Consider the following 57,671-nt stretch of genomic DNA (forward strand, 5'->3'; position numbering starts at 1 on the left):
TTTCCGTGAACGCGACCAATCGCACCGTGGTCGTCACCGGTATCGGCGCAACCACACCGCTGGGTGGCGACAGTGCCTCGACCTGGGAGGGGCTGCTCGCCGGACGTTCCGGTGTGGCCGGCCTCGACCAGGACTGGGCAGCCGACCTCCCGGTCCGCATCGCCGCCGCGGCAGCCGTCGACCCGGGTGAGATCCTCCCCCGGGCGCAGGCCCGCAAGCTGGACCGCTCGGCGCAGTTCGCGCTGATCGCGGCCCGCGAGGCGTGGGCGGACGCCGGTTTCACCGCCCGGGCGGGCGAGGACCCGGCCGTGGACCCGGACCGGCTCGGCACCGTCATCGCCTCCGGCATCGGCGGCGTGACCACCCTCCTCGGCCAGTACGACGTGCTCAAGGAGAAGGGCGTACGCCGCGTCTCCCCGCACACCGTGCCGATGCTGATGCCCAACGGCCCGTCGGCCAACGTCGGCCTGGAGGTCAACGCGCGGGCCGGTGTGCACACCCCGGTCAGCGCCTGCGCTTCCGGCGCCGAGGCCATCGGCTACGGCATCGAGATGATCCGTACGGGCCGTGCCGACGTCGTCGTCGCGGGCGGTACGGAGGCGGCCATCCACCCGCTGCCGATCGCCGCTTTCGGCAACATGATGGCGATGTCGAAGAACAACGACGACCCGCAGGGCGCCTCCCGCCCCTACGACGCGGATCGCAACGGCTTCGTCCTCGGCGAGGGCTCCGGCGTGATCGTCCTGGAGTCGGCCGACCACGCCGCCAAGCGCGGCGCGAAGGTCTACGCCGAGGCCGTCGGCCAGGGCATCTCCGCCGACAGCCACGACATCGTGCAGCCCGAGCCCTCCGGCAACGGCATCGCGCACGCCTTGCAGAACTTGCTCGCCAACACCGACCTCAAGGCAGCCGAGATCGCGCACGTCAACGCGCACGCGACCTCGACGCCGCTGGGCGACCTGGCCGAGATCAAGGCCCTGCGCAAGGTCTTCGGCACCGACGTCGACCACATGGCGATCTCCGCCACGAAGTCGATGACCGGCCACCTCCTGGGCGGCGCGGGCGGCGTGGAGACCGTCGCCTCGGTGCTGGCGATCCACCACCGGACGGCCCCGCCGACCATCAACATCCAGAACCTCGACCCCGAGGCCGACGCGGACATCGTCCGCGACGAGAAGCGCGCGCTGCCCGCCGAGGGCACGATCGCGGTGCTGAACGACTCGTTCGGCTTCGGCGGCCACAACGTGGTGCTGGCCTTCCGTACCGTCTGACCGGAAACGGACCGGCCGGTGCGCCGTACGTGAGAAGGGGCCGTGCCGCGAGGCGCGGCCCCTTCCGCATGCCCGCGGGCCTCAGAAGCTGGCGAAGTACGCCGCCGCGCCGTCCTCGTCGCCGTGCCCCTGGGCCTCCGCGCGCCGGAAGCGCTCCGCGGCGGCCGCCACCAGGTCCACGTGCACCCCGCCCGCCGCTGCCGCCTCCTCGATCAGCCGGGCGTCCTTGCGCGCGGCGGAGACGGTGAAGGCGGCCGGATACGCGCCCGACAGGATCAGCTCCGACTTCATCCGCAGGTAGGGCAGGTCGAGCGGCCCGCCCGCGACCGCTTCGAGGAAGGCGCGGGGGTCCACGCCGAGCCCCTGGGCGAGGGCGAGCGCCTCCCCCGTGCCGTTGATGACGGTGAGCACCCAGCTGTTGACGACCAGTTTCAGGCGGCTGGCGGCGCCCGACGCCGCGTCCTCGCCGACCCACACGGTGCGCTGTCCGAGGATGTCGAGGACCCGGGCGGCCCTGTCCCGCACCTCCTGCGATCCGGCTGCCAGAACGGTCAGCAGGCCCTTCTCGGCGGGTTCCTTGGTGCCCACCACCGGCGCGTCCACGAAGTCCAGGCCGTGTTCGCCGGCGAAGGCGGCGAGGGGCGCGAGTCCGTCGGCGCCGACGGTGCTCGCCTGGAGCCAGAGGGTTCCCGCGCGAAGGGCGGGGGCGCCGCGGCGCATCGCGTCCAGGACGGCGGGGCCGTCCAGCAGGACGGTCAGGACGGCGTCCGCGCCGTCCACCGCCTCGGCCGGGGTGCCGGTGACCCGTACGCCGTCGGCGGCCAGCGGTTCGGCCTTGGCGCGGGTGCGGTTCCACGCGCGGACGTCGAGGCCGGCGCCGGCGAGGTTGCGGGCCATCGCCGAGCCCATGATTCCGGTGCCCAGCACCGCCACTGAGGTCTTGTCAGCCATGCCCGCACGCTACGGCTTGGAGCGGGCTCCAGGGCAAGCGTGACGCGGCCGGCCTCAGACGACCTGGTGCAGCCAGCGGACCGGGGCGCCCTCACCCGCGTACCGGAACGGCTCCAGTTCGTCGTCCCAGGGCTTGCCGAGCAGCTTGGCGACCTCGGCGGCCAGCTCGGTCTCGCCGCCCGCCGAGCGGGCGAGCGCGGCGCGCAGCCGGTCCTCGGGGATGAGGATGTCGCCGTGGATGCCGGTGACGGCGTGGAAGATGCCCAGTTCGGGCGTGGCGCTGTAGCGCTCGCCCTCGGCGGTGGCGCACGGCTCGGCGGTCACCTCGAAACGCAGCAGGTGCCAGCCGCGCAGCGCGGAGGCGAGTTTGGAGGCCGTGCCGGACTCGCCCTGCCAGGAGAACTCGGCTCTCCAGGTGCCTGGGGACGCCGGCTGGCGGATCCAGTCGAGGTTGACGCGCACACCGAGGACGCCCGCGACGGCCCATTCGACGTGCGGGCACAGCGCGCGCGGTGCGGAGTGGACGTACAGAACTCCACGTGTCGTCACCGGGACCTCCGATACGGTTCGAGGTTCGCCTTCCCCAGCGGCCTCGTGCCCGTTCCGGTCGCGGCCGGGACAGCTTCGAGCATTCTGCCCCAGTGATCACGTCGGCACCAGCGTCCGAGGTTACCTACAGTAAACACCATTAGCCCCAATTTGCCGCAAAAGGGACAGTAAATGACGTGATGTAATTTACTCGTGCCGACTGTGCCGGTGCCGTCGGGCGAGGACCCGACGGGTCACGGCAAAAGCTACCGCGCGGCAGCGGTCGGGGGGTGACGTACCGTCGGTACCGGAACAGATATCACTCGCACGCCGGACGGGGACAGGGGATGACGATGGTCAATCGGCCCTTTCGGCCAATCCGGGCCCGCGGCGCCGCGGCCGCCGCCCTGACGGCGGGTGCGCTCCTGGTCTCCCTGACCGGCTGCGGCGGCGGCCCGGAAGGCGACGCCGCCGCCGGCGGGCACGCGGCGCCCCGGCCCTCCCCCAAGCCCTCGCCCGCGTGGCGCACCGACCCCGCCTCGGTCGCCGCGCTCGGCGACTCCATCACCGCCGGCTTCGACGCCTGTTCGGTGCTGGCCGACTGCCCCGCGGTCTCCTGGGCCACCGGCACGGACCCGCAGGTCGACAGCGTGGCCCGGCGGCTGGTGAAGGACCCCGCCACCCACAGCTGGAACTTCGCGAAGACCGGCGCGCTGATACGCGACCTGCCCGCCCAGGTCGACCAGGCCGTACGGCAGCGGCCCGAGCTGGTCACCGTCCTGGTCGGCGCGAACGACGCCTGCCGTCCCGACGTCGGGTCGATGACCACCGAGGCCGCCTTCCGCGCCGACTTCGAGGCGTCGCTGCGCACGCTGCGCCGCGCCCTGCCCAAGACCCAGGTGTACGTGGCCGCCGTCCCCGACCTGATGCGGCTGTGGTCGCAGGGGCGGCAGAACCCGATGGCCAAGGACGTGTGGAAGCTGGGCATCTGCGGGTCGATGCTGCGCGACCCTGACGACCTGTCCAAGGCGGCGGACGCCCGGCGGCAGAGCGTGCGGGACCGGGTCGTGGCGTACAACAAGGCCCTGGAGACGGTCTGCGGGCGGGACGCGCTGTGCCGCTACGACCGGTCCGTCTTCGACTTCCGGTTCACCGGCGCCGAGTTGAGCGGCTGGGACTGGTTCCACCCGGGCCGGGAGGGCCAGCGGGAGCTGGCCAGGATGGCGTTCCGGGAGATCACCCGTAAGGGTGCGTAGCCGCGGGCCCGGCGCGGCGGTGCGGGTGCCCCTTAGGGGGCAGGGCCGGGAGATCGTTCCCTGTGGTGACGGCAGCGGCGGGAGTGGCGCGGCAGGATGAGTGGCGACCGCTACTCACCCCTGGGGGGACGCCGCGCCATGACCGGACACCGCACCACGACCAGGTCGGGACACCGCACCACCCGCACCGCGCTGGCCTGCGCCGCGCTCGTCACGATGGCCGTCGCGGTCACCGGCTGCGAGCTGACCGAAAAGGTCACCAAGAGCGAGCGCACGTACATGGTGGACGGCAACCCCACCAAGCTGGACGTGACCACCCCCGGCGGCAACATCAAGGTCGTCGCCGTCGAGGGGACCGGCGGCCGGGTCAAGGTGACGGAACGTTTCGAGTACGGGAAGAGGAAGCCCACCTCGCAGCACTCCCTCGTGGGCGGCAGCCTCAAGCTCACCGCGAGCGACTGCGGGAACACCATGGGCCGGTGCGACGTCGCCTACGAGGTGCGGGTGCCGAAGACGGTCGCCGTCAGCCTGGAGACGGACGGCGGCACCATCGACGTCAAGGGGCTCGCCGGGAACCTCGGCGCCAAGTCCAGCGGCGGCGACATCGACGTCGAGGGCTGCACGGCCAAGCAGGCGTCCTTGAAGACCGACGGCGGCAACATCGACGCCACGTTCGGCGCCGCGCCCGACCGGTTGGAGGGCTACACCGCCGGCGGCAACGTACGGGTCCGCCTGCCGGAGGGCCGTTACGCGGTGGACGCCACCACGGACGGCGGCGACCGCAGGGTCGCCGGCGGCTCGGACAGCGGCTCGCCGCACAAGGTCAAGGTGCACAGCGACGGCGGGAACGTGGACGTGTCGGCCGGTTCCTGAGGGGAGCGGGCGCGAGGCCAGGGCCGGGCCCGTACGCGAACTGGATCAACCCCTTCCGCCGCGGGCGCCGCGCCGGTTTACTCGCCCCATGAGACGCATACGTACCTCGGTGGGCGTGCTCGGTGCCGCGCTGCTCACCGTGGCCCCGCTCGCCATTGCCGCCCCTTCCGCCACCGCGGCCCCCTCCGCCACCGCCCTTTCGCGGCAGGCGGCCGCCGCCGCGCCGACCGCCGAGGAGCAGCGGCTGTCGCAGCCCGTCCCCCAGGAGATCCTGCGCCGCAGCGGCTTCGCCCCGGTGGCCGGCGCGTTCGCGGACGGGCTGGGGAGGGCGGGCTCGTACGGGGAGGCGAAACGGTTCGTCACGGAGGCCGGACGCGGCCTGTGGCGGCGCGCGGTGGACCGCGTACAGGGGCGCGGGCCGCAGGGCGGGGACCTGAGCCGCGACGACGACCGGCCGCTGTACTGGGCGCGGCTGGGAATGACCAAGGCACTGCGGGAGTGGCAGCCGGCGTTCCGGCTGAGCGCCGGACAGCGCGACGCGCTGCTGGGCGAGCTGGAGCGGGGCTCGCGCGGCCAGGACTCGATCGACCTGCCCGCCGGCCGGCCCGGCAAGGACCGGGTGCTGCGCGTCGTGGTGACCGGCTTCGACCCCTTCCAGCTGGACGCCGACGCCCGGCGCAGCAATCCGTCGGGCGCCGCCGCGCTCGCGCTGGACGGCACGACGGTCCGTACCGCCTCGGGCCGGCTCGCCCGCGTCGAGACCGCCGTCTTCCCCGTCCGCTGGGCGGACTTCGCGGCGGGCACGGTCGAGCGGACGCTGCTGCCGCACTTCCGGCGGGGACCGCGCCAGGTGGACCTGTTCACCACCATCAGCCAGGGCCGGCCAGGCCGGTTCGACCTGGAGCGGACCAACGGGGCCTGGCGGGGCGGCTACCCGGACAACGCGCGGGAGTCGCGGACCGGGACGGTGCCCGTGCCGAAGGGCGTGCCGACCGTACGGCCGCAGCCGCAGTGGACCACCACGACCCTGCCGTACGCGCGGCTCACCTCGGTCGCCACCGGGCCGTTCCCGGTGCGGGACAACACGGCGGTCACCGAGATCCCGGCGGGCGGCAGCACGCCCGTCGAGCGCCCCGACGGGCCGACGCCGGGCTCCACGGCCCGCGCGGGCGGCGGCGGTGACTACCTGTCGAACGAGATCGGCTACCGGGCGACGCTGCTGCGGGACGCGCTGAGGCTGGACGCGCCGGGCGGCCACCTGCACACGCCGGTGCTCCAGTTCGGCGCCGGCAACACCGACCCGGCGACCGGCAAGGTCACCGATCCCGATTTCGTACGGAACCGGACCGCCATCACCGGGCAGGTGCGCAGCATCCTGACCGCCGCGCTGGACGCCCGGCGGCCGGGTCAGGAGGGCAGTTCCTCCAGCGTCGGGTAGGACGGCTGGGCGCCCGGCTTGGTGACGGCCGCGGCGCCCACCCGTACGGCGAAGCGGGCCGCTTCCGTGAGGGAGTCGCCGCGGGCCAGCCGCGTGGCGAGGGCGCCGGTGAAGGCGTCGCCGGCGCCCGTGGTGTCGACGGCCTCGACCTTGACGCCGGGGACCCGGTCGCTGCCGCCCCCGCCGTCCACGACCAGCGCGCCGTCGCCGCCGAGGGTCACGACGACCGAGCGGGCGCCCTGGCCGAGGAGGGCGCGGGCCCAGTCCTCCGGGGTGCCTTCGCTGCTGCCGCCCGCGAGCTGCTGCGCCTCGTGCTCGTTGACCACGAGGGGGTCGGCGGCGGCGAGCAGCTCCGGGTCGAGGCTGTCGGGGGTCGGGGACGGGTTGAGGACGACCCGGGTGCCGGTCTCCCCGGCGGTGGCCGCGGTGGCCCGTACCGTCTCCATCGGGACCTCCAGCTGGAGGGAGACGGTGGCGGACGCGGCGATGACGTCGCGGGCGGCCGCCACGTCCGCCGGGGTGAGCGCCGCGTTGGCGCCCGGGGAGACGACGATGCTGTTGTCGCCGTCCGGGCCCACGATGATCATGGCGGTGCCGGTGCGGGCGCCCGACTCGACGATCACGTGCGCGACGTCCGTGCCCGCGGCGCGCTGCGCGTCCAGCAGCAGCTCGCCGTACGCGTCGTCGCCGATCCTGGCCAGCAGGCCGACCCGGCCGCCCAGCCGGGCAGCGGCGGCGGCCTGGTTGGCCCCCTTGCCGCCCGCCGACTCGACCAGGTCCGAGCCGTGCACGGTCTCCCCCGCGCCCGGCCGCCGCGCCACCCGGACCGTCAGGTCCGCGTTGGCCGAGCCCACTACCAGTACGTCGTACATCTTCTTCTCACCCATCGAATTCACCCGCGTTCTTGCCGGTCACCAGGACCACCGGCACCTTCACCCGCTCCGGCAGCCGCTCGCCGCGCGCCGCCTTGAGCGCCTGCTGCACGGCCTGCCTGCCCAGCAGCTTCGGCTGCTGGGCGACCGTGGCGGTCAGCGTCCCGCCGCGCACCGCCGCGACGCCGTCCGGTGTCCCGTCGAACGCCACGATCTTCACGTCCTTGCCCGCCCTGGCACCCAGCGACGTGGCGGCGCCGAGCGCCATCTCGTCGTTGGCCGCGAAGACGCCGCCGATGTCCCGGTGTGCCTGGAGCATATTGGACATCACGTCCATGCCCTTGGTCCGGTCGAAGTCGGCGGGCTGCCGGGCCACCACCTCGATGCCCGGGTACGCCTTGATGCCCTCCTCGAACCCCTGCCCGCGCTCGCGGGCGGCCGAGGTGCCTGGCTGCCCCTCCAGGAAGGCCACCTTGCCCTTGCCGCCCAGGGACTCGGCGAGCGTCTTCGCGGCGAGCCGGCCGCCCGCGACGTTGTCGGAGGCGATGGTCGAGCCGACCCGGCCGCCGTTGACGCCGCGGTCGATGGAGATCACCGGCACGTCCGCCCGGTTGGCGACGCCGACGGCCGGCACGGCCGCGTCGGAGTCCACCGGATTGATGATCGCCGCCTTGACGTTCTGGCTGGTGAACGTCTCCATCTGGTTGATCTGCTGCATGGGGTCGTTCTGCGCGTCGGTGATGTTGACGCGCAGGCCGCGCCGGTCCGCCTCGGCCTGCGCGCCCTCCTTGACGCCGACGAAGAACGGGTTGTTGAGGGTGGACAGGGCCAGCCCGAGGTCGGTGTTCCCGCCGCGGTCGCAGCCGGACAGGGCCAGGGCCGCGGCCAGCACGCCCGCGCCGAGCAGGCCGGTACGCCTGCGGACCGGCCCCGTACGCCTGGAGAGCAGCCCCGTACGCCTGGGGAGCAGCCCTGTACGCCTGGGGAGTGGCCCCGTACGCCGCCTCATCGCGCGCTCCGGCGGCGCAGCGTGTCCAGGAGCACCGCCAGCGCGATAACCAGTCCGGTGGCCACCTGCTGCCAGAAGGCCGAGACGCTCAGCAGGTTCAGGCCGTTGCGCAGCACGGCGAGGATCAGCGCGCCGATGAGCGTGCCGGACGCCTTGCCCGAGCCGCCGGAGAGGCTGGCGCCGCCGATGACGACGGCGGCGATGGCGTCGAGCTCGTAGCCGACGGCGGCCTGCGGCTGGGCGGAGGTCAGCCGGGCGGCGAGCACGATGCCGGCGACCGCGGCGAAGACCCCGGACAGCGCGTAGACGACCAGCTTGCGGCGCTTGACGTCGATGCCGGAGAGCCGGGCCGCCTCCTCGTTGCCGCCGATCGCGAACATCGCGCGGCCCGCGTACGTACGGTTGAGGACCAGCGCGGCGATCAGCCCCGTGGCGACCATGACCAGGACCGGGACGGGCAGCCAGCCGCCCAGCGTGTCCCCCAGCCTGCTCACGGAGGCCGGGAACGGGATCGGCGTGCCGCCGGTGATGACCAGGGCGAGGCCGCGGCCGACGGAGAGCATCGCGAGCGTGGCGATGAAGGCGGGCAGCTTCCCGTACGCGACGAGCGCGCCGGAGACCAGGCCCGCCGCCGCGCCGGTCGCCAGGCCCAGCAGGATGGCGGCCCACACCGGCAGGCCCGCGTCGGTCGCGGCCCAGGCCACGACGGTGGAGCCGAGCGCCGCCACCGAGCCGACCGACAGGTCGATGCCGGCCGAGACGATCACGAAGGTGACGCCGGAGGCGAGGATCGCGGTGACGGACGCCTGGACGCCGACGTTGAGGAGGTTCTGCCCGTTCAGGAAGTCCCCGGACAGGATCGCCATGACCACGACGAGGGCGGCCAGGCCGCCCAGCGGGCCGTTCTTCAGGACGGCCCGGCCGAACCAGGGGCCGAACCCGCCGCCCGGCGGTGCGCTGCCGACCGCCTCGGCGCCGGCTCCCGTCTTCACATCAGCGGACATCGGAGCCCTCCATCGCGCTCTCGTTCGTGTCGTGCGGGCCGGGCGCGGCGGGCGCCTGCCGCACCGCCAGCTCCATCACCGCGTCCTGTGTCGCCTCTTCGGCGCTCAGCTCGCCGGCCAGCCGGCCCTGCGCCATGACCAGCACCCGGTCGCTCATGCCGAGCACCTCGGGCAGGTCGCTGGAGATCATCAGCACCGCGTGGCCGGCCGCGGTCAGCTCGTTGACCAGCTGGTAGATCTCGACCTTCGCGCCGACGTCGATGCCGCGCGTCGGCTCGTCGAGGATCAGCAGCCGGGTACCGGCCAGCAGCCACTTGCCGATGACGACCTTCTGCTGGTTGCCGCCGGAGAGGGTCCTGGCGTGCTGCCCCAGGCCGCTCATCCGCACTTTCAGCCGCTCGGCCACCTCGGCCGCCGCGCGCCGCTGGCCGCGCCGGTCCACCAGGCCGCCGCGGGTGTCCCGGTCCAGCCGGGCCAGCGTCAGGTTGTCCTGGATAGAGGCGTCGAGGACCAGCCCCTGGCCCTTGCGGTCCTCGGGCACCAGGCCCAGCCCGGCGCGCAGGGCGGCCCGTACGTCGCCGGGCGCCAGTGCCCGGCCGTCGACCTCGACGGTCCCGGCGTCGTAGCGGTCCACCCCGAAGAGCGCCCGCGCGACCTCGGTGCGGCCCGCGCCGACCAGGCCCGCGAGACCGACGACCTCACCGGCCCGCACCTCGAAGCCGACGTCCTCGAAGACCGGAGTGCCGTTGGGGCCGTGGCGGGTCAGGCCGCGTACGCGCAGCAGGGGCGCGCCCGGTGCCGCGGGGCGCTGCCGCGGGTACTGCTCGGCGATGTCCCGGCCCACCATCAGGCGGATCAGCTCGTCCTCGTCGGTGCCGGCGGGCACCTCGGCCACCGAACGGCCGTCGCGCAGGACGGTGACGCGGTCGCCGAGGGCGCCGATCTCCTCCAGGTGGTGGGTGATGAAGATGATGCCGACGCCCTCGTCGCGCAGTTCGCGCACGAGCCCGAAGAGCGTCCCGACCTCCTCCGAGGTGAGGACGGCGGTCGGCTCGTCCATGATCAGGACGCGGGCGCGCAGGCTCAGCGCCTTGGCGATCTCGACCATCTGGAGGCGGGCGATGCCCAGTTCGGCGACCGGGGTGTCCGGGGAGACGTCCAGGCGTACCCGGCGCAGCAGTTCGGCGGCGCGGGACCGCATGGCCTTCTTGTCGATCAGGCGCAGCGCGGTGCGCGGCTGCCGGCCGAGGAAGACGTTCTCGGCGACGGTCAGGCCGGGTACGAGGTTGAACTCCTGGTGGATGGTGGCGATGCCCAGCCGTTCGGCGTCCTGCGCGGAGCGGACGTGCACCTCGTGCAGGCCGTCGCGGGAGCCGTCGGGGCCGCCGTCCGCCAGGATGCGCCCGGCGTCGGGCCGGTGGGCGCCGGAGAGCATCTTGATCAGGGTGCTCTTGCCCGCGCCGTTCTCGCCGAGCAGGACGTGCACCTCGCCGGCGCGCAGGCTCAGGTCGACGCCGTCCAGGGCGCGGACGCCGGGGAACGACTTCGTCACCCCCTCCACGCGCAGCAGTTCGCGGCCGGCCGGTGCGTCGTCCCGGACGTCGTCGTCGACGCCGGTCATGCGCTGCCCCTCTCCTCTTCGGTGTGCTCCTCGTGTCCGGCGCCCTGTTCACCGCAGGAGCGGCGGGTGACGAGCCGGGCGGGCAGCAGTACGGAGTCGGCCGCGCGCCCCTCGATCCGTTCCAGCAGGGCCTGCACGGCGGCCCGGCCCAACTCGCGGGTGGGCTGGGAGATGGCGGTCAGCGGCGGGTCGATGTGCGTGAACCACGGCACGTCGTCGTAGACGACCAGGGCCATGTCGTCGGGCACCCGCATCCCGCGCGCGCGGAGTTCGTCCATCGCGCCGAGCGCCATCAGGTTGTCGGTGGCCAGGACGGCGTCGGGCGGCTCGGGCAGGTCCAGGAAGCCGCGCATCACCTGGCGTCCGCCGGTGGGCTGGAGGTCGGGCGTGGAGCCGACCCGCTCGTCCGGCAGCGGTATGCCGTGGGCGGCCAGCGCCGTACGGAACTGTTCCAGCCGCTCGTCGCCGGTCGGCGTGCCCGCCGGGGCGACGATGATGGCCGGGCGGCGCCGGCCGAGGGCGGCCAGGTGGGCCGCGAGGGCGGTGAGCGCGGCGGCGCCGTCGGCGCGGACGCACGGCGCGTCGATGCCGGGCACCAGCCGGTCGAGCAGCACCAGCGGGGTGCCGGAGGCGACGACCTCGCTCAGCATCGCGGAGCCGGTGCCGGCCGAGCTGACCAGCAGCCCGTCGATCCGGCGGTCCAGCAGCGTACGGATGTAGTCGTCCTGCTGGTCGGGGCGTTCGGCGGCGTTGCCGATGACCAGGCTGTAGCCGCGGCCGCGCGCCGCGTCCTCCACGGCGTCGGCGAGTTCGGTGAAGAAGGGGTTGGTGAGGTCGCTGATGACCAGGCCGAGCGCGCCGGTGCGGGCGGTGCGCAGGGCGCGGGCGACGTTGTTGGGCCGGTAGCCGAGCGCCGCGACGGCGGCGAGCACCCGCTCCCTGGTCTCGGCGACCGGGCTGCGCCCGTTGAGCACGCGGGAGACGGTTGCCACGGACACTCCGGCCCGCTCGGCCACATCCTTGATCTTCGCCATGGCGCCTTTGCCATTCCGTGAAGGCGGGTCGAGGACACCGATGGGCGTGGCGTCTCGATCGCACGTCGGTGTGTAATCGATTCCGTGGGGGCTACGTAATCGATTACACGGCAAGGGCGTCAAGATGTCGTACGAGTGGCCCGGGTCACACGGGCACCACCCGTGCCGTCCGCCGCCGGTGCCGACAGTACGGCCGAGGGCCGCACCCCGGGAAGGGGTACGGCCCTGGCACGTCAGCACCGCCTCAGGCGCGGCACGTCACCACGCGGCACGTCACCACACGGCACGTCACCACGCGGCGTGACGCCACGCGCTGTGTCGTTACGCGGTGTGCCGCCTCGCGGCGCACCACCCCGGTCTCAGGCGACGTTCAGCTTGACGTCGATGTTGCCGCGGGTGGCGTTCGAGTACGGGCACACCTGGTGCGCCTTCTCCACCAGGTCCTTGGCGGTGGCGGCGTCCACGTTCGGGATGGACGCGGAGATCTCGACCGTGAGGCCGAAGCCGCCGGACGGGGTCTTGCCGATGCCGACCTTGGCGGTCACCCGGGAGCCGGAGACGTCCGCCTTCTCCTGGCGGGCGACCACGCTCAGCGCGCCCTGGAAGCAGGCGCTGTAGCCGGCCGCGAAGAGCTGCTCGGGGTTGGTGCCGGCGCCGCTGCCACCCTGCTCCTTGGGCGGGTTGACGACGACGTCCAGCTTGCCGTCGTCGCTGGCGACGCGGCCGTCCCGGCCGTTCTCTGCGGTGGCGACGGCGGTGTAGACGACGTCTACGGGCTGGATGGCCATAACGGTTCCTCCTGTGGTTCGCCGCGACTCGCGCCCACGATCGCGACGGCTTGGCACCGAGCCTAGTGACCCGGCGAACTGCCGTGTTGCCGGGTTCAGTCCGTGAGATCCACGATCATCTTGCCGGTGTTGTCGCCGCGCAGCAGGCCGATGAACGCCTCGAAGCCGTTCTCGATGCCGGCGACCTTGGTCTCGCGGTACTTCAGCTCGCCCGAGCGCACCCAGGCCGAGACCTCCGAGACGAACTGCTCCTGGAGGTCGCTGTGGTCCGCGACGAGCATGCCCTGGATGCGCAGCCGCTTGCCGATGACCAGCGCGAGGTTGCGCGGCGCCGGGGTGGGCTCGGTGGCGTTGTACTGCGAGATCATGCCGCAGACGGCGACCCGGCCGTGCACGTTCAGCGAGTCGATGGCGGCTTCCAGGTGGTCGCCGCCGACGTTGTCGAAGTAGACGTCGATGCCGTCGGGGGCGGCCTTCCTGAGCTGCTCCTTGACGGACTCGTCCGACTTGTAGTTGAAGGCGGCGTCGAAGCCGTACTCCTCCGTCAGCAGCTTGACCTTCTCGTCCGAGCCGGCGCTGCCGATGACCCGCGAGGCGCCCTTGAGCTTGGCGATCTGGCCGACCTCGCCGCCCACCGCGCCGGCCGCGCCGGACACGAAGACGGCGTCGCCCTCCTTGAAGGAGGCGACCTCCAGCAGGCCCGCGTACGCCGTCAGGCCCGGCATGCCCAGCACGCCCAGGTAGGCGGAGAGCGGGGCCAGGGACGCGTCCACCTTGGCGACCTTGGCGGCGTCGACGACCGCGTACTCACGCCAGCCCTTGAAGTGCAGGACGTGGTCGCCGGGCGCGAAGCCCTCGGCGTTGGAGGCGAGGACCTCGCCGACCGCGCCGCCCTCCATCGGCTCGTCCAGCTTGAACGGCGGGGTGTAGGACTTCACGTCGTTCATGCGGCCGCGCATGTACGGGTCGACGGAGAAGTACAGGTTGCGGACGAGGAGCTGCCCCTCGCCGGGCTCGGGGACCGCGGCCTCGCGCAGCGCGAAGTCCTCCGGCTTCGGCCAGCCGTGCGGGCGGGCGACGAGGTGCCATTCGCGGCCGGACGTGGGCAGTGCGGACATGAGCTGCTCCTCCTAAATGCTTCAGGTGATGAAACAACCATGCTCCTCGATATTTCATGTTGTCAAGCAATTCGCTATCCTGGTGTCATGACTCCTCGCCCAGACCACCTGACCTGTGAGGTCGTCGAGCTGATCGGCACCGTCGTGGCCCGCTACTACGAGGAGTACGAGAACGCCGCGGCCGAGCACTCCCTCACCGGCGCCCAGGCGCGCGTCCTCGGCCTGCTCTCCCACGAGCCGATGCCGATGCGCCGGATAGCCCAGCGCTTGAAGTGCGAGCCGTCGAACGTGACCGGGATCGTGGACCGGCTGGAGACCCGCGGCCTCGTCGAGCGCCGCCCGGACCCCGCCGACCGCCGCGTCAAGCTGGCCGCCCCCACGGACGCGGGCGCCGCGACGGCCGAACGGCTGCGCGACTCCCTCGACTTCGCCCGCGAGCCGCTCGGCGAGCTGTCCGTCACGGAGCGCACCCTGCTCAAGGAACTGCTCCAGCGGATGCTGGGCATCGCGCCGGAGTAGGCCGCACGGCGCCGGCCCGGCCGTCCGCCGCTGCCAGCCCGTACGCCGAGGGCGAATGACGACGAATGACGACGAATAAAGTCCGTCCAGTAGTCACGAATCGAACTATCGTGGCGCCATGACTGCCCAAAATGCGTCTTCCCCGAGCAACACCCGTCACACGGTTGACTTCTACTTCGACCCCACCTGCCCGTTCGCGTGGATCACTTCCCGCTGGATCCTGGAGGTGGAGCGCCACCGCGACCTCGACCTGCGCTTCCGCGTGATGAGCCTGTCCGTGCTCAACGAGGGGCGCGAGGGCCTGCCCGAGCGCTACCAGGAGCTGCTGGCAAAGGGCTGGGGCCCGGTACGGGTGTGCATCGCCGCGGCCCAGGAGCACGGCGAGGAGGTCCTGCGCGACCTCTACACGGCGCTCGGCACGCGTCTGCACAACGATGACCGGGAGGACTACGACGCCGTCGTCGAGGAGGCCCTCGCCGAGGTCGGCCTGCCCGCCGAGCTGGCCGCTGCCGCGAAGAGCACGGATTACGACGACGCGCTGCGCAAGAGCCACCACGAGGGCATGGACCCGGTCGGCGAGGAGGTCGGCACGCCCACGCTCCACGTCGACGGCGTCGCCTTCTTCGGCCCGGTGCTGACCGCGATCCCGCGCGGCGAGGAGGCGGTGCGGGTCTTCGACGGCGTCCGCCTGCTCGCCGGTTACGACAAGTTCTTCGAACTGAAGCGGACGCGGACGGGCGACCTGGACTTCAGCTGACCTGAGGACGGTCCGGCCACCGGACTCCGGACGACCGGGGTCCGGTGGCCGGGGACTGTTGCGGTGTACTAGGTAAGCGTCAAGATGGTGCCACGGTCACCCTGTTACTCCCCCTGGGTGCACTAGTACGGAGGATGCCACCGTGGACCGTTCGGACCCGCCCCCTTACCGCCGGATCGTCGCCGAGATCCGGCGGCGCATCGAGACCGGCGAGCTGGCCGAGGGCGAGCGGGTGCCCTCGACCCGGCGGATCACCCAGGAGTGGGGCGTGGCGATGGCGACCGCGACCAAGGTCCTCACGACGCTGCGCCAGGACGGGCTGGTGCGGGCCGTACCGGGAGTGGGCACCGTGGTCGCGCCGGCCGGTACGCGCCCCGCGGACGGCGGCCCAGCGCCCAGGCCACGCGACAACGGCAGCCCCGGCGGCCCGCGCCGCCATTCGGACGGCCACGGCCCCGCCCACGGGCTGAGCCGCGACCGCATCGTCCGGGCCGGCATCCGGATCGCCGACGCGGAGGGCCTGCACTCCCTGTCGATGCGCCGGGTCGCCGCCGAGTTCGGGGCGTCCTCGATGGCGCTCTACCGCCATGTGGCGAACAAGGACGAGCTGGTGCTGCTGATGGCGGACGCCACCTTCGCCGAGGTCGCGCTGCCCGACCCGGGGCCTGAGCACTGGCGCGACCGGATGGAGGCCGGGGCCCGCCTCCAGTGGGACCTGTACCAGCGGCATCCGTGGGTGGCCCAGTACCTGTCCCTCACCCGCCCGCAGCCCATGCCGCACGCGATGGTGGTCATGGAGTGGACCATGGCCAGGCTGACGGGCTTCGACCCGATGGCCACGCTGCGCCTGGCCCTGACCCTGATCAATCACGTGCGGGGTACGGCGGTCGCCCTGGAACAGGACACCGAGGCCGAGCAGCTGACCGGCATGGACCAGCAGCAGTGGATGACGGCGCAGGAGCCGGAGTACGAGCGGATCATCGGTTCCGGCGCGTTCCCCATGTACGAGGGGGCCAACGGCATGGACGACGCGGGCATGCTGGACCTGGAGGCGGTGTTCGAGTTCGGTCTCGCCCGGCTGATGGACGGCATCCAGCTGTTCATCGAGGGTAGGGAGGGCGGCCGGGCACGCTGAGCTCGCCGCGCAGCCGCCGGGCCCGCAGCACCAGTTCGAGTTCGAAGCGGCGGTCCGGGTCGTCCACCTCGTCGCCCCACAGCTCCCGTATGCGGCGCAGCCGGTAGCGGACGGTCTGCGGGTGGACGCCGAGCCTGGCGGCCACCTCGGGGGCGCCGCCGCGCGTCTCCAGCCAGGCGAGCAGGGTTTCGGCCAGCCGGCGCCCGTGGGTGGGGCCGCAGTGCGCGAGGGGCTCCAGCCGCCGCCGGGTCAGGTCCTCGATCAGTTCCTCGGGCGGCAGCAGGACCAGTGCCTCGGTGTGCTCGGTGCAGTGCAGGAGCTGCCCGGAGGGCAGCAGGCCGCGTTCCATCAGGTCGACGGCGGCGCCCGCCCAGCGCAGCGACTTCGCCGCGTGCGCCAGCGGCACGGCCGGGCCGAGCGCGCCCGACCACCCGGCGGTGGCCCGCTGGAGCAGTTCCCCGCGCCCGGCGGCGTCGGGGTCCGGCACCACCATCCGGGGCCGCTCGCACTCCATGTCCAGCAGGACGTCCGGGCCGACGGCAGGGGCCACGGATTCGCGGGCCGGGCGCAGCAGTACGGCCACGGCGACCCGTTCGGGCAGGGTCCAGCCGATCCGGGCCGCGCGGTCCGCCAGCGCGGGGGCGGCGTGCACCCGGGTCCCGGCCGCGAACAGCTGCTCCATCAGGCGCCGTTGGTGCCGCAGCCGTTCGCCCGCCTGGCGGGCCGCGGCCTCGGCGAAGCCGCGTACCGATTCGGCCACCAGCCCGTCCAGGTATTCGAAGCCGGATTCGGCCAGTTCGTACATGGCGGGGGCCGGGATCGCCACCTGCTGGCCGATCTCGGCCAGCCGGCGCCAGGCCAGCCGTACGCCCAGCCGGTAGATCGCCTGGAGGGCGTCCAGGCTGCGGCCCTGGATGCCCGCGCCGCGGCCGAACTCCTGAAAGATCCGCGGGTGGACGTGCGGGCGGTCCAGGCCGGCCGACATGTGCTCGACGAAGTGCTCCAGGGACTGCCGGATGCCGACCAGGGCGCGCGGTTCGCCGTACTCGTCGAGCGCGAGGGGCAGTTGCGGGTACTCGCGGCGGATCTCCGCCAGGATGCGCCGGGCCAGCGCCGGGACCTCGTCGAGGGCGAGGGCGGCGAACTGCCTTACCTGGGACCGGGGTACGTCGTGCCAGGCCGAGCGGGCGGTCTCCACCACGCCTGCCGCCCCTAGCGCGTCCGGTCGAAGGTCACCAGGGGGACGTTCGGCTGCTCGGGTGTGGCGCCGAGTGCGGCGACGATGCCGAACGCGGCGCCGGCGGCGAGGGCGGCGGCGACCAGCGAGGTCAGTACGGCGGCGAGCAGTCTGTGCATGGCGCGGCGAGCCCCTTCGTGGAGAGGTGCGTCGAGGGTTGCGCTGTGCGTGGGCCCCGGTCCGGCGCGGTGCTTGCCGAGTCTGGGGAGGCATTGACGGCGTGTCAAGTATTCGCCTACGGTTCCCGCCCGTTCACCCGGACCACCGCCACGCCGCACGCGCACTGCCCCCGCCGCCCTCAGGAGTGCCCGTATGCGTAAGACCGCCTCGCCGTTTTCCCTGGTCCTGCTGGGCCTCGGGGTCTTCCTCCTGGTGCTCGCCCCGCTGCTCGTCTGGTACGTCGCGCCGCGCGCCCAGCGCACCCCGGTCGACGTGGACGTGACGACCGTCTTCACCGGTACCGGCAGCTACTTCGACACCGGGGCGCTGCGCACCAGGAACGGCCAGGAGATCACCATCACCCGGCACGTGCTGGGCGACGTGGCGGAGAGCGAGCGCAGCGGGCGGGCCGTGTGGGACGTGTCCACGACCGTCGACACCCCGGTGACGCTGGCGTTGAAGGATCCGCGCAAAGCGTTCCAGTGGACGCTGGAGCGGTGGGTCACCGACCGGCGCACCAACGCCCCGGTGCACTGCTGCAAGGAGGCGCCGACCCGCTTCGAGGGGGACGCGTACCTGAAGTTCCCCTTCGACGTGCAGCGCAAGACCTACCGCTGGTGGGACAACACCCTGGGCGCGGCGGTGCCGCTCCGCTTCGCGGGCACCAAGCGGATACAGGGGTACGAGGGCTACCGCTTCACCGGGACCGTCGAGCCCACCAGGACGGGCAGCCGGCAGGTGCCGGGGCGGCTGGTCGGGCGGCCTGGACAGGGGCAGGTCCAGGCCGAGGAGTGGTACGCCAACAGCGGGATCGAGCTGGTCGTGGACCGGCGTACCGGGCGGATCGTCAACGCGTCGATCTCGCCGCACAAGACGCTTCGGGCGCCGGGGTCGCAGGTCGACGCGGTCACCCTGCTGCGCGGGAGCGGCATCGAGTTCACGCCCGCGACCCAGCGCGCGCAGGTGGCGCTGGCGGACGCGGACAGCACCAGGCTCCAGCTGGTCGGGGAGACCGCGCCGCTGGCCGCGGCCGTGGCGGGCGGCGGATTGACGCTCTTCGGCGTGGTGCTGGTGGTGCGCGGGAGGCGGCGGTTCAGCTGATCCTGCGCGAAGTGACGAGACGTCAGGCGGAACCGGGGCAGAAATTGTCACGCCGGTGAGTAGCCGCATCGAACAGGGCGGCGAAAACTATCCAACCCACACCTCCGTCGTCCCCACGCCCGCAGTCCCCCGGCCGGCAGGTCCGCACGACTCAGCACGCAGTACGTCCCCCCACACCACTGGTACCGCACCCTGAGACGAGTTGGAGCGCACATGCCCCAGCACGTACGACCGTCCTTGTCCGCCGCACCACTCGCACGTCCCGCACCGGCTGTACGACCCGAACCGTCCGCCAGGACCGCACCGCCCGCAGTACGCCCGCTCCCCCGCCATATCGTCTTCCTCGCCCGCCGCGACCTGGGCAACCCCGCCGCCGGCGGCTCGGAGCTGCTCGTCGACCGCATCGCCGAGGGCCTGACCGCCCACGGCCACCAGGTCACCCTGCTGTGCGGCGGCCCGGCGGCCGACCGCGGCTACCGCGTGGTCTCCGCGGGCGGCGACGCCGGGCACTACCTGCGCGCGCCCCGGCAGTTCGCCCGCCGGATCGGCGGGTGCGACCTGCTGGTGGAGGTCTGCAACGGCATGCCGTACCTGGCGCCGCTGTGGCACAGCGGGCCGACCCTGTGCCTGGTCAACCACGTCCACACGGACCTGTGGGGCATGCGTTACCCGGCACCCGCCGCCCGGCTCGGCCGCCGCCTCGAACACTGGGCGCTGGCGGGCACCCACCGCGGCAACCTGATGGTCGCCGTCTCCGGCTCGACCGCCGCCGCGCTGCGCGGCCTCGGCGTGGAACGGGACCGCATCCGGCTGGTCCACAACGGCGTGGAGGAGCCGGGGCCGCTGCTGCCCGAGTCGCCCGAGCCGCTGTTCCTGGCCATGGGCAGGCTGGTCGAGTACAAGCGCGTCGACCTGCTGCTGCGTCTGTGGGAGCGGGTGCGGCCGGTCACCGGCGGCCGGCTGGTCATCGTCGGCGACGGCCCCGAGCGCGCCCGCTTGGAGGCCATGGCCGGGCCCGGCGTGCACTTCACCGGGCGGATCAACGAACGCGACAAGCACGAACTGCTCTGCCGGGCCTGGCTGTTGCTGCACCCCTCGCTCGTCGAGGGCTGGGGCCTGGTCGTCATGGAGGCGGCCGCCCGGCACACTCCGGCCGTCGGCTTCGACATACCGGGCCTGCGCGATTCGGTCGACGACGGGACGACCGGGCTGCTGGCCCGCGGGGAGAGCTCCTTCGCCGCGCACTGGTGCACGCTCGCGCTCAGCCGGCCGCGCCGCGCGGCCCTGGGCGCCGCCGCCGCGCAGCGCGCCGCCCGCTTCCGGTGGAGCGCCACGGTGCGCAGTTTCCGGGCCGTGGCGGCGGAATCGTACGCCGAGGCACGTCTCGACTTCCCGTCCGGGCGGTGATGCTGAGGTGCGGGATCCCTCCCTGCGCAGATCTCTCACCCTCTTCCGCGCCTTCCTGCGCGAGCAGCACGACCCCGAGCACTGCTACGGGCTGCTCGCGCGGGACGCCGCCAACCAGCTCGAACGGTATCTGCCGCTCCAGGGACTGGTCGTCGCCGACGTCGGCGGCGGCAGCGGCCACTTCACCGAGGAGTTCCGGCGCCGCGGCGCGCACGGCTACCTCTTCGAGCCGGACCCGCGCGAGCTGACCGCCCGCGGCCGCAACCCGGACGGCGCGGTGCTCGCCGACGGCTACCTCCTGCCGCTGGCCGACGGCACCGCCGACGTCTGCTTCTCCTCCAACGTCCTGGAGCACGTCGCGGACCCGCTGACCTTCCTCAGCGAGCAGGTGCGGGTGACCAGGCCAGGCGGCCTGATCTACCTGTCGTTCACCAACTGGCTGTCCCCCTGGGGCGGGCACGAGACGGCGCCCTGGCACTACCTGGGTGCCGCGCGGGCCCGCGCGCTCTACCGGCGGCGCACCGGCCGGGACGCCAAGCACACCCTGGGCGAGAACCTGTTCGCGCTGCACGTCGGCCGGACGCTGCGCCAGGTCAGGGCCCGGGACGACGTACGGATCGTGACGGCCCGCTCCCGTTACGCGCCGTTCCTGGCCGAAACGATCCCGCGCCTGCCGGTCGTCCGCGAAGTAGCCACCTGGAACCTCCTCCTCATCCTGCGGCGGTTGCCATGACCCAGACCCTCCAGTCCAGCTCCCCGGGATCGCCGGACGCCGGTGGCACCCCGGCGTCCGCGCCCGGCGCGCCGCCGCCCGGGCCGCCCCGGTCCCGGCGCTGGCTGCTGGGCTTCTGGGCCGCCGCCTTCGTGCTCTTCCTCGTGCCCTCGTCCGGGAAGATGACGTTCGAGACCAAGCTCGGGGTGGCCACCGACCCGTGGCGGTTCCTGGGCGACCTGGGGCAGCTGTGGCACGACCGGGCGGGCTTCGGCGGCATCACGGACCAGTACGTCGGCTACGCCTTCCCGTCGCTGCCGTACTACGCCCTGGCGGACCTCGTCCACCTCCCGGTGTGGATCGCCGAGCGGCTGTGGATGTCGCTGATCGTCACCGCCGCCTTCTGGGGCGCGCTGCGGCTGGCCGAACGGCTGCGCGCCGGCACCCCGCCGGCCCGGTTGCTCGCCGCCGCCGCGTACGCGCTGTGGCCGGTGTTCACCATGGTCGTCGGGTCCACCTCCGCGGCGGCCCTGCCCGGCGCACTGCTCCCCTGGGTGCTGCTGCCGCTCACCAACCCGCACGCCACGGCGCGCCTGGCCGCCACCCGCTCGGCGCTGCTCATTCCTTTCATGGGCGGCGTCAACGCGGCCTCGACGCTGGCCGCGCTGCTGCCCGCCCTGCTGTACGTGCTGACGCGCACGGGCGCCCGGCGCAGAGCCCTGCTGGCGTGGTGGATTCCCGGCGTCATCCTGGCGACCGCGTGGTGGGCGGTTCCGCTGCTGCTGCTCGGGGTGCACGGCGAGAACTTCATGCCGTACATCGAGCAGGCGAACACCACGACCGGCACCATGTCGGCGACCGAGCTGCTGCGCGGCGCCGGGAACTGGACCGGCTACCTGAACTTCGGCGAACCGTGGCTGCCGGCCGGCTGGACCATGGCGGCGGGCGCCGCCGCCATCCTCGGCTCGGCGCTGGCCGCCGCGCTGGGCCTGGCCGGGCTGGCCCGCCGGGACGCGCCGGAGCGGCGCTGGCTGCTGCTGACGGTGCTGGTCGTGGCCGGTATCTGCCTGACGGGATACGCCGGTTCGCTGGGCGGCCCTTTCCACGGGCTGTGGCAGGACTGGCTGAACGGCTGGCTGCGGCCGTTCCGCAACATCTACAAGTTCCAGCCGGGCCTGGCACTGGCGCTCGCGCTCGGCCTGGCGCACCTCCTCGGGGTGGCCGGCGAGCGGCGCGGCACCCGGCGCGTGCCGGGACGCCGGCACGTGGCGCTGTTCGCCGCGCTGCTCACCCTCCCCGCGCTGGCCCTGCCGTTCCTGAACGGCACCGTCCTGCAACCCGGCGCCTTCAAGAAGCTCCCGTCCGCATGGGAGCGGACCGCCGGCTGGCTCAAGAAGAACACGCCCGACAACCGCGCCCTCGTCGTCCCCGCCACCGCGCACGGCGTCTACACCTGGGGCTCGCCCATCGACGAGCCGCTGGACGTGCTCGCCCGCTCCCGGTGGGCGCAGCGCGACTTCGTGCCGTTCGGGACGCCGGGCGTGCGGCGCGCCCTGGACGCCGTCGAGCAGGCACTGCTGTCCGGTACCGAAGTGCCGGGGCTGCGCGACTTCCTGGGCCGGGCCGGCCTCTACGACGTCGTCGTACGCAACGACCTCGACCCGGACCAGATCGGCTACGTGCCGACGCAGACCGTCAAGCGGACCCTGGAGGCGTCCGGTTACCGCAAGGTCGCCTCCTTCGGCCCGCTGACGACCGACGGGCGCATCGCCCCCGGCACCCCGGTCCAGATCCAGGGCCTGTACCCGCGCCAGCGCGCGGTGGAGGTCTACGAACCCGTGGGCACCCCGCGCCCAGGGCCCGTCACCGCCAAGCCGGTGGCCGACACGGCGCAGGTCAGCGGGGGTCCCGAGGCGCTGCTTCCGCTGTCGGCCGACCCCTCGCTGCGCTCCCGCCCGGCCGTGCTGACCGGTGACAACCACCCGGGTGTCGGCACCCCGACACTCCAGCTGACCGGCGACGGGCTGCGCCGTGCCGACACCCGGTTCGGCCTGGTCAACTCCAATACGTCCTATACGTACACGCCCGGCGAGCGAAATCACCCGGACAGCGTCCAGGACCCGGGGCTGGAGCCGCGGCAGATCCTGCCCACCCGGGGCATCGGGCACCAGACCACCGCCGTGCTGCGCGGCGCCTCCTCCGTCACCGCGTCCAGCAGCGGCAACTGGCTCTTCCACCTGCCGCAGTACGACCCGGTGAACGCCTTCGACGGCAACCCGGACACCGGCTGGGCCGAAGGCAGCGCGGGGAATCCGGTGGGCCAGTGGCTGCGGATCGGCTTCACCCGGCCCACGTCCGTGCCGTACGCGATCTCCCTCACGCCGCTGCCCGGCGACGGGATGCGGGCGGCGCCGACGTCCGTACGCGTGCAGACCGACCGGGGCAGCGTGGACAGCCAGCTGCTGACGAACGGCGCCAGGCAGCAGGTCAGGGCGCCCGCCGGGACCGCGAAGTGGCTCAAGATCACGATTCTCGGGTCGCAGACGCCGCGCGCGGGGCTGTCCGGCGCGGGCTTCTCCGAAGTGTCCGTACCGGGTGTCCAGGTCACCCGGCTGCTCCAACTGCCCACCGACAGCGAGGACTCGACGTCGCCCTCCAAGACGTACTCCCTGCACCGCGGCAGCGACCCCGGCGGCCTCTCGCCGGCCTCCGCCGAGGTGGGACTGCACCGGCAGTTCAGCACCGGCACCAGCGCTTCATACGCGGTCGCGGCCCGTGCGCTGGCCGTCCCCGGGCCGGAACTGGACCGGCTGCTGGACCGGGTGGCCCCCGGGCAGAAGGACCGGATCACCGCCTCCGCCGACTCCACGGCCTTCGGGTTCGGTGACTCGCTCAGCCCCCGCAACCTCGTCGACGGCGACCTGACCACCGCCTGGATCGCGGGCGACAAGGCGACACTGCACCTGCGCTGGCCGGGCAAGCGGGCCGTGGACCAGATCGTGCTGGCCGCGGCGGGCGGCCTCTCCACCCGGCCCGAGGAAATCCTCGTCAACTCGCCGGACGGGGCGGCGACCGCCGGCGTCGACGAGAACGGCCAGGCCCGCTTCGACCCCATCACCACCGACCGCCTCGACATCACCATCAGCAAGGTCAAGGAACTCACCGTCCACAACCCGGTCGCCGACCAGGAACTGCAACTGCCCGTCGGACTGAGCGAGGTCTACATCCCGGCGCTGGACGCGCTGCGGACCCCGCCGCCCGCGCCCGGCGACCGGTTCTCGCTCGCCTGCGGCGAAGGACCGCCGCTCGCCGTGGACGGCACCCTGCACGCCACGAAGGCGTCCGGGTACGTCCGTGACCTGACCGAACGCAAGCCCGTCACGGTCGAGTTGTGCGCGGGCGAGGCGAGCGGCGGACGGCTGGAATTGCCCTCCGGGCAGCACCGGGTGGAGGCCGGCGACCAGGGGCCGCTGGCGCTGACGGACGTCACCCTCACCCGCGGCAGCGCCCCCGCGCCCGCGCCCGCCGGCGAACACCGGCCGGTGACCGCCGCCGACTGGGCGGGCGACCAGCGGTACGTGCGGGTCGGCGCGGGCGCGGCCGCGTACCTCCAGCTGTACGAGAACGCCAACGACGGCTGGCACGCGACGCTCGACGGGCGCGAACTGTCGCCGGTGCGGCTCGACGGGTGGCAGCAAGGATTCCTGGTCCCGGCGGGCAGGGGCGGCCTGGTGAAGCTCTCGTACGCGCCGGCCACCACCTACGACCTCGGCCTGCTCGGCGGCGCGCTCGGCATCGCGGTGCTCGTCGGCTCCGCGCTGGTGCGCCGCGCGCCGCACACCCCGCCGCAGCCGCAGGTGCCGCCGGCGCCGTCCTGGGTCCTGGGGGCCGCCGCCCTCACGGTGGTCGTGGCGCTCGCCGCCGGGCCTTACGCCGTGATCGTGCCGCTGCTGGCTCTGGTGGCCCGGTTCAGGCCCGGGCTGCTCGTGCCGCTCGCGCTCCTGGCCATGGTGGGGGCCGGCATCACGGCCGCCCTCGGCGCCGGCGAGCCCGCCGCCGCCGACGCCGGGGCCTTCAGCGCCACCGCCCAGGCCCTGGCGCTGCTGGCGCTGGCGGCCGCGGTGGTGACGGTGCCCGCCGCGACGGCGCGGCGCGGGGCGCACGCGGGAGCGGCGCCGGGGCCGGACGAGGAACCGGCACTGGCCACGGCGCCGGCAGCGGGGCCGGGCGGCCCTGAGGCGGAAACGGAGACCTTGGCGCCGCCCGCCCCGCCGCTGCCACGGCGCCGGCGGCGTCGCGTACCGCCGGAAGCCACACCCCGAAACGGCATACCCGCGGACCCGTCAGACCCACCAAGCCCATCGGACCGCAGCGGGGAGGAACCCACCCGATGACCGCACTGCAACCGGCACGGCAGGAACCGGCCGGGGACGGGCCGCCCGGGGCGGCGGGCCGGACCGTACGGCGGATTCCGTTCCCGGTCGTGGACGAGATCACCCGGCACTGCCTCATGCCGGAGGAACCGGAGACCGTGCACATCGAGGTGCACCTGCCCGGCAGGCCCGACCCCGGAAGGCTGCGGGCGGCGTTCCGCGAGGCGCTGTGCCGCCACCCCCGCATCCTGATGCGCCAGGCCCCGCACCGCTGGTGGCGGCGCCGGTACGAGTGGGAGCTGACCGGTGTCCCGGACGTGGACCCGGTCGTCTTCCCGCCACCGGGCCCGGGCGCCCTGGAACGCGCGCGCCAACGCGCGCTGACCGACTGCCCGCCGCTGGACGCCTCGCCGCCCGTACGGATGGAGGTCGTCGAGAGGCAGGGAACGGGCGGGGGCGAGGGGGCCGGGGCCGGAACGGTCCTGCTCATCACCATCAACCACACCGCCCTGGACGGCCCGGCCTGCCTGCGGGTGCTGGCCACCGCCGCCCAGCTCTACGGAGGCGCCGACAACGCCCCGGCGCCACCACCGGTACGCGCCGCCGGCACCGCGGCGGGCGGAGCGCCGCAGGCCACGCCGCCGGCCGGCGGACACGGCCTGGTCCGGCCGGTGCGGATCGCCGGTGAGCACGGGCACCGCGCCGACGGCAACGGCATGCTCGTCGTCGAGCTGCCCGTGCCGGCCCGGCCGCCCCGCACCGGCGGGCGTGCCGCGTTCACCGTCAACGACCAACTCCTGGTCGCCACCTGCCTGATGGTCGCCCGCTGGAACCACCTCCACGGGCGGCCGAGCGGGCCCGTCGTCGTCACCATGCCGGTGGACGACCGCCCGCGCGGCACGGACATGCCCATCGGCAACGGCACCCGGCTGGTATCCGTCGGCTTCGGCCCGGAGGAGAAGCAGGACGCCGCACTGCTCACCGCGGGGCCGCCCGACCCGGCTGCCGTCGCCCGGCTGCTGCGGGGCACCGCCGCCCGCACCCGGGCCCTCAAGGCGGCACCCGGGTCCCAACTCGGCCTGGGCGCCGCCCTGCTGACGGCTCCGGTGCTTCCCGTCGGGGTACGCGGCGTCCTCACGCGCGCGCTGCGCACCGCCGCCGCCCCGCTGGCCTCCACCACCCTGCTGTCCAACATCGGCCGCATCCCCTACCCGCTCGACTTCGGCGACGCGGGGCGGCCCAGCGCCGTGTGGTTCTCCGCGCCGGCCCGCATGCCGCGCGGCCTGACCGTCACCACCGTCTCCGTCGGCGGGCGCATCCAGCTGGCACTGCGCTGGTCGCACGCCCTCCTGGACGACGCGGCCGGCGCCCGGCTGGGCGCCCTCTTCGCGGAGTCCCTGGCGGCCACGTCCTGGCCGGGCGACGGCCGGACGGCGGACGGGGGCGCACCGTGATCCGGCACCTCACCGCCGTGCCACCGCCCCCACACCCGCCCGGACTGCGCGAGTTCTACGAGAACCCCGCCGTCCCGGTCGCCTCCGGCGACGCCCGCAGCCGCCGCCAGGCGCTGATGCTGGCCCGCGCCCTGGGGCCGGTACGCCGCGGCGCGCCCCCTGCCACCGTGCTGGACGTCGGCTGCGGCGACGGCAGCGCGGCCGCCATCGCGGCCGAGGTCCTGCCGGGCCACCGGATCGTCGGCGTCGACTGGTCGCAGGACGCGCTGCGGCGCGCCGCGACCCGCATCCCGTACGCCGTGCGGGGCGAACTGGGCGGCGGCGGGCTGCCGTTCGCGTCCGGCGCCGCCGACGCCGTGCTGTTCAGCGAGGTCATCGAGCATCTCGTCGACCCCGACGCGGCCCTCGACGAACTGCGCCGCGTGCTGCGCCCCGGCGGCCACCTGATGCTGTCCACCCCCAACCTCGCCGCCTGGTACAACCGCGGACTCCTCCTCGCGGGAGTCCAGCCCGTCTTCTCGGAGGTGAGCATGCGAGGCATCCACGGCCGCCCCGGCACCCAGGTGGTCGGCCATCTGCGCCTCTACACCGCCCGCGCGCTGCGCGGCTTCCTGACGGCCTCCGGCTTCACGGTCGTACGGGTCGCGGGCGCGCCGTACCACGACGTGCCGCGGCCACTGCGCCCCCTGGACCGCGCCGCCTGCCGGCTGCCCTCGCTGGCCTCCATCCTGCTCGTCCATGCCCGCCGGAGAAGGGAGTAGGGCCGTGCTGTGGTGGGGCGTGGCGGCCGCACTGCTCGCCAACGTCCTGTACAGCACCGGCTTCGTCCTGGAGAAGCGCGCCCTGTCCGCGCTGCCCGCCCTCAGCACCCGGCAGCCCGCCCGGCTCGTCCGGCACCTCGTCGGCAGCCCGCTGTGGCTCGGCGGCTCGCTGGCCCTCGCCGCCGGCTTCGCCGCCCAGCTGGCGGTCTACCGCACCCTTCCCATCGCCGCCGCGCAGGGCATCTTCGTCTCCGGGCTGGTCCTGCTGCTGCTCCTGTCCTCCGTCTTCCTCGGCGAACGCACCAGCGGCCGCGAGCGGCGGAGCATCCTCGCGATCCTGCTGGCCCTGGGCATGGTCGTCGCCTCGCTCCAGGGCAGCGGCGCGAGCACCGTGACCCGTACCGCCCCCACCGGGACGCTGCTCGCCATCGCGCTGCCCTCACTGGCTGCGGGGCTGTGGCTGTTCGGCGTCACCGAGCGGCGCGCCAAACGCCGCCACCGCCAGCCGAGCACGGGCGTCCCCTACGGCGTGGCCGTCGGCCTCCTCTACGGCGTCAGCTCGCTCGCCATCAAGGGCGTCTCCGGCCTGCTGGACGCCCACGACTGGGCGGGAGCCGCCCGTGACCTGTTCACCTCCCCGTATCCGTATCTGCTGCTGTTCACCGGCGCGGTCGGCCTGGTGCTGTCGCAGACCGCCCTCCAGCGCTGCCGCGCCTCCCTGATCGTGCCCGTCTGCACCACCGTCACCTGCGTGTTCACCGCTGCCTGCGGCACGGTCGCCTTCGGCGAACCGCTGCCCGCCGATCCCGTACGCCTCTCCCTCCGCCTGGGCGGCACGGCGGTCGCCGTGTTCGTGCTGCTCGCGCTCCCCCGCCAGGACGCCGGGGAACCGGCACCGGCGCCGGAGGCCGGGCCGGCGCCCGATCCCCGGCCGGGACCCCACTCCCAAGGAGTTGAGCCGTGAAACCGGACGACCCGCTGCTGAAAATCCTCGTCTGCCCGATCGACAAGGGCCCGCTGACGCTGCTCGTGCCGGACGACGTCCTCTACAACCCCCGGCTCCGGCGCCGTTACCCGATTCTCGACGGCATACCCCAGCTCCTCCCCTCCTCCGGTGAACAGGTCACCGACACCGAACACGACGCGATCCTGCGCCGCCTGCCCCCGCACGGCCGCCCGGCCGACGAGCCTCCGGCAGGCGGCCACCCCACCGGCGCTCCCCGGTAGGACCGCCGGGCCCCACCGTCCGCGAACATGTCCAGCATGGACCCCACCACTGACAACGGACCGCCCGGACCGCCCGACGGCCCGCTCGCCTTCCAGCTCGTCCTGCTGCGCCGCATGGCCGACCACCAGCCGGGACTGGTCGAGGACGCGCTGCGTACGCTCGGCGCCTCGCGCGCCGACCTGCGCGAGGCCAACCGCCGCTGGCAGGCGCGCGCCCACTCCCCCCGGTCGCGCGGCGCGGTGCAGCGCTACCGCTCGCTGCTCGGCCGCCCCGAGTCCGTCACCGCCCGGCGCCTGGGCGACCTGACCTGCGAGGCGCTGACCTGGCCCGTACCACTCTGGCCCGACCTGCGGTTCGAGGTGCTCACCGGGCCCGGGGGCGCCGCCTGGAACGCCTGGCTGGTCCGGGCGCCGGGCGCCCCCGGCCCCGCGCTCCGTACGACCGACGACCTCGTCCCCTGGTCGTGCACGGTCGACGAGGTGGCCCGCGCCTTCGCCCCGGCCCGCCCCATGGAGGGCACCGCGCCGACCCGGTGGCGGCTCGCCTTCACGGCACCCGGCGCGGACGGCGAGCCCCGCGAGGTCGTCGCGGAGTTCACCTGGGGGCTGCTACAGCGCATCGTCGAGTGAGGCCCGCAGGCAGTCGGCGGTGGCCGAACCGCGTGCCGACAGCAGGTCGCGCGGCGTCCCCGCGAACACGATCTCGCCGCCCTGCCTGCCGCCGCCCGGCCCGAGATCGACCACCCAGTCCGCCCGTTTGACCACGTCCAGGTCGTGTTCGATGACCAGGACGGTGTTGCCGTCGTCCACCAGCCGGTCGAGCAGCGCCAGCAGCCCCGCCACGTCGGCCATGTGCAGCCCCGTCGTCGGCTCGTCGAACACGTACACGCTGCCCGTGCGGTGCAGCCGGGTGGCCAGTTTGAGGCGCTGCCGTTCGCCGCCCGACAGCGACGCGACCGACTGTCCGAGCGTCAGGTAGCCGAGCCCGGCCTCGGCGAGCGCCGCCAGCCGCCGCCCGATTCCGGCGGCCTCGCCGGCCCCGCCCGCCGCCTCCGCCACCTCATCCGCCTCCGCCGCCTCGCCGAAGAACGCGACCGCGTCCGCAGCCGTCATCTCCAGTACGTCGGCGACCGACCTGCCCCGTACGGTCAGCCCGAGCACCTCGTCCTTGAAGCGCCGCCCCCGGCACGCCTCGCAGGTGGTGGTCACCGGGTCCAGGTACGCCAGATCCGTGTGGATCACCCCGCGCCCGCGGCACTCCTCGCACGCCCCGGCCGCGTTGAAACTGAACAGCCCCGCCGGCACGCCGTGCTCGCGGGCGAAGAGCGCGCGGACCGCGTCCATCACCCCGAGGTAGGTGGCGGGGGTGGACCGGGACGACACCCCGATCGCCGACTGGTCGACCACGACCGCCTCCGGGTGCGCGCCCACGAACGCCTCGGACACCAGGGTGCTCTTGCCGGAGCCCGCCACCCCCGTGACGGCCGTGAGCACCCCCACGGGCACCGCGAAGTCCACGCCCTTGAGGTTGTGCAGCGTCACGTCCCGCACGGTCAGCCAAGCCCGCGGCGTACGGACGCCCTCCTTGACGCCGGTGACCCGCCGCAGCGCACGCCCCGTGGCGGTGCCGGCCGCCGACAGCCCCGCCACCGTCCCCTGGAAGACGACCTCACCGCCGCGCGTGCCCGCTCCCGGCCCCATGTCCACCACGTGGTCCGCGATGGCGATGACGTCCCGGTCGTGCTCGACGACGAGGACGGTGTTGCCCTTGTCCCGCAGGCGCACCAGCAGGTCGTTGAGCCGCCGCACGTCGCCGGGGTGCAGCCCGGTGCTCGGCTCGTCGAAGACGTACGTCAGGCCCGTCAGGCTGCTGCCCAGGTGGCGCACCATCTTCAACCGCTGCCCCTCGCCGCCGGACAGGGTCGGTGTCGGCCGGTCGAGGCTGAGGTAGCCGAGTCCGATGCCGGCCACCCGGTCCAGCGCGGTCACGGCCCGCGCGGCGATGGCCGCGCCGACCGGTTCGGCGGCCGGGTCGATGCCCCGCAGGACCTCGCTCAGCTCGGTCGCCTCCAGGGCCGCCATCTCGGCGATGGACAGCCCTGCCACCCGGGTTTTCAGGGCCGCGGCGGTCAGCCGCGCCCCCTGGCACTGCGGGCAGGTGCCCTCGCGCACGAAGCCGCGCACCAGCTCCGCGGTCTTCTCGGAGAGCGCCGACAGGTCGCGCTTCACGTACCGCCGGTCGAAGTTCTCGACCAGTCCCTCGTACGTGTTGTTGTAGGCGCGCTCGCCGCGGGTGACCTTGAAGCCCTTGCCGTACAGGAGGAGGTCCCACTCCTCGGGCCCGTAGCGGTCCAGCGGCTTGTCGGGGTCGAAGAGCCCGGACGTCGCGTAGATCTGCCAGCCTGCGGTGCCGACGGCGAGCGGCGGGAAGCGGATCGCGCCCTCGTTCAGCGAGCGGCCGGTGTCCAGGAAGCGGTCCAGGTCGATGCGGGTGGTCCGGCCCAGTCCCGCGCACTGCGGGCACATGCCGGCGGGGTCGTTGAAGGAGTACGCGGTGGACTCGCCCGCGCTCGGCGTGCCGCAGCGCGAGAAGAGGACCCGCAGGATCGGGTGGATGTCGGTCATGGTGCCGACGGTGGAGCGCGCGCCGCCTCCGACGGGCCGCTGGTCGACGACGACCGCCGGTGCGAGTCGCTCGATCGTGTCCGCTTTCGGCCGCTCGTGTTTGGGCAGCCGGTTGCGTACGTACGAGGGGAAGGTCTCGTTGAGCTGCCGCTGCGACTCCACCGCCACCGTGTCGAAGACCAGCGAGGACTTGCCCGAGCCCGACACCCCGGTGAAGACGGTGATGCGCCCCTTGGGGATCTCCAGGGTCACGTCCTTGAGGTTGTGCTCGCGGGCTCCGGTGATCAGGATGCTGTCGTCGTTCTGTGCTCCCATACGGGCCACGCTAGGGACGAATGAGGTCAGAACGCGGCCGCCTTCCGCGCCATCCTGAACACATGAGCGACACCCCGGCCCGCCTCCTGAAACTCCTCTCGCTCCTCCAGACCGGCCGCGAGCACACCGGCACCGCACTGGCCGCGCGCCTGGGCGTCAGCCCGCGCACGGTCCGCCGCGACATCGAGCGGCTGCGCGGCCTCGGCTACCCCGTGTCCGCGGCCGTCGGCGCCATCGGCGGCTACCGCCTCGCCTCCGGCACCGCCATGCCGCCGCTCCTCCTGGACGACGACGAGGCCGTCGCCATCGCCGTCGGCCTGCACGCCGCGGCGGGCGGCACGGTCGCCGACGTGGCCGAGATCTCCGTACGCGCCCTGGCCAAGCTGGAGAAGGTGCTGCCCACCCGGCTGCGGCACCGCGTCACCGCCCTCCAGGAGGCCACCGTCCCGCTCTACGGCCTGCTGACCGGCGGCGGCGACGCGCCCGTCACCGACCCCGCCGTCCTCACCGCCCTCGCCACCGCGTGCCGCCACCGCGAGCGCGCCCGCTTCGCGTACGCCGCTGCGGACGGCACGCCCAGCAAGCGGCACACCGAGCCGTACCGCCTGGTCAGCGCGGACCGCCGGTGGTACCTCGTCGCGTACGACCTGGACCGTGCGGACTGGCGGACGTTCCGCGCCGACCGGATCACCGCGCCACGGGCCACCGGCGCCCGCTGCGCACCGGACCGCCGCCCGCCCGCCGCGGACGCCGCCGCGTTCGTCGCCGAGTCCGTCGTCAGCCACCGCGCCCGGCACCGGGCACTGGTCACCCTGCACACCACCATCGAGGACGCCGCCCGCCGGCTCCCCGAGGGCACCGGCCTCCTGGAGCCGCTCTCCGCCGGCTCCTGCCTGCTGCGCACGGGGGGCGACGCGCTGGACTGGCTCGCGGTACGGCTCGGCCTGCTGGGCGTCCGCTTCGAGGTGCACGAACCGGCGGAGCTGATCGCGTACTTGCGCGACCTCGGCACCCGCCTGCTCGACGCCTCGCACGGCGCCCCGGCACCCCCCGGCCGGGAACCCCCGCCCCCGCCGTCCCCCAACCGGACCTCTCCAACGGGCACCTGACGGCCCGTCGGCACACGATGGGAACGAGTGGCCCGGCGGCCGCTCGTCCCGTACCGCCGAAGCTCCCCGGGAGGCACCATCCATGACCGCCAGCCTGGCACAGTTGTACCGTTGCTCGGTCGCCGTCGACCTGGGCGCGGCCCGCACCAGGGTGTACGTCAAGAACCAGGGCCTGGTGGTCGACCAGCCGACCGTCGCGGCCGTCAACATCCGCACCGGCGCGCTGATCGCCGTCGGTGACCGTGCCGAGGTGATGGACGGCCGCACGCCGGACCACATCCGGGTCGTGCGGCCGGTCTGCGGGGGCACCGTCGTGGACATCGACATGGCGCAGCGGCTGCTGCGCAACCTGGTGGACGACCGGCTGCGCAGGGCGTGGCGGCGCAGGCCCACCATGCGGGCCGCGGTCTGCCTGCCGTACGGCAGTGAGCCGCTGGCCCAGCGCGCCGCCGTGGAGACCCTGAACGGGATCGGTGCCCGCCGGGTCGAGATGGTGGACACGCTGGTGGCCGCCGCGGTCGGCTGCGACCTGCCGGTGGAGCAGCCGGAGGCCACCATGGTCGTGGTGTGCGGTGCGGGGACCACGCAGATCGCGGTGCTCTCGCTCGGTTCGATCGTCGCGGCGGAGACCGTCCCGGTGGGCGGCAACGCCATCGACCACGCCGTCGTCCAGCACCTGAGGCTGCATCACAAGCTGATGCTGCCGGGCCAGTCCGTACGGCCGCTGCACCTGATGCTCTCCAGCGACGGCGACCTGGTGGCGGGCCCGACCGAGGTGCACGGCCGGGACGTGGTCAGCGGGCTGGCCCGCTCGGTGATGGTGGAGACCGAGCCGGTCCAGCGCGCCATCGCCTCGCCGCTGACCGGGATTCTGGACGGGATCGGCTCGGTGCTGCGCCGCTGCCCGCCGGACCTGGTGGCGGACCTGGGCGAGCGGGGCATCATGCTGGCGGGTGGCAGCGCGCTGATCCCGGGGCTCCAGTCGATGATCCGGCAGGCCACGACCATGCCGGTGCACATCGCGGACCGTCCCGACACCTGTGCGGTGCTGGGGCTGGGCGCCATGATCGAGGGCAAGGTGGAGCCCCTGCACCTCGATCCGATGGCCGGCTAGGCGGGCGGGCGCGGCATCGCACGGGGCGCGGGCCCAGCGGCCCGCGCCCCGTACCCGGAACTCACACCGTCCGCGTGTTCCAGCGCACCACAGCCGGGCGCCCGTGCTCCGTGCCGAGTACGCCGACCGTGCCCGTCTCGAAGGTGAACAGCGCGCCCGCCGACGGCGGCAGCCCGAGCCTGCGGGCCGTCAGGACCCGCAGGAAGTGGCCGTGCCCGACCAGCGCCACGTCGCCGTCGGCCGTACGCAGCTGCTCGTCGATGCGCGGCAGCACCCGGTCGGCGCGCGCGCCGACCTGCTCGGGTGACTCGCCCGGGTGCCCGGCGGGCCCGGCGGTCACCCCGTCGGTGAACAGGAACCAGTCGGGGCGGGTCCGGTGGATCTCGTCGGTCGGTATGCCCTCGTACCCGCCGTAGTCCCACTCGGCCAGGTCCGCGTCGACGCGCGGCTCCGGCAGCCCGGCCAGTTCGGCGGTGCGCAGCGCCCGCCGCATCGGGCTGGCGAGCACGGCGCCGATCTTCCGGCCGGCGAGGACCGGGCGCAGCTCGCGGGCCTGCTCCTCGCCGTGTGCGGTGAGCGGCAGGTCGGTCCAGCTGGTGTGCTTGCCCGTCCTGCTCCACTCCGTCTCGCCGTGCCGGATCAGCAGCAGTTCACTCACTGCCGCCCTGCGCCTCCTGCTGTGCCTGGCCCTGTTCCTTCTGTGCCTCCTCGACGGAGGCGCGGACCTCGTCCATGTCCAGGTTGCGGGCCTGGCCGATGACGTCCTCCAGCGCGGCTTCCGGCAGCGCGCCCGGCTGCGAGAACACCGCGATGTTCTCGCGGACGATCATCAGGGTGGGGATCGACTGGATCTGGAAGGCGGCCGCCAGCTCGGGCTGCGCCTCCGTGTCGACCTTCGCGTAGACCAGGTCGTCGTTCTTGTCGGACGACCGTTCGAAAACCGGGCCGAACTGCTTGCACGGACCGCACCACTCGGCCCAGAAATCGATCAGGACGAAGTCGTTGCCGGAAACGATCTCGTCGAAGTTGTCCTTGGTGAGCTCAACGGTGCTCATGCGTAAATCCCTGCTTCCGGTTCCGGTCTGTCGGCGGTCCCGCTGCGGTAACGGGATCATTGCCTGACCTATTCCGCACGCCGGGACCGTCCAGCACCCCTGCCCACCAAACGCCGTCCTATCCATGCGAATTTTCACCGCGCCGGACCGGGGTCGCGGCAGGCCCCGCCGGTCAGCGCACGCCACACCCGGTCGCGGGCGAGCGGCAGCCGGGTGAAGCGCACCCCGGTGGCGTCGCGCAGCGCGTTGGCCAGCGCCGGCGCGACCGGGTTGAAGGGGCTCTCGCTCATGGACTTCGCGCCCACCGGGCCGACGGCGTCGGCGGTCGGCGCGAAGTGCACCTCGGTCCTGGGCACGTCGGCGAAGGCGGGCAGCCGGTACTCGCGGAACGCGGCGGTGCACACCGCGCCGCGCCCGTCCAGCCGTACTTCCTCCAGGAGCGCCGACCCCAGCGCCTGCGCCACCCCGCCCTCGACCTGGCCGCGGCACTGCATGGGATTGATCACAGTGCCCGCGTCCGCCGCGTGCACGCTGCGCAGGACGCGGATCTCCCCGGTGCCCGGGTCGACGGCGACGCGGAACCAGTGCGCGTTGAAGGCGACGGAGCGCGGCGAACCGCCGAAGTGCCCGTCGGCGGCCGGCGGCCCGCCACCCGCCTCCGTACACGCCGCCTCGTACAGCTCCGGCAACGTCACGCGCGCGGCGCTCCCCTTCGCCACCACGGCGTCCGCCGTCAGCACGCACTCCGTACGGCCGACCCCCAAGTGGCGGGCGCCGCGGTCCCTGATCCGGCCGGCGAGGGCCCGCGCGGCGCGCAGCACGGCCCGGCCCGCCACCACGGTCCCGGTCGAGCTGTACGTGCCGGTGTCGTGCCCGACCGCGTCGGTGTCGGCCTGCCGCACGGCGATGCGCGCGGCGGTGGTGTTCAGTTCGTCGGCGGCGAGCTGCCGGTGCACGGTCGTGGACCCGTTGCCGGATTCGGCCGTGCCGACGGCCAGTTCGTACGTGCCGTCGGCGGCCAGCGCCAGCCGGGCGTCGGCGAAGTGCCCGCCGGGCCCGCCGGTGGCGATCAGGGACAGCGCGCTGCCCTCGCCCACCAGCCAGCCTTCCGGAACGTCCGGTTCCGCCGCCACGGACGCGGTCGCGTTCCGCAGCACCTCCAGGCACGCGTCCAGCCCGTAACTGCCCAGGCGCAGGTCGGCGTCCTCCCCGACGAGCGTCACCACGTCGTCCCCGGGCCGCACGGCATTGCGCTCCCGCAGCGCGAGCGGATCGACGCCCAGCCGCCGCGCCAGTTCGTCGAGGGCGCTCTCCACCGCGAAGACGACCTGGCCGAGCCCGTACCCACGGAAGGCGCCGGCCGGGACGGTGTGGGTGTAGGCGGCGTATCCGTCCACCTTCTTGGCCGGGCAGCGGTAGAGCGCCAGGGCCTCGCCGCACCCGCGCAGCAGCACGGCCCTGGCGTGATTGCCGTACGCCCCGGTGTCGGACACCACGTGCAGCCGGAGCGCGGTGAGCGTGCCGTCCCGGCGCGCCCCCGCCTTGATCCGCACGGTGAACGGGTGCCGGGTGGTGGCGCCGTGGAACTGCTCGGCCCGGGTGAACTCCAGCTTGACCGGCCGCCCGGTGCGCAGCGCCGCCAGCGCCACGACATCCTCGACGAGCATCTCCTGCTTGCCGCCGAACGCGCCACCGACCCTGCCCGCGACGACCCGCACCGCTTCGGGCGGCAGGTCCAGCAGCGCGCAGAGGGAACGCCGGACGAGGAACGGCACCTGCGTACTGGTCCGCACGACCAGCCGCCGCCCGGCCGCCCCGCCGCCTTCCTCCGGCGGCTCGAACCAGGCGATCGCGCCGTGCGTCTCCAGAGCGGCATGCTGCGCCCGCTGCGTACGAAAGGTTTCCTCGTACACCTCGTCGGCCGCGGCGAAGCCGTCCTCCACATCACCGCACTCCCCGTGCACCTCGCCCGCCACATTGGCATCCGGACGGGCGATCCGGGCCCACTCCCCCTTGTCGTGTACGACCGGCGCGCCCGGCTGCATCGCCTCCTCGGGGTCGAGGACCGCGGGCAGCACGTCGTACGTCACCATGACGCGGCGGCAACCCTCCTCCGCCGCCGCCTCGCTGTCCGCCAGCACCGCCGCCACCCGCTGGCCGACGTGGCGCACCGTGTCGTCCAGGAGCCGCGTGTCGTACGGGTCCTCCTCCGGGTGCTCGTGCTGGGCGGTGGAATAGTGCCTGGCGGGCGCGTCGTGGTGGGTGAGGACGGTGTGCACGCCAGGCACGCGCAGCGCGGCACTGCTGTCGATGGCGGTGATACGGGCGTGGGCGTACGGCGAGCGGACCAGCTTCATGTGCAGCAGCCCGGGGAGGCCGGCACCGGGGCCGAGATCGAAGGTGAAGCGGGCCGCTCCGGTGACCACGTCCGCACCGCCGGGCGCGGGCAGATTGCGGCCGACGCCGCAGCCCGGCGCGGGGGCCTCGATGTGCCGGACACCCCGTACGGCGTCCTCGACGGCCCGGTAACCGGTGCAGCGGCACAGGTTCCCCTTGAAGGCGCGCGGCAGATCGGCGAGCAGGTCCGCGTCGAGCGCCGTGGTCGTCATCAGGAACCCGGCGGTGCAGAAACCGCACTGGAATCCCTGCGCCTCGAGGAACGCACGCTGAACAGGGTGGAGTTCACCGCCACGCTCTCCACCGGCCAGCCCCTCGACGGTGGTGACCGCCCGCCCGCCGGCCCGCACGGCCGGATACACGCAGCTGTGCACCGGCTCGCCGTCCACGTGCACCGTGCACGCCCCGCAGTCCCCGGCGTCGCACCCCTTCTTCACCCCGGACCAGCCGCGGTCGCGCAGATACGTGCGCAGACACTGGCCGGGCCGCGGTTCGGCGCCGGTGGCGGTGCCGTTGACCACGGTACGGAAGGGGGACGCGGACGGAGGCCGCGGCCGTACGCGCGGAGGCGACACGGGAACCGTCCCCTCTGCCGGCACTCCGGGACCGGCGTCCCGCAGCTCCCGCCGGATCTCCTCCCCCAGCCGGTACGTCATGTGGCGCCGCCACTCCGGCAGCCCGTGCACGTCGTCGAACCAGCCGCCGTCCGGCACGGCCCGCCCGAGCGCCGCCCGCAGTGCGCCGGCGTCCGGCGGCGACGCGAACCGCAGCCGTACCGGCCGCACGGTGGCGGCGGTGACCGTCAGCGTCAGCGCCCCGTCCACCGGGTCCAGCGTCCCGACCAGCAGCGCGGCCGAACGCCCGAGCCCGGACAGCGACACCTGCCGGAACGCCGTACGGCGCCCCAGCGCACGGGCCGGCAGTGTGACCGAGCGCAGCAACTCGCCCTCAGCCAGGACGGTGCGGCCCGCGCCGGTGACGAAGTCCGCCACCGGCAGGCGCCGGACCGTACCGTCCTGGGCCAGCAGCGCACACACGCCGTCCAGCGCCACCGTGAGGGAGATCATCGGCCCGGCGGGCAGCGCCAGGCACAGATTCCCCCCGACGGTGGCCGTGTTCCAGATCTTGAACGAAGCCAGGAAGGCGCGGCAGCACTGCTCGAACAGCGGGCCCGCCGGCCGGTCGGTGCCCCGGCCGAACCGGGCCACCTCAGCGACCGTGCACGTCGCCGCGATCTCCAGCGCGCCGTCCGGCAGCCACCGCAGCGGCTCCCAGCCCGTCCGGCCCAGGTCCAGCAGGCGGTGCAGCCGGGGCTGCGGTTCGGAGAAGAGGTACGTGCCGCCGCCGAGCCAGGCGTCACCCGGCCGCCACTCAGGGCGCTCCCCGGCGTCCACGACCTCCCGCACCGTGTTCAGGTCCATGGGGTCGAGTGAAGCAAGCGCAGCCTGCGCCCGGCCGGTGCAACGCACGGGAACCGGCCCCGCTTCCCCCCGTTCCCCCCGCCGCCCCACCCGCCCCTCACCCCGCACCAGCGCGACTACACACTTGTTCCCCTCGCATTTACTATGCGATTCCGCGCTCTCACCTGGTGAGTGCGTACCGCCCAGCCCCGGGCCGGTGCCCGGACGGTACGAGGAGCACGCCCCATGCCGCACACCGTTTCGCCCGCGACCGGCGAGGGCTCCGCGCCCGTCACCCTCGAACGGCTGCTGGCCGCCGTGCCCGCCGAGGTGCGCGCCGTCTTCTGGGCCCGCACCCTCCGCCCGCTCCTCCCCGGCCAGGACACCACCGGCGGCACCTTGCTGCGCACCCTGGAGACCTTCCTGGCGCACGACGCCTCGTGGTCCCGTACCGCCGCCGCCCTGCACCTGCACGTCAACACCGTCCGCTACCGCATCCAGCGCATAGAGCGCCTCACCGGCCGCGACCTCACGCGCCTGAGCCACCGCCTCGACCTGCACGCCGCCCTGCTGTGCCGCGCCGGGACGGCGGACGACACGGGACGCTGACCGCCGCACGTACGGGCAACCGGAAGCGTGAGTGGCAAAGCGGACGCGGCCGCACGGGGGCGGCAAAAGCGCCGCATCGCGCACGGCGAGGCGCGCGCGGCCCGGCGGGAAGTCACGGCTGTCCGGCCGCAACACGCCCCTCGGCCCGCCCCACGGCGGCACACGCTCCCCGCCGGTACGGCCGCCCGCCGGACAACCCGGCGCTGTCAAGCGGAACTTGGCGCCGCGCACATCCGCCCGGATCCGTACCCGGCGCCCCACGGCCCCCCTTCCCGGAGCGGAATCCCCGGGTAGCTTTCCTGCCGCACGAATCCGTGGCACCCGCCACCAGCCGACTCGACAGAGGAAGGCACGGACATGGCCAACGTTCCTGTAGAGCCGGGGGTATACCTCCTCGGCGCGCACATCGGATTCCGCACCGTCCTGACGCCCGCCGGGCACTCCATCGACAAGGGCGTTCCCGTCATCACCCAGCCCGAGATGCAGCCCCCGCTGCACCAGGCCATCATCATTCAGCCCGCAGGCCAGGACAGCTACTACCTGAGCCTGTACGTCAGGCCCCAGGTCAAGATCGTGTACTCCGACGACAAGGTGTTCGCCAACGCCACCTCGCCGGTCCCGTGGACCTTCGACCCGTCCATCCAGGGCCTGAACATCGTCTCCGACAAGGGCCTCGCCATCCGGGCCGACTACCCCGGCGCGCAGCTCCGGCTGACCCAGCCCGAGGACGTCCCCCAGGACACCTGGTCCCTGCAACTCCTGCACCTGCCGATCCCGCCCGAGGCGTAAGCACGCCGGACGGTGAGAGGTGCCCGGCGCCGGACGACAGCGCCGGGCACCGGGGAACGCCCTAGTCTCGACCGCATGGTGTTCGATTCCGTTCATTTCGATCTCCAGCCCTACGCCGGATTCGACATGGACCGCTACGTCCGGCGGACGCACTGCAGCTGGCAGGACGCCAGCTGGCAGTCGCTGCTCGTGCAACGCTTCCACCACGTACCGGCGGTCGAGGACATGGAGTTGCCGGCCGCGGCCGACCTGCACCTGGTCCTGCCCGTAGGGGGCCGGGCCGAGATGGAGACACGGACCGGCGGCCGGTGGCACCGCCACGTCTGGGCGCCGGACCGCCTCGAACTGGGCGTTCCCGACCGGCCCGCCCTCCGCCGCTACCGCGGGGACGGGCCGTTGCGCAGCGTGCAGGTCCACATCCCGCGCGGCACCGTCGAACGGACCGCCGCGCAGCTGGGCGGCCCCGCGGTGGACTACGAAAGCATGGCGGCCTCCGTAGCCGCCGGGGACCCGCTGCTCGTGGAGGCGGTACGCGCCGTCGGCTCGGCACAGGAGACGGGAGATCTGTACGCCGAGACCTCGGCCGCCTTCCTGGCCGTCCACCTGCTCACCCGTCACTCCCGGGCCCCGGAGCAGCGCGCCCCCGTACGGGAGGACGCGCGCGTCCGGGCGGCGATCGCCCTGATGCGCGACCGGCTGGCCGAACCGCTCACACTGGCCGAGATCGCGGACGCCGTGCACCTGAGCGTCTTCCACCTCGTCCGCGTCTTCCGCCGGGCCACCGGGGAAACGCCCCACCGGTACCTCGTCCGCCTGCGCATCGAAGAGGCGGAACGCCTGCTGCTGACCACCGACTTCACCGTCGCCCGGATCGCGCCGCTCTGCGGGTTCGCCGACCCCGCCGCCCTGTCGAAGGCGTTCCTGCGGCACACCGGCGCCCGCCCCTCTGCATACCGCAATTCCTGACCGCGGCGCGGCAATCGCGGACATGGGCTCGCGCGGTGGCCGTACCTAGGGTTTCGCTCATGTCCGAAAACACGGCGACACGGCCTGGAAAAATACGCATCGAGCCCTACCCCGTCCGCATCCCCGACCGCGAACTGACGCTCCTGCGGGCCCGCCTCGACGAGGTGCGGCTCCCCGAGCCCGAAACGGTCCCGGACGCGACCCAAGGCATCGGACTCGACCGGCTGAGGGAGCTGCTCACCACCTGGCGGCAGCACGACTGGCGCGCCACGGAGGCCCGTTGGAACGCGATACCGCACTACCGCGCCCGCCTCGACGGCCTGGACATCGCCTTCTGGCACGTGCGCTCACCCGAGCCCACGGCACTCCCCCTGGTGCTGACCCACGGCTGGCCGGGCTCCGTACTCGAATTCGAGAACGTCCTCGGGCCGCTCACCGACCCCGTCGCGCACGGCGGTTCCGCCACCGACGCCTTCCACGTGGTCGTACCCGCGCTGCCGGGCTTCGGGTTCAGCGAGCGGCCACGCGAGCGCGGCTGGCAGCCCGCCCGCACGGCGCGGGCGTGGGCCGGGTTGCTGACCGCGCTCGGCTACGAGCGGTTCGGCGCGCACGGCGGGGACTGGGGCGCGTACGTCAGCACCGAACTGGCGCGCCAGGTGCCCGAACGGGTCGCCGGCCTGCACCTGACGATGCCGCTCGCCTCTCCCCTGCCGGAGGACCGGAACACGCGGGACCCGGCGGAACAGCGCATGCTGGAGCGGCGCGACGCCCACCTCGCGGACGGCTACGGCTTCGGGATGATCATGGCGACGCGCCCGCAGACGCTCGGCTACTCCCTGCTCGACTCCCCCGCCGGCCTGGCGGCCTGGCTCGGCGAGAAGTTCGCCGCCTACGCCGACACCCGGCCGGAGGCCGGAGGCGGAGTGAGCATGACGCAGCAAGTGGAGAACATCGCCCTGTACTGGCTGACCGGGACCGGCGCCTCCAGCGCCCGCTGGTACTGGGAGGCCATGCGGTGGGTGCCCCGCAGCGCCGAAGAGGAGAACGCGCAACCGGTGACGACGCCCACCGCCTGCACGCTGTTCCCCGCCGAACCGTGGCCGACCGCCCGGCGCTGGGCCGAGCGCCGCTACCAGGACCTCCGCTCGTGGCACGAGACGGACCGCGGCGGCCACTTCCCCGGCCTGGAACAGCCGGACCTGCTGGTCGCCGAGATCCGGGCCGCGTTCCGACACGCGCGTAACGCAACGGGCGGCCGAGGGCGTTAGCCGGCCGTTAGCCGCACGCCAGCGGCTCCGGACAGAGTGAGTGACGTACCGAGGAGACCACACCACCAACCGCCCCGGGGGACCCGAAATGAACTCCGCCAGCACCCGCACCGCCCGCCGCCGTACCCTCCGCGTCGCCGCCGCGGCCCTGACCGCGATCGCCAGCCTCACCCTGACGGCCTGCTCCGGCTCGGACACCGCCGGCGGCACCAAGACCGCGGGCCAGACGGACCCGGGTACGGCCGCCACGGAGTCCGGCGGCGCCGGCTCCTCCGACGGCGCGCAGGGCTCCGAGCCCCAGACGGGCTCCGGCGCGAAGACCGACGGCAAGGGAGACGGCAAGGGCGACGGCAAGACGGGAGCGGCGGGCAAGCAGTCCGGCAGCGCGAACGCCGGGAACGGCGGCAAGGCCGGAAGCGGCGGTGGCAAGGCGGGCTCGGGCAACCAGCGCTGCCACACCACCGACCTCAAGGCCGCCTTCGCCACCGGCGAGGACGCGACCCCCGACCCGAACGCGGGCGGCTCGACGACCACCAGCATCGTGCTGACCAACAAGAGCAGCCGCACCTGCAAGATCGGCGGCTTCGCCGGCGTCGACCTCAAGCCCGACGCCAACGGCCCCGTCTGGTCGCTGACCCGCTCCTCGGCCAAGCACGGCTCGATCACCCTCGCCCCCGGCGACTCCACCGACTTCACCCTCAACCTCGGCATGGCCAAGGAGAACGCCGAAGGCTCCTGGAAGCCCGCCACCGTGGCCGTCACCCCGCCCAACGAGACCACCGCGCTCACCCTGAAGTGGCCCTGGGGCCCGCTCGTCGACCAGCGCGGCGCCACCCACCCGGCCACCTTCGTCAACCCCATCGGCTGACCGGCTCCGCACCGAACGGTTCTCCCGCCAGAGAGCCCTGTTCGCTTCCGCCGTCTCAGCCGAACCGCAGGATGCGCGGGGCGAAGGTGCCCTCGGGGCCATCGGCCCGGCCGACCGACCACACCGCCTTCGTCCCCGGCACCGGCGCCAGCCGCAGCGACCAGGACTCGCCCTCCCCGGCCACCGCCGGCTCGCTGTACTCGGTGAACGACCGGCCGTCCCAGGCGAAGAAATCCGGCCCGGGAACGATCGGCGGATAGCTGCCCGGCGGGCCCCACTTCTGCGAGCGGGCCACCGCCACCCAGCCCAGCGCGCCGGAAGCGGCGGGCGCCAGCGAGCTGACCGAGCCGAAGTTGGTGGGTACGGTCACCCGGCTCCACGCCTGCCCGTCCCAGCGGACCAGCAGCGGCGGAATCGGCCGGCCCGGCGGGCCGCCGACGAACCCGGCCGTGCCACCCGCCCACACCTCCGTCGGCGAGACCGCCAGCACGCTGCCCACGGCCGCTCGCGGGAACCCGTCCACGATCGTCTGCTGCCACGCCTGCCCGTTCCAGTGCGACACGGCCGCTCCCGCGTTGGTGGCGCCCGCGGCCCAGACGTCGTCGGCCGCCAGGATGTGCAGCCCGTACACGGCCCCCGGTGGCACCGGCACGTCCCGCCAGTCGCGCCCATCCCTGCGCAGCAGCACCTGCGCGCCGTCCCGCGACCCGATCAGCCAGGTCTCACCGCCACCGGTGACGACCTTGGTCAGCACCACACCGCGCGGCGCGGGGCTCTCGCGCCAGGCAGCGCCGTCGTGGCGGAGCAGCCGGGCGCCGCCCGCCGAGTCACGCCCGACCGCCCAGACCGCGGCCGGCGAGGTCGCGGCGATGGACAGCAGCTCGCCCTGCCAGCCGGCCCCGGGCAGGCGTTGGCGCTGCCACGCGGTCCCGTCCCAGCGCAGCATCAGCGGGAAGCCCGGCGCCTCACGGCCGACGGCGTCTACCCCCACCGCCCACGCCCGGTCGGGCCCGAACGCCACGGCCTCGTTCAGCCCGGCTTGCGGGCGTACTTGCGCCGGAACCGGAACGTGTTGCCAGGACACGGTTTCCGCCGCGGCCGAAGACACGACGGCCATGGCCGCCATGGCAACAGCAAGAACCGCGACAAGCAGTCGACGCACCACGGTCAGCCTCCCAGCCACGTCAGCCACCCACTCACGTCAGCCTCCCAGCCACGTCAGCCACCCACTCACGTCAGCCACCCGGTCACGTCAGCCACCCAGCCACGTCAGCCACCCACTCACGTCAGCCACCCGGTCACGTCAGCCCCCTCGGCCGCTCGCTCGGCCGCTCGCCCAGTCGCTCGCTCATCAGGTTCGGCTTCGAGCCGTAGATCTCGGCGATCCCGAAGGACAGCAACGAGAACCCGGCCGTCGCCAGCGCACGCGGTTGAACGGCGATCGCGTTCGTACGCTTCGGGCCGTACGAGAAGGTGGTGTGCGAGCCGTCCACCCGCGCGTACTTCGACTGGAACGCGCGGTCGCTGCGCAACGGCAGCCACAGCGCGCCGTCCGGGCCGCGCGCCAAGGCCCCGGCGTGGGCGCCGCCCAGCGGCGGGTAAGTGGTGCGCCAGGAATGCCCGTTCCAGGTCATCACGTAGGTGCTGGTCACGCCGTCGGCGTACCGGCTGCCCCCGATCGTGACCCGACCGGACGGTTCGAACAGGATCGTGTGCACGTTGCTGTTCGCCGGCAGCGGCACCTTCGCGTCCCGCCACGCCGTACCGTCCCAGCGCAGGACGGCGGTTCCGGTGCTGGTGTCCGCCCAGGCCCAGACGTCGGTGGCGGTACGCGCGGTGATCCCCATCAGGTACAGCACACCGTCCGGAACGGACTGCGCAGTCCAGCCATCACCGTCGTAGTGCAACACCTTCACCCCGGTGTCGTCCTCACCGACCACCCACGCGGCACCCCGTACAGCGGTGAAGTCCTGGTAAATCCGCAGAGTCTGCGGCAGCGGGACAACACTCCACGATCCCACCGCCGACCGGCGCAGAATCTCCCCCGCCCCCGCACGGTTGTGGAAGATCCACACTTCCTCGCCGACGAACTGCACCTTGCCGAGCGTCCCCGACTCGCCGACACCGGGGAAGCTGGCGTCCCGACCCCATTCCGCGCCGTCCCACCGGTACAACATCGGCCGCAGCAGTCCGTCGGCGGCGTGCTCGTACCCGGTCGCCCACGCCTCGCGCGGCCCGCGGGCGGCGAGATCGGACACGGTCACCGGCGGAACCGCCGCCGGCACCGGCAACACCGACCAGCCCGGCGCCACAGCCGCAGCCGCAGCCGCAGCCGGCGACACAACCGCAACACACATAACTACAAAGCAGACAAACACCGCACGGAGACCACTCACGACACCGTTCACGACACCGTTCACGACACCGTTCACGAGACCGCTCACGAGACCCCCAGGACGCGAAGGCAGAACGCGAAGGCCGCACAGCCTATTGGCATGTACCCGCCCACGACCAGACAACCTCCGGCCAAGCCCCGCAGCCGACCGCACGAAAACACATGAAAACACGCCAGCAAACACAACCAAAAGCACAACCAAAAACACAACAGAAAACCCACAAAGGAAACGATTCACCGCAGCGATCACGACCCTCTACGTGAATTCTCCCTCCGCGGCGGGTAACAGATTGGCGAGATTAAATAAAATCCCAGAATCACAGGAGGTCCACTCATGGCCGGTCCTTTTCGCCTGGCTCCGCAGGAGGTGCAGGCACACATCCCCACCTGGGCCTTCGGCAGGCAGACCAAGGTGATCGTCGACTGCAAGGCCGACGGAAACTTCGAGATGACAGCCGGCGGTTCCGCCACCGAGGTCAACGCGCTCAGGGTGGGGCGAAATGAGTTCGAGCGCTCGTTCGGCGGCGTCGAACTGGCTGTCAAAAACCTGACCCTCGAAGACATCACTGTGACGACAGAATAGGCGCCAGCCATGCCTTGGACGTTCGACAAAAGTCGCATGGAAGTCGTCGGCCAGCTCACTAATTCCGAACAAGAAAAGTTCGACATCTTCCAGAACGCGATCCAGAGCGAGGGTCTCCACCCCGCCCAGGCGGCCGCGAGGGCCGGAGACACCAACTACAAGAGGCTGCAGGGCGATCAGTTCCAGATCCGCCTGAGCCAGGGCTCGCGCGCCACCTTCCTGGTCCTGGACGACGGAGGAGGCAACGGAAGAGTCGAAATGCTACAACTGGCCGGCCATACGTAAGCGGGTGCAAGCGAGCTTAAGCGGGCGTAAACCGACGTAAACCGATGTGAGCCAACGTAAGCCGGTGTAAGCCGGTGTAAGCCGGTGTGAGCCGGTGTGAGCCGACCGCGGGAGCCGAGCCCGCCGCGGCGGAGCAGCCGATGCCGATGGCGGCTCCGCCGCAGCGCGCGGTCACTGGTGGGCGCTGATCACACCGCCGCTGCTGAGCACGATGTACACGCCGTTGGCGTCGAGCCCGGCGTCGTGCCCGTTCGTCTCGACCGTGCCGTACACCGCGCCCTCCCGGCCGAGGATCTGCGCGCGGTACCGCAGTTCGCCAAGCTTCGTGACCTTCGCCGTCCACCCGCCCGCGAGCTTGAACGTACCCGGCCCCTGGTGCCCGCCACCCATCCAGGAGTGGACCTCGCCGCCCATCGTGAGCACGACGAACATGTCGTTGGCGTCGAGCCCGGCGTCACGCTGGTTCGCCTCGAACGTGGCCAGTACCGAACCCTTGTTGACGATCTTGGCGCGGTAGTGCAGATCACCGAGCTTGTAGACCTCGGCCTTGCTGCCGTCCGGAAGCGGCTGCGTACGGACCGGCGACGCCCCCTTGGCCGTACCGGCATGCGACCCGCCCGACTGCTTACCCGCAGCGCCCGCCTTGGCATCGGCCTTGGCCGCGGGGCCCGCCTGGGGCTCGGCGCCCTGCTCCCCGGCGGAGGCCACACGCGTATCCGTCTGGGCCGCGGCCTTCGTACCGCCGGCGGCGTCCGACCCGGAGCAGGCCGTCAGCGTCAGGCCGGCAGCAGCGACCAGGGCCGCGGCGGCGACCCGAAGGGTACGGCGACGGGTGGTGCGAACAGTGACGCTGGAGCTCATTTCGGTTCCCCCTGGAACAGTCGGTGGCGATGTCTCCTCGGTACGCCACCCACCCTGCCCACCCCCCTTATCGCCAGCCTGCCGCCCCACTAACACCCGACTAACGCCCTCCGCCGGGAGACACACCTTCGCACCCGATGCCGCCGCGCATGCTGCACCTCACTTCGCGCGGACACACCACCAAGGCGGCGAACGAACATGGAGAACACCACCCACCCACCGGGCCGAAGACCCTGGACAGCGCGTCGTACGCGTGCTGGGCGGGCTGGTGGTGGGCGGAGCAGGCGGGGCCGTAATGGCGCCAAAGGTCCGATAGGCGGCACCCTGTGGTCAGGACATTTCGCTGAGCCTCGCCGACACCGCCGAGCAAGATTCTGCGGCGCGAAACCGGCTCCGGACCGCCCAATCACACAGCCCACACGCGCAGCGGACCGCACCACACCTCGCCTCGCCCCCCAAGCCTTCAGCCCCTTTCGCCTCCCCCTCGCAAGAGGCCGAGGACGTCAAAGACGCAAGTCCACCGCATGCAGGTAGTAGCGTGATCAGGTCACTAACCTTCCGCCTCGAACGCCCTCAGTAGGACGAGATGTCGGAGTTCTCGAAAGTGAGCAAGAAACCCCGCCCCACCAGATGAATCTGCTGGTCGCGACCTGTAGTCCCCGCGCGTGCGGGGGTGGTCCCCGCTTCTCCACCAGCTAAGGAGCCCGCACGGTGTAGTCCCCGCGCGTGCGGGGGTGGTCCCGGACGGCCGCCATGGGCGTATTCGACCCGCAGGTAGTCCCCGCGCGTGCGGGGGTGGTCCCGTCACGCAAAGCCCCATCGGGCGCTTCGTGCCGTGGTCCCCGCGCGTGCGGGGGTGGTCCAGCGACAGCGGTCCTTCGACGACCTGCTGGAAGGTGGTCCCCGCGCGTGCGGGGGTGGTCCCATTGCGCCCGGACACCGCTCGATCGCCCGATGGTGGTCCCCGCGCGTGCGGGAGTGGTCCCTCCGAGAAACCGAGCTGGTGAGAGGGACTGGGGTGGTCCCCGCGGGTGCGGGGCTGATCCCTACCAGGTGCTCCCGCGCCCCCTCATGCAGTCGTGGTCCCCGCGCGTGCGGGGCTGATCCCGGCGCTTTGCGGGCCACCTACCGCCGCGGCGCTCCCCGCACACGCAGAGGTGAACCGTTTCCGACTTACGTGGAGCGGCTCTGAGGCGCATTCTCTGCGCGAGCAGGGGTGGACCGTTCAGGTCAGGAGACGGGCAGCTGTCTGCCGGAGTTGCTGTGCTTCGCTCACTCCCGCAAAGCGCCGCAGCCGTACGCGCATGTCGTGCAGCGCGGCCTGGACCTTGACTGAGCGGATGCCGTCAGCGCAGTCAATGAACGTGCTCCAGGAGGCGAGGGCTCCGTCGAGGTTGCCTCGGCGTAGGCGTACGCCGGCGAGGTCGGCGTGGACGATGGCGCGGGTGCGGCGGCGGTCGAGGCCGTGGATCTCGAGGGCGAGGTGGAGGTGTTCTTCGGCGGCGGGCAGGTCGCCGAGGCGGGAGAGGATCATGCCGGATTCGTGGGCCCAGCGGCCGGGTGAGTAGTGGGCCGCCCAGGAGTCGCCGGGGGTGGCGGCGGCCGGGCGGCCGATGGCTGTTTCGGAGGCGGCGAGGTGTTTGGTGGCCAGGTGCCGGTCGTCGTCCTGGGCTGCGGCGGTGGCGAGGGTGGCTTCGTAGTAGGCGATGGCGCGGGCGTTGTCGAGGTTTTTGCCGTGTTCGACGCAGGCTTCGCCGAGCTGGACGGCTTCGGCCTTGAAGCCGAGGTCGACGCACTGGACGGCCAGGCCGCGCAGGGCGGTGGCCGACAGTTCGGGGTCGCCGGCTTCGGCGGCGAGGCGGAAGGCGTGTGCGTAGTAGCCCTGGGCCAGGCCCCGCAGTTCGGGGGTGCTGCCTTCGTCTTGGGCCATCCATCCGGCCAGGTGCATGAGCTGGGATGCGGCGGCGAACAGGGCACGGCCGGTGGCTTCGGTGTAGGAGCCGTTGAGCCAGGGGGCGACGTCGTCGGTGAGGTAGCGCACGGCGAGGTGGCGGGCGTGGCCGCCGCCGAGTTCGGCGGCGGAGTCGCCGAGCGAGATGACCATGCGCTGGACGGCGGCGACCTCGCCCTTACCGACGTGTACCGCGCCGGCGGGCGGGTTCTTGGTGCGGCGGGTGATGTTGTCCGGGTCGGGCAGGCCGAGGGCGGCGAGGACGTATCCGCTGGACGCGGTGACGAAGTTCCGGCGGTCCACGTCGCTCCTTCCCAACTCCAGGGCTGAGGCCACGGTATCGGGGCCGGCGCCCGTTGGGGGTTGTGTGTCCGGCACGTCGATCGCGTGAACATCCAGATCTAACACTTGGGCGAGGTAGGGCCACCAGTATGCGGGGGTGCGCTCCCCCGTGAGCCAGCGGCGCGCGTACTGGCGCTCGACCCGCCCCGAGTCGCCGCTCTCGGCCTGGCCTGCAGCGCGGGCCAGGTCGGTCGGTCCCCACCCGCGCTCGGCGCACGCGTTCCGGATGAGCTGCGCGATGACCTGGTTCTTCGGCATCGGAGCCCCTTCCTGACCTACGCGGGCCTACGCGGGACTACGCCCGGGCCCCTCCTCCGGCGGTCTACCCGCCTCTTGACTGAACTGCACGTCCAGTGCCGACGTCGCGCCGCCGCGTGCCACAGCTGCGGCGGTCGGCCGAGTCCACTTCCGGTGAAGGAGATGTCCGTGACGACCACTCCCGGCCCCCCAAGTGACCGCGCGGCGGCCGTCAGCGGTGGCGTTGGAGTCTCCGTTGTTCCAGAGCGGTCGGCGGGGGCGGTCTCGCACGTCGTCCCGGCTGCGGGTCGTGACCTGTCCTACCGCCACGACCGGGGTGAGATCGAGCTTCCGGTCACGGTGCACTTCTGCGACGGCAGCACCGCGCAGACCGCTCTGCTTCTGGATCCGGGTCAAGTCGAGCTGTTCGCGCTCCAGGCCGAGCAGGCCATCGGCCGGCGCGCCGCCGCCAAGCGGGCGGAACTGCTGTCCGGTGGCTGAGGCACAGCCGCACGCATTCGACCGAGGAGGAACCGTGCTCGCCAGCTTCGACCTCAGGACCCAGCTCGCCGACCGTACCGTTTTGGTGACCGGCGGGGCCGGGCTGATCGGCAGCCGCATCACCGGCCTGCTGCGCGCCCTGGGCGCCCGCCCGCTGTCCCTGTGCACCCTCGACGCCTACCCCCGCCCCGTCTACCGCGACCTCTTCGGTATCGATCCGGCCAGCCCCGACGTGATCACTGGGGACGTACAGGACGCCGAACTGGTGCGGCATCTGGTGCGCCGCTCGGACTACATCGTCCACGCCGCTGCCTTGGCCGACGTGGCCGCCTGCACCCGCGAGCCGATGGCGGCGCTGCGCACCAACATCACCGGCACCCAGGTCCTGCTGGACGCGGCGGCCGCCGGCGACCGCATCCGCCGCTTCGTGCTCACGTCCTCGGCCAGCGTCTACGGCAACGGCAGCCCCGACGACTGGTCCTCCCCCTGCCCCGAGCTGCGCACCGTGCGCGAACTCCTCGAAGCCGTCTACGGTCGTACCCCGCCGCGCTTCCACGAGCAGGCGCCGCTGCGCCCGCTGTCGGTGTACGCCAACACCAAGGCGTGGGCGGAGACCCAGACCGACCTCGTGCTGCGCCCGGCCGGAGTGTCGTACGCGGTGGTGCGGTACTTCAGCATTTACGGCGAGCCGCAGGTGGTGAAGCCCGGCAGCCACTCATGGGTGGTGGCCCACTTCACCGCCCGGGCCGCCCGCGGCCTGCCGCTGCACCTCAACGGCGGAGGCCACCAGATCCGCGACCTGACCCACGTCGACGACGCGGCGACCGCCACCGTCCGGGCCCTGGTCGCTCCACGCGCGCACCAGGAGACGGTCAACGTCGGCACCGGCATCCCCACCAGCGTGCGGAAAGTAGCCGAGCTGGTGCGCGAGCACTACCCGGCCACCACCTTCCTGGAAACGCCCATGCCACCCGGCGACCCGCTCGGCGGCTACGCCAGCACCCACCGGATGACCAACGTCCTGGAGTGGCGCCCGACCGTATCGCTCGCCGACGGCGTACAGCGGTACGCACGGTGGCTGGGCACGCATCCCCAGGCCGTGCCCGAGCAGTGGCCGAGCCCGGACGACCACCCGGTGGGAGCCTAGATGACCGGCGGACGCCCGAGGCGGGTCATGCGCCACACTGTGCGCCATCGCATCGGCCGCCGGGGTGGGCAGGGAGTGCGCACGCCTTCGGCGAACCCGCCGAACCACGCTCGCAGACCGCCCAGCGACCGGGTCCGCGCCAGCGTCAGCCCCGTCCACACCCCCAGGTAGGCGGGGACGAGGAGGGCGGGCAGGTGGCGTTTGGCCAGCCAGACCCGGTTGCGGGCCACCATCCGGTAGAAGACCGCGTGCCGGGTCGGTGAGGTCCGCGGATGCTGGAGCACCAGCTGCGGCTCGTAGACGATGCGCCAGCCGGCATCCAGCGCCCGCCACGCCAGATCCGTCTCCTCATGGGCGAAAAAGAACGCCTCCGGCCAGCCCCCGATCTCCTCCAGCATCCGCATCGACAGGCTGTGCCCACCCCCGAGGAAGGTGGTGACCTCCCCGCCGCGCAGCGGATCCCCCGCCCGCAGCCGCGGGACGTGGCGGCGCTGGGTGAAGCCGGTCTCGTCCGCGATCCGGAAACTGACGATCCCCAGCCGCTCGTCCGCCGCGTGCAGCTCGGCGATGTGGGCGAAGACGTCCGCGGCGATCAGCAGCCCGTCGTCGTCCAGGTCGACCAGCACATCCACATCGCCGAACTCGCGCAGCGTGCGCAGCGCGACGTTACGTCCGCCGGAGACGCCCAGGTTCTCGTCCAGCTCCACGCCGGTCACCCACTCCGGCAGCTCCGGCAGCGGCGCGCCGTTGGCGACGACCACCACCCGCTGCGCGGCCGTGTCCTGCTTGGCGACCGAGTCGAGCAGCGCCCGCAGCTCAGCCGGGCGGTTGCCCATGGTCAAGACGGCGACGCCGATACGGGGGTGACGCATCGATGTACTCCGTTCTGCTGGCCGGTTGCCCGCGATGCTAACCGGCCCCACCCGACACCAGCTTCGCCTCACTGATGGAGGACTGATGCCTCAGCTCATCCTCGGCGACTACCTCAGCGCGCCGCACACCGGCCACCTCGGCCGCGAACCCTACGGAGAACTGGAGAAGGCCGACCTGGCGGAGTTCCTCCGGCACTGGTCTGGCCTGCACCGCCAGGCCCTGACCGACGTGCGCGACCGCATCCACCCCACCGCGCAGATTCACCCGTCCGCGATCATCGGCGACGACGTCATCATCGGCCCGTACGTGCGGGTGTACGAGTTCTCCACCGTCCGCGACGCCAGCGTGCTGTGCGCGGGCGCCCAGGTGGGCTTCAACTGCGAGGTCACCCGCTGCTTCCTCGGCGAACGCGCCGTCCTAGGCCACCGCATCGGCATCAACCGCACCCTCGTCGGCGCGGACGCCCACCTCTCCGCCACCCTCACCATCGCCGCCATCAGCCTGTGGAACAACGATCTGCGCCACCCCGACCGCGAAATCACCTTCCGCGTGCCGGACGGCCTCTACCGCTGCGGCACCCCACGCTTCGGCGGCATCCTCGGCGACCACTGCCAGACCGGCAACAACATCAGCCTCGGCCCCGGCATCGCCATCGGCCCCCACTGCCGCATCGCCAGTGGCGTCACCCTCGCCGGCCGCACCATCCCCGCCAACAGCATCCTCACCGCACCCCACACCACGGACGCTGCCGTCCGACGTGCCCGCCCCGCACCATCAGCCCGCCAACGACCGCACCCCTCGCCCCCTGACTGCAGTGGGTGAACCGACGTGAACAGCGAACATCCATAGATCAGCCCGCCGGCAACCGGCTCCCGCGTACGGCTCTCAGCTTCGTCCACGACGGCTGGCAGACAGCACCACGGCAAGCAGGGCCGGTGAGTTGCACCTATGCACCAACACCCTTCTCACCACCGCAAGCCCTCCTGATGCCGCGAGTCCCGAAGGGCGCTCTCCGGTCGAGCAGCGGTGAACCAGAGCTCATGGGTCAGGCCCCCTTGACCGTACCGTGCTCTCCGCTCCAACGAGGCTGGTAGCACTCACACATCACGCGATCAAAGGCTGCCGCGGTGGTCCCCGCGGGTGCGGGGGCTGTTTCCCACGCGCGCAAGAAGGCCCTGGCCGACCTCAAGTGGTCCCCAGGCGCACGAGGCAGGCCCTTAGCGGTGGCCGTGCAGCCGGGCGTGACCAGGTGCGACGATGCCAGCCGGTGTGCTGTCCAGAGACGGTGTTGAGGCAGGGGTAGGAGCTGGCGGAAGCGGTGCCGGACAGAACGTCGAGGTCCTCCTCTAGGCCTCACAAAGAGCACAGTCCGTCCGGTATGACGGTTTCTATGGAAGTGAGTAAAACCAGCACCCAGCACGGTGAATGGCTAGAACAGCTCCTGTGGTCCCCGCGCATGCGGGGCTGTTCCCGGCGGCGATCGGGGACCTCATGCCGCACCGCCGTGGTCCCCGCGCGTGCGGGGGTGATCCCGTTCTCCGCCAAAGCGAAGCGCTCGATGCCGTGTGGTCCCCGCGCGTGCGGGGGTGCCCCCCTTGCGGTACACCTCGGGCGGAGAGGTGCTGTGTGGTCCCCGCGCGTGCGGGGCTGCTCCCTGCGGCAGAAGGAACAGACCGAAGGCGCCATCATGGACCCCGCGCATGCGGGGCCATTTCCCGTTCGTGCGCCGGTAAAGTCGGACCCGGAGTGTGGTCCCCGCGTGTGCGGGGCTGACCCCTGAGAAGCGCTCGCTACCAACCCTGCTCAGTCGTGCTCCCCGCGTATGCGGGGCTGTTGTCCACCAGGTGAAGGCGTGACCGGCGGCCACAACGTGGTCCCTGCGCGTGCGGGGGTGGTCCTTGGGTGACGTCAGCGCCGTCGTTCTTCCGGTCGTGGTCCCCGCGTGTGCGGGGGGGGGTAGCTCCTCCAGTGCCAGCGCCCCGCCCCGGGCGATGACGTGGTCCCCGCGTGTGCCGGGGGCCCTCTCGCCCCGCTCGACAACGAGGGATTCACCGGGTGGTGCCCGTGTTGTACGGGGGTGGTCTCTGGTACCCGTCGCGCAGACTGCTGTACTCACCGTGAGTCCCGCGTGCGCGGGGTGGCTCGACGAGGTCGGACTTGATCGGCCTCAAGAAGTGGTCCCCGCGTGTGCGCGGAGACCACGAGTCCCGATCGCCGGCCGTCCGCTGGATGTCCGCGGCGCCTTCCCGCCGTGCCCGCGGTAACCGTGACAACCCGAAGTGCACACCAGCGAACCATGTCTCGCGCCACTTACGGACTCAACGTGGCAACACAGGCCCCCTTGAGAGCAGCCCTCCATTGGCATGACACGACCTCCGCCTCTCGTCTACAGACGAACTGAAGCAATCAGCGCATCGATGCTTGTCGTGACCACCGCGAACATCACACCAGCAACGCCATCGGAACGACGGGAAAAGCAGCAGACCTGCAAGGATGCATGCCCTCCCGGGCCACGATCAGCGTGTGGGCAACTGAGAAGCATCAGCTACAACTGGGCGCGGGAACACGCGACTTGCCCCGCAGACCCTCGCAGAATGGTAGCGTCCCCCCACTCAGCGCAGGGCTACGCTCCGAGCGCCTCAGCGCAGAAGCCGAGCCCGCTGATCCACCTCGCGGCAACGAGGTAGCCGGGCTCGGCTCGTCCCAACGGCTTGATCGACCTTCGAGACATTGAGAGGCTACGCATGAAAAGCTGTTCCACCAAGACCTCGGAACCATCTCTCACCTGGCAAGGCGTGCTCGTGGCATTCCTTGCAGCCTGCCCCGTCGCGCCTTCACCAGTCGCCCCATGGGCTTGGGGCGCAGTGGTCATCCTCATCGTGATCGTGATGTTGGTGCAGTCGTAGCTGGTCGCTTCTCCTGCCTAACCGGGGTGTGTCCGGCATCGCTTCACCGCCGCCGGGCACACCGCCCACTCGTACCCGCAGGGTGCTCGGGCCTGCCGCAGCCGACGCCCAGCCTCTTTGTTGTACCGCAGAAGGGCTTAGCTGTGCCGACGCCGCCGTTGGACACGAATTACCCGTCAATAGGTGCCGAGTTGGCGCGCTCATCTCCTGCCGCCCGTACAGCCTGGGCCAAGCATGATCGAGCGACCGATGGATGGCTCCCGCTCTGGAGGCACATGGCCGATTCCGGTGCAGTCGCCGGGAAGTTGTGGGACACGTGGCTGGCGGACAACATCAAGCGTCTGGTGTCCGAGGCGCTTCCCGATGGGGAGAGGGACGCACGGCGACTCGTCATCTTTCTCGCTAGCGCCCATGACATTGGCAAGAGCACGCCCGCTTTCGCCTGTCAGGTGGAACCTCTCGCTGATGCCATGCGCGCTGCCGGGCTCGACATGCATTCCGCCATGGAGTACGGGCAGGATCGGCGGCTGGCGCCTCACGGCCTGGCGGGCCAGTTGTTGCTGCAGGAATGGATGGCCGAGCGATTCGGAATGCCCGTCCGCACATCCGGGCAATTCGCGGTCGTGGCGGGCGGTCATCATGGGACACCCCCCGAGCATCAGCAGATACACGAACTGCAGTTGCGCCCGCACTTGTTGCGACACCCCGGGCCGAGTGAGGCCGAATGGCGCCGAATTCAGTACGAGTTGATGGACGCGTGCGCCGAAGCGGCCAACGTAATGGAGCGCCTCACCGCGTGGCGTTCGGTCCGGTTACCTCAGCCGGTCCAGGTGGTATTGACAGCTGTCGTCATTCTCGCCGACTGGGTTGCCAGCGCGCCTGAGCTCTTCCCCTACGATCCGTTGTCCTGGCAGCCAGCCGGTCCGGTCGGCGAGGCACGCCGGCTGAGGGCCGCGTGGCAGGGCCTGGATCTTCCGGGCCCCTGGACGCCGCAGGTACCGGAGCAGGCTGCGGAAGCACTGTTCGCGCAGCGGTTCGCTCTGCCCGAGGGTGCGCGCATCAGGCCCGTTCAGGAGGAAGCGGTGCGGATGGCGCGGTCGATGTCGGCGGCGGGGTTGCTGATCATCGAGGCGCCGATGGGTGAGGGTAAGACGGAGGCCGCCTTCGCCGCCGCGGAGATTCTGGCGGCGCGGACCGGGGCGGGCGGTTGCCTGGTGGCGTTGCCCACCCGGGCCACGGGGGATGCCATGTTCCCGCGTCTGCTGGCGTGGCTGGATAGGCTGCCGCTGGACGGCCCCCGGTCTGTCGTTCTGGCGCATGCCAAGGCCGCGCTCAACGACGTGTGGGCGGGCATGATGCGCAGAGAGCGGCGGGCGATTGCCGCCGTCGAGCTGGACGGGCCCGACCGGGTCGGTACGGAGCATGCTGCCGAGCGCATCGAACCCGCTGGGCTGCATGCTCATCGGTGGCTGCGTGGCCGTAAGAAGGCGCTGCTGGCCTCTTTCGCGGTGGGCACCGTTGATCAGGTGCTGTTCGCGGGGCTGAAGAGCCGGCACTTGGCGCTGCGGCATCTGGCGGTGGCGGGCAAGGTCGTCATTATTGATGAAGTCCACGCCTACGACGCGTATATGAGCCGCTATCTCGACCGTGTTTTGGAATGGCTCGCCGCCTACCGGGTGCCGGTCGTGTTGCTTTCGGCCACCTTGCCGGCGGATCGTAGGCGGGCGCTGGCCGCCGCGTACGCGGGGGCTCCGGTGGACGCAGACGGGTCGGGGCCGGAATCGGTGCCCGATGATGCCTACCCGCTGATCACCGCGGTCGCACCCGGCGCCCCGCTCCAAGTGGCGCGTCCCGCGGCGGCCTCTGGTCGCCGTACGGACGTGTCCCTGGGGCGGCTGGAGGACGATGCTGTCGTGCTGGCCGATCGCCTGGCGGAGGAGTTGGCGGACGGCGGCTGTGCGTTGGTGGTGCGCAATACCGTTGATCGGGTGCTGGAGGCGGCCGATGTGCTGCGGGAGCGGTTCGGGGACGGCGCGGTGACCGTGGCGCACTCACGGTTTTTGGCTGCCGACCGGGCCGCCAAGGACACGGAACTGCGGGAGCGGTTCGGGCCCGGCGGGGACCGGCCGGCGGGGCCGCACGTGGTGGTGGCCAGCCAGGTTGTCGAGCAGTCGCTGGATGTGGATTTCGACCTGCTGGTGACCGATCTCGCTCCCGTCGACCTGTTGTTGCAGCGTATGGGGCGTCTGCACCGTCATCCGCGTGTTCGGCCACCGCGCCTGGCGCAGGCGCAGTGTCTGGTGACCGGAGTGGCCGCTTGGTCGTCCGTACCGCCGCAGCCGGTCAAGGGCTCGACGTACATCTACGGCGAACATCTCCTGCTGCGCACGCTGGCGGCCCTGGATCCGCACCTGGAGGGTTCCCCGCTGGTGTTACCGGACCACATCAGCCCGTTGGTCCAAGAGGTGTA

Annotated in this window: 47 protein-coding genes and 2 pseudogenes (1 of these 49 cut by a window edge); 29 read left to right on the top strand and 20 right to left on the bottom strand. The window is 72.7% G+C overall.

All coding sequences use genetic code 11. From position 1 onward, the window contains the following. Window positions 1-5: 5 nt before the first annotated feature. A complete protein-coding gene (locus ACH4OW_RS02070) occupies window positions 6-1,271 on the top strand; it encodes a beta-ketoacyl-[acyl-carrier-protein] synthase family protein (protein ID WP_360121947.1) in 1,266 nt (421 codons plus the stop codon). 81 nt (window positions 1,272-1,352) lie between these two features. On the opposite strand, the gene ACH4OW_RS02075 is transcribed toward ACH4OW_RS02070, so the two are convergent. Both ACH4OW_RS02075 and ACH4OW_RS02080 read right to left on the bottom strand, forming a co-directional pair. Beyond that, entirely contained in the window at window positions 1,353-2,222 is an 870-nt protein-coding gene (locus ACH4OW_RS02075; protein ID WP_360121950.1) for an NAD(P)-dependent oxidoreductase, read from the bottom strand. A 54-nt stretch (window positions 2,223-2,276) separates the two neighbouring features. Beyond that, entirely contained in the window at window positions 2,277-2,771 is a 495-nt protein-coding gene (locus ACH4OW_RS02080; RefSeq protein WP_003979739.1) for a DUF3145 domain-containing protein, read from the bottom strand. Between the two features lie 326 nt (window positions 2,772-3,097). Between ACH4OW_RS02080 and ACH4OW_RS02085 the strand changes: the two genes are divergently transcribed. The 3 genes from ACH4OW_RS02085 (at window position 3,098) to ACH4OW_RS02095 (ending at window position 6,317) form a co-directional block, all read left to right on the top strand. Continuing rightward, window positions 3,098-4,006: an SGNH/GDSL hydrolase family protein gene (locus ACH4OW_RS02085; RefSeq protein ID WP_398024206.1), complete on the top strand. Its 909-nt coding sequence runs from the start codon at window positions 3,098-3,100 to the stop codon at window positions 4,004-4,006. A gap of 138 nt (window positions 4,007-4,144) precedes the next feature. After that, complete coding sequence (locus ACH4OW_RS02090; RefSeq protein WP_398024209.1) at window positions 4,145-4,879, top strand: DUF4097 family beta strand repeat-containing protein; 735 nt, start codon at window positions 4,145-4,147, stop codon at window positions 4,877-4,879. Between the two features lie 88 nt (window positions 4,880-4,967). Next, a complete protein-coding gene (locus tag ACH4OW_RS02095) occupies window positions 4,968-6,317 on the top strand; it encodes a pyroglutamyl peptidase (protein WP_398024211.1) in 1,350 nt (449 codons plus the stop codon). Here the strand turns inward: ACH4OW_RS02095 and ACH4OW_RS02100 are convergent. The 6 genes and pseudogenes from ACH4OW_RS02100 to ACH4OW_RS02125 form a co-directional block, all read right to left on the bottom strand. After that, the gene (locus tag ACH4OW_RS02100; protein ID WP_398024448.1) at window positions 6,287-7,189 is read right to left on the bottom strand and encodes a ribokinase; all 903 of its coding nucleotides are present in this window, start codon (window positions 7,187-7,189) and stop codon (window positions 6,287-6,289) included. The genes ACH4OW_RS02095 and ACH4OW_RS02100 overlap by 31 nt on opposite strands. A gap of 7 nt (window positions 7,190-7,196) precedes the next feature. Next, window positions 7,197-9,202 (bottom strand): annotated as a pseudogene (locus ACH4OW_RS02105) (substrate-binding domain-containing protein). Continuing rightward, the gene (locus tag ACH4OW_RS02110) at window positions 9,192-10,823 is read right to left on the bottom strand and encodes a sugar ABC transporter ATP-binding protein (RefSeq protein WP_398024213.1); all 1,632 of its coding nucleotides are present in this window, start codon (window positions 10,821-10,823) and stop codon (window positions 9,192-9,194) included. The pseudogene ACH4OW_RS02105 and the gene ACH4OW_RS02110 overlap by 11 nt, the downstream one beginning before the upstream one ends. Beyond that, window positions 10,820-11,857: a LacI family DNA-binding transcriptional regulator gene (locus tag ACH4OW_RS02115; protein ID WP_360121970.1), complete on the bottom strand. Its 1,038-nt coding sequence runs from the start codon at window positions 11,855-11,857 to the stop codon at window positions 10,820-10,822. Before ACH4OW_RS02115 ends, ACH4OW_RS02110 begins: the two co-directional genes overlap by 4 nt. Before the next feature lie 359 nt (window positions 11,858-12,216). Beyond that, on the bottom strand, window positions 12,217-12,645 hold the full coding sequence (locus ACH4OW_RS02120) for an organic hydroperoxide resistance protein (protein WP_360121972.1): 429 nt from the start codon (window positions 12,643-12,645) through the stop codon (window positions 12,217-12,219). A 95-nt stretch (window positions 12,646-12,740) separates the two neighbouring features. Next, a complete protein-coding gene (locus ACH4OW_RS02125) occupies window positions 12,741-13,763 on the bottom strand; it encodes an NADP-dependent oxidoreductase (RefSeq protein WP_398024215.1) in 1,023 nt (340 codons plus the stop codon). 87 nt (window positions 13,764-13,850) lie between these two features. On the opposite strand from ACH4OW_RS02125, the gene ACH4OW_RS02130 reads away from it, so the two are divergent. From ACH4OW_RS02130 to ACH4OW_RS02140, 3 genes are all read left to right on the top strand, one after another. Continuing rightward, window positions 13,851-14,282: a MarR family transcriptional regulator gene (locus ACH4OW_RS02130; RefSeq protein ID WP_360121978.1), complete on the top strand. Its 432-nt coding sequence runs from the start codon at window positions 13,851-13,853 to the stop codon at window positions 14,280-14,282. A 118-nt stretch (window positions 14,283-14,400) separates the two neighbouring features. After that, entirely contained in the window at window positions 14,401-15,039 is a 639-nt protein-coding gene (locus ACH4OW_RS02135; RefSeq protein WP_398024218.1) for a DsbA family protein, read from the top strand. 142 nt (window positions 15,040-15,181) lie between these two features. Further along, window positions 15,182-16,174 carry a TetR/AcrR family transcriptional regulator C-terminal domain-containing protein gene (locus ACH4OW_RS02140; protein ID WP_360121984.1) on the top strand — a complete coding sequence of 331 codons (993 nt, stop codon included), beginning with the start codon at window positions 15,182-15,184 and terminating at the stop codon, window positions 16,172-16,174. On the opposite strand, the gene ACH4OW_RS02145 is transcribed toward ACH4OW_RS02140, so the two are convergent. Beyond that, the gene (locus tag ACH4OW_RS02145) at window positions 16,140-17,375 is read right to left on the bottom strand and encodes a helix-turn-helix domain-containing protein (RefSeq protein ID WP_398024221.1); all 1,236 of its coding nucleotides are present in this window, start codon (window positions 17,373-17,375) and stop codon (window positions 16,140-16,142) included. The genes ACH4OW_RS02140 and ACH4OW_RS02145 overlap by 35 nt on opposite strands. 11 nt (window positions 17,376-17,386) lie before the next feature. Next, window positions 17,387-17,530, bottom strand: coding sequence for a hypothetical protein (locus ACH4OW_RS02150; RefSeq protein WP_360121989.1), 144 nt, complete (start codon window positions 17,528-17,530; stop codon window positions 17,387-17,389). 193 nt (window positions 17,531-17,723) lie between these two features. Here ACH4OW_RS02150 and ACH4OW_RS02155 point away from each other — a divergent pair, with 193 nt between their 5' ends. The 9 genes from ACH4OW_RS02155 to ACH4OW_RS02195 all read left to right on the top strand — a co-directional run bounded on the left by ACH4OW_RS02155 (window position 17,724) and on the right by ACH4OW_RS02195 (window position 29,235). After that, complete coding sequence (locus ACH4OW_RS02155) at window positions 17,724-18,671, top strand: DUF3068 domain-containing protein (RefSeq protein WP_360121992.1); 948 nt, start codon at window positions 17,724-17,726, stop codon at window positions 18,669-18,671. A 213-nt stretch (window positions 18,672-18,884) separates the two neighbouring features. Beyond that, window positions 18,885-20,078 (top strand): glycosyltransferase family 4 protein, encoded by a 1,194-nt coding sequence (locus ACH4OW_RS02160; RefSeq protein ID WP_398024223.1) that lies wholly within the window; start codon window positions 18,885-18,887, stop codon window positions 20,076-20,078. A 7-nt stretch (window positions 20,079-20,085) separates the two neighbouring features. Beyond that, the gene (locus tag ACH4OW_RS02165) at window positions 20,086-20,811 is read left to right on the top strand and encodes a class I SAM-dependent methyltransferase (RefSeq protein ID WP_398024225.1); all 726 of its coding nucleotides are present in this window, start codon (window positions 20,086-20,088) and stop codon (window positions 20,809-20,811) included. Further along, window positions 20,808-25,184 (top strand): alpha-(1->3)-arabinofuranosyltransferase family protein, encoded by a 4,377-nt coding sequence (locus ACH4OW_RS02170; RefSeq protein WP_398024227.1) that lies wholly within the window; start codon window positions 20,808-20,810, stop codon window positions 25,182-25,184. The genes ACH4OW_RS02165 and ACH4OW_RS02170 overlap by 4 nt, the downstream gene beginning before the upstream one ends. Next, entirely contained in the window at window positions 25,181-26,617 is a 1,437-nt protein-coding gene (locus ACH4OW_RS02175) for a condensation protein (RefSeq protein WP_398024229.1), read from the top strand. The genes ACH4OW_RS02170 and ACH4OW_RS02175 overlap by 4 nt, the downstream gene beginning before the upstream one ends. Then, entirely contained in the window at window positions 26,614-27,378 is a 765-nt protein-coding gene (locus ACH4OW_RS02180; protein WP_398024232.1) for a class I SAM-dependent methyltransferase, read from the top strand. The genes ACH4OW_RS02175 and ACH4OW_RS02180 overlap by 4 nt, the downstream gene beginning before the upstream one ends. Before the next feature lie 7 nt (window positions 27,379-27,385). Further along, entirely contained in the window at window positions 27,386-28,342 is a 957-nt protein-coding gene (locus ACH4OW_RS02185) for a hypothetical protein (protein WP_398024450.1), read from the top strand. Then, on the top strand, window positions 28,339-28,605 hold the full coding sequence (locus ACH4OW_RS02190) for a Trm112 family protein (protein WP_360122013.1): 267 nt from the start codon (window positions 28,339-28,341) through the stop codon (window positions 28,603-28,605). The genes ACH4OW_RS02185 and ACH4OW_RS02190 overlap by 4 nt, the downstream gene beginning before the upstream one ends. Before the next feature lie 36 nt (window positions 28,606-28,641). Further along, on the top strand, window positions 28,642-29,235 hold the full coding sequence (locus ACH4OW_RS02195; RefSeq protein WP_398024234.1) for a hypothetical protein: 594 nt from the start codon (window positions 28,642-28,644) through the stop codon (window positions 29,233-29,235). Here ACH4OW_RS02195 and ACH4OW_RS02200 read toward each other — a convergent pair. Beyond that, window positions 29,215-31,545, bottom strand: coding sequence for an excinuclease ABC subunit UvrA (locus ACH4OW_RS02200; RefSeq protein ID WP_398024237.1), 2,331 nt, complete (start codon window positions 31,543-31,545; stop codon window positions 29,215-29,217). The two genes, ACH4OW_RS02195 and ACH4OW_RS02200, sit on opposite strands and share 21 nt — an antisense overlap. Window positions 31,546-31,607: 62 nt before the next feature. Here ACH4OW_RS02200 and ACH4OW_RS02205 point away from each other — a divergent pair, with 62 nt between their 5' ends. Together ACH4OW_RS02205 and ACH4OW_RS02210 are read left to right on the top strand one after the other, a co-directional pair. Further along, entirely contained in the window at window positions 31,608-32,654 is a 1,047-nt protein-coding gene (locus tag ACH4OW_RS02205) for a helix-turn-helix transcriptional regulator (protein ID WP_398024239.1), read from the top strand. An 82-nt stretch (window positions 32,655-32,736) separates the two neighbouring features. Then, window positions 32,737-33,768: a rod shape-determining protein gene (locus tag ACH4OW_RS02210; RefSeq protein WP_360122025.1), complete on the top strand. Its 1,032-nt coding sequence runs from the start codon at window positions 32,737-32,739 to the stop codon at window positions 33,766-33,768. A gap of 61 nt (window positions 33,769-33,829) precedes the next feature. Here ACH4OW_RS02210 and ACH4OW_RS02215 read toward each other — a convergent pair whose 3' ends face one another. The 4 genes and pseudogenes from ACH4OW_RS02215 to ACH4OW_RS02230 all read right to left on the bottom strand — a co-directional run. Then, window positions 33,830-34,426, bottom strand: coding sequence for a histidine phosphatase family protein (locus ACH4OW_RS02215; protein ID WP_398024241.1), 597 nt, complete (start codon window positions 34,424-34,426; stop codon window positions 33,830-33,832). Continuing rightward, the gene (gene trxA / locus ACH4OW_RS02220; protein ID WP_360122031.1) at window positions 34,419-34,823 is read right to left on the bottom strand and encodes a thioredoxin; all 405 of its coding nucleotides are present in this window, start codon (window positions 34,821-34,823) and stop codon (window positions 34,419-34,421) included. The genes ACH4OW_RS02215 and trxA overlap by 8 nt, the downstream gene beginning before the upstream one ends. 134 nt (window positions 34,824-34,957) lie before the next feature. Next, window positions 34,958-37,741, bottom strand: a complete 2,784-nt coding sequence (locus tag ACH4OW_RS02225) for a molybdopterin-dependent oxidoreductase (RefSeq protein WP_398024452.1) — start codon at window positions 37,739-37,741, stop codon at window positions 34,958-34,960. Window positions 37,742-37,828: 87 nt separating this feature from the next. After that, a pseudogene (locus ACH4OW_RS02230) lies at window positions 37,829-38,641 on the bottom strand (FAD binding domain-containing protein); the annotation flags it as partial. Between the two features lie 225 nt (window positions 38,642-38,866). Here ACH4OW_RS02230 and ACH4OW_RS02235 point away from each other — a divergent pair. The 5 genes from ACH4OW_RS02235 (at window position 38,867) to ACH4OW_RS02255 (ending at window position 43,120) form a co-directional block, all read left to right on the top strand. Further along, the gene (locus ACH4OW_RS02235) at window positions 38,867-39,229 is read left to right on the top strand and encodes a helix-turn-helix domain-containing protein (protein ID WP_360122034.1); all 363 of its coding nucleotides are present in this window, start codon (window positions 38,867-38,869) and stop codon (window positions 39,227-39,229) included. A gap of 357 nt (window positions 39,230-39,586) precedes the next feature. After that, window positions 39,587-40,018 carry a hypothetical protein gene (locus ACH4OW_RS02240; protein WP_360122037.1) on the top strand — a complete coding sequence of 144 codons (432 nt, stop codon included), beginning with the start codon at window positions 39,587-39,589 and terminating at the stop codon, window positions 40,016-40,018. A gap of 75 nt (window positions 40,019-40,093) precedes the next feature. Continuing rightward, window positions 40,094-40,984, top strand: coding sequence for a helix-turn-helix domain-containing protein (locus tag ACH4OW_RS02245; RefSeq protein ID WP_398024243.1), 891 nt, complete (start codon window positions 40,094-40,096; stop codon window positions 40,982-40,984). 59 nt (window positions 40,985-41,043) lie between these two features. Beyond that, window positions 41,044-42,252: an epoxide hydrolase family protein gene (locus ACH4OW_RS02250; protein ID WP_398024245.1), complete on the top strand. Its 1,209-nt coding sequence runs from the start codon at window positions 41,044-41,046 to the stop codon at window positions 42,250-42,252. Between the two features lie 88 nt (window positions 42,253-42,340). Beyond that, window positions 42,341-43,120: a DUF4232 domain-containing protein gene (locus ACH4OW_RS02255; protein WP_398024247.1), complete on the top strand. Its 780-nt coding sequence runs from the start codon at window positions 42,341-42,343 to the stop codon at window positions 43,118-43,120. A gap of 55 nt (window positions 43,121-43,175) precedes the next feature. On the opposite strand, the gene ACH4OW_RS02260 is transcribed toward ACH4OW_RS02255, so the two are convergent. Together ACH4OW_RS02260 and ACH4OW_RS02265 are read right to left on the bottom strand one after the other, a co-directional pair. After that, window positions 43,176-44,285: a hypothetical protein gene (locus ACH4OW_RS02260; RefSeq protein WP_398024249.1), complete on the bottom strand. Its 1,110-nt coding sequence runs from the start codon at window positions 44,283-44,285 to the stop codon at window positions 43,176-43,178. Between the two features lie 133 nt (window positions 44,286-44,418). After that, window positions 44,419-45,516, bottom strand: coding sequence for a hypothetical protein (locus ACH4OW_RS02265; protein ID WP_398024454.1), 1,098 nt, complete (start codon window positions 45,514-45,516; stop codon window positions 44,419-44,421). 333 nt (window positions 45,517-45,849) lie between these two features. On the opposite strand from ACH4OW_RS02265, the gene ACH4OW_RS02270 reads away from it, so the two are divergent. After that, a complete protein-coding gene (locus ACH4OW_RS02270; RefSeq protein ID WP_030609187.1) occupies window positions 45,850-46,098 on the top strand; it encodes a hypothetical protein in 249 nt (82 codons plus the stop codon). Between the two features lie 36 nt (window positions 46,099-46,134). Next, window positions 46,135-46,383, top strand: a complete 249-nt coding sequence (locus ACH4OW_RS02275) for a hypothetical protein (RefSeq protein ID WP_360122053.1) — start codon at window positions 46,135-46,137, stop codon at window positions 46,381-46,383. Window positions 46,384-46,554: 171 nt separating this feature from the next. Here ACH4OW_RS02275 and ACH4OW_RS02280 read toward each other — a convergent pair whose 3' ends face one another. Further along, window positions 46,555-47,244 (bottom strand): hypothetical protein, encoded by a 690-nt coding sequence (locus tag ACH4OW_RS02280; RefSeq protein ID WP_398024251.1) that lies wholly within the window; start codon window positions 47,242-47,244, stop codon window positions 46,555-46,557. 1,225 nt (window positions 47,245-48,469) lie between these two features. After that, complete coding sequence (locus tag ACH4OW_RS02285) at window positions 48,470-49,795, bottom strand: tetratricopeptide repeat protein (RefSeq protein WP_398024253.1); 1,326 nt, start codon at window positions 49,793-49,795, stop codon at window positions 48,470-48,472. A gap of 168 nt (window positions 49,796-49,963) precedes the next feature. Between ACH4OW_RS02285 and ACH4OW_RS02290 the strand changes: the two genes are divergently transcribed. Then, window positions 49,964-50,275 carry a hypothetical protein gene (locus tag ACH4OW_RS02290; protein WP_398024255.1) on the top strand — a complete coding sequence of 104 codons (312 nt, stop codon included), beginning with the start codon at window positions 49,964-49,966 and terminating at the stop codon, window positions 50,273-50,275. A 34-nt stretch (window positions 50,276-50,309) separates the two neighbouring features. Continuing rightward, window positions 50,310-51,422 carry an NAD-dependent epimerase/dehydratase family protein gene (locus ACH4OW_RS02295; protein ID WP_398024258.1) on the top strand — a complete coding sequence of 371 codons (1,113 nt, stop codon included), beginning with the start codon at window positions 50,310-50,312 and terminating at the stop codon, window positions 51,420-51,422. Here the strand turns inward: ACH4OW_RS02295 and ACH4OW_RS02300 are convergent. Beyond that, a complete protein-coding gene (locus tag ACH4OW_RS02300) occupies window positions 51,419-52,294 on the bottom strand; it encodes a glycosyltransferase family 2 protein (protein ID WP_398024260.1) in 876 nt (291 codons plus the stop codon). The genes ACH4OW_RS02295 and ACH4OW_RS02300 overlap by 4 nt on opposite strands. An 85-nt stretch (window positions 52,295-52,379) precedes the next feature. Here ACH4OW_RS02300 and ACH4OW_RS02305 point away from each other — a divergent pair, with 85 nt between their 5' ends. After that, a complete protein-coding gene (locus ACH4OW_RS02305; RefSeq protein WP_398024262.1) occupies window positions 52,380-53,117 on the top strand; it encodes a transferase in 738 nt (245 codons plus the stop codon). Between the two features lie 2,275 nt (window positions 53,118-55,392). Further along, window positions 55,393-57,671, top strand: partial view of a type I-E CRISPR-associated protein Cse1/CasA gene (casA, locus tag ACH4OW_RS02310; protein WP_398024456.1) — the 5' portion only. The gene runs 2,575 nt beyond the window's last position; 2,279 of the gene's 4,854 nt are visible here — the first part of the coding sequence; it begins with the start codon at window positions 55,393-55,395; its stop codon lies beyond the right edge, outside the window.

It is taken from the genome of Streptomyces sp. NPDC017056 (genome assembly GCF_044332485.1).
In the GTDB taxonomy this organism is placed as follows: domain Bacteria; phylum Actinomycetota; class Actinomycetes; order Streptomycetales; family Streptomycetaceae; genus Streptomyces.

Coding starts and splice junctions, on each gene's coding strand:
- ACH4OW_RS02075 (WP_360121950.1), bottom strand. CDS start 2,222: ATGGCTGACAAGACCTCAGTGGCGGTGCTGGGCACCGGAATCATGGGC.
- ACH4OW_RS02085 (WP_398024206.1), top strand. CDS start 3,098: ATGACGATGGTCAATCGGCCCTTTCGGCCAATCCGGGCCCGCGGCGCC.
- ACH4OW_RS02090 (WP_398024209.1), top strand. CDS start 4,145: ATGACCGGACACCGCACCACGACCAGGTCGGGACACCGCACCACCCGC.
- ACH4OW_RS02095 (WP_398024211.1), top strand. CDS start 4,968: ATGAGACGCATACGTACCTCGGTGGGCGTGCTCGGTGCCGCGCTGCTC.
- ACH4OW_RS02100 (WP_398024448.1), bottom strand. CDS start 7,189: ATGTACGACGTACTGGTAGTGGGCTCGGCCAACGCGGACCTGACGGTC.
- ACH4OW_RS02110 (WP_398024213.1), bottom strand. CDS start 10,823: ATGACCGGCGTCGACGACGACGTCCGGGACGACGCACCGGCCGGCCGC.
- ACH4OW_RS02115 (WP_360121970.1), bottom strand. CDS start 11,857: ATGGCGAAGATCAAGGATGTGGCCGAGCGGGCCGGAGTGTCCGTGGCA.
- ACH4OW_RS02120 (WP_360121972.1), bottom strand. CDS start 12,645: ATGGCCATCCAGCCCGTAGACGTCGTCTACACCGCCGTCGCCACCGCA.
- ACH4OW_RS02125 (WP_398024215.1), bottom strand. CDS start 13,763: ATGTCCGCACTGCCCACGTCCGGCCGCGAATGGCACCTCGTCGCCCGC.
- ACH4OW_RS02130 (WP_360121978.1), top strand. CDS start 13,851: ATGACTCCTCGCCCAGACCACCTGACCTGTGAGGTCGTCGAGCTGATC.
- ACH4OW_RS02135 (WP_398024218.1), top strand. CDS start 14,401: ATGACTGCCCAAAATGCGTCTTCCCCGAGCAACACCCGTCACACGGTT.
- ACH4OW_RS02150 (WP_360121989.1), bottom strand. CDS start 17,530: ATGCACAGACTGCTCGCCGCCGTACTGACCTCGCTGGTCGCCGCCGCC.
- ACH4OW_RS02155 (WP_360121992.1), top strand. CDS start 17,724: ATGCGTAAGACCGCCTCGCCGTTTTCCCTGGTCCTGCTGGGCCTCGGG.
- ACH4OW_RS02160 (WP_398024223.1), top strand. CDS start 18,885: ATGCCCCAGCACGTACGACCGTCCTTGTCCGCCGCACCACTCGCACGT.
- ACH4OW_RS02170 (WP_398024227.1), top strand. CDS start 20,808: ATGACCCAGACCCTCCAGTCCAGCTCCCCGGGATCGCCGGACGCCGGT.
- ACH4OW_RS02175 (WP_398024229.1), top strand. CDS start 25,181: ATGACCGCACTGCAACCGGCACGGCAGGAACCGGCCGGGGACGGGCCG.
- ACH4OW_RS02195 (WP_398024234.1), top strand. CDS start 28,642: ATGGACCCCACCACTGACAACGGACCGCCCGGACCGCCCGACGGCCCG.
- ACH4OW_RS02200 (WP_398024237.1), bottom strand. CDS start 31,545: ATGGGAGCACAGAACGACGACAGCATCCTGATCACCGGAGCCCGCGAG.
- ACH4OW_RS02205 (WP_398024239.1), top strand. CDS start 31,608: ATGAGCGACACCCCGGCCCGCCTCCTGAAACTCCTCTCGCTCCTCCAG.
- ACH4OW_RS02210 (WP_360122025.1), top strand. CDS start 32,737: ATGACCGCCAGCCTGGCACAGTTGTACCGTTGCTCGGTCGCCGTCGAC.
- trxA (WP_360122031.1), bottom strand. CDS start 34,823: ATGAGCACCGTTGAGCTCACCAAGGACAACTTCGACGAGATCGTTTCC.
- ACH4OW_RS02235 (WP_360122034.1), top strand. CDS start 38,867: ATGCCGCACACCGTTTCGCCCGCGACCGGCGAGGGCTCCGCGCCCGTC.
- ACH4OW_RS02240 (WP_360122037.1), top strand. CDS start 39,587: ATGGCCAACGTTCCTGTAGAGCCGGGGGTATACCTCCTCGGCGCGCAC.
- ACH4OW_RS02245 (WP_398024243.1), top strand. CDS start 40,094: ATGGTGTTCGATTCCGTTCATTTCGATCTCCAGCCCTACGCCGGATTC.
- ACH4OW_RS02250 (WP_398024245.1), top strand. CDS start 41,044: ATGTCCGAAAACACGGCGACACGGCCTGGAAAAATACGCATCGAGCCC.
- ACH4OW_RS02255 (WP_398024247.1), top strand. CDS start 42,341: ATGAACTCCGCCAGCACCCGCACCGCCCGCCGCCGTACCCTCCGCGTC.
- ACH4OW_RS02270 (WP_030609187.1), top strand. CDS start 45,850: ATGGCCGGTCCTTTTCGCCTGGCTCCGCAGGAGGTGCAGGCACACATC.
- ACH4OW_RS02275 (WP_360122053.1), top strand. CDS start 46,135: ATGGAAGTCGTCGGCCAGCTCACTAATTCCGAACAAGAAAAGTTCGAC.
- ACH4OW_RS02280 (WP_398024251.1), bottom strand. CDS start 47,244: ATGAGCTCCAGCGTCACTGTTCGCACCACCCGTCGCCGTACCCTTCGG.
- ACH4OW_RS02285 (WP_398024253.1), bottom strand. CDS start 49,795: ATGCCGAAGAACCAGGTCATCGCGCAGCTCATCCGGAACGCGTGCGCC.
- ACH4OW_RS02300 (WP_398024260.1), bottom strand. CDS start 52,294: ATGCGTCACCCCCGTATCGGCGTCGCCGTCTTGACCATGGGCAACCGC.
- ACH4OW_RS02305 (WP_398024262.1), top strand. CDS start 52,380: ATGCCTCAGCTCATCCTCGGCGACTACCTCAGCGCGCCGCACACCGGC.